A 57,671-nucleotide genomic window follows, 5' to 3' on the forward strand; every position below is an offset into this window, starting at 1 on the left:
CCACCATAACCGATATCATAAGCCCAGCCATCGCCGCCGACAATCCAGACGGTCTTCTTGCCGATGTGTTCTTTGTGAGCCAGGAGATAAGCCACTTCTTCGCCCGCTTTACCTGTAAGCTGTGCTTTTTCCAGTTCGGCAATCAGATCTGCGCTGATCTGTTTCGTCGTTTCGCCTTCATTATGGCAGCCATAGGAGTCGAGCCATTTCTGGATAGCCGCTTTGAGCGAACCTTCATCGATGAGGCCGGCCAGTGCTTCGAGATGGTTCTTTACATCTTCCCGCTGCTGATGGAGAGCCAGGTACATGCCGAAACCAAATTCGCCATTATCTTCAAACAGGGAGTTCGTCCAAACCGTCCCTTTGCCGTTCTTATCTTTTGTCCACGGGATGCACGGAAGTGCAGCAGCCCACGCCTGCATACAGCCAGCCGGCGTAGCAATGTAGAGGCGGTCGCCATACAGCTGGGTCAGCAGTTTGACATACGGTGTTTCGCCGCAGCCTGCGCAGGCGCCGGAGAATTCCAGATACGGCAGTTTGAACTGGCTGCCTTTGACACTGAATTCATCGAGGCCCGTATCTTTGATGCTGACCGTCTGGGCATAGTCCCAGTTTGCCGCTTCTTTGCGCTGGGAATCGAGCGGTGCAAAGGAGAGTGCCTGTACAGGACAGGTCTTAATGCAGGAACCGCAGCTGTAGCAATCGAGCGGAGATACCTGAACGCGGAATTCATATTTTTCAAGGCCTTTGCCGACGGCTTTCTTCGTCACGAAGCCTTCGGGAGCTGCTTTTACTTCACTTTCATCGAGGAGATACGGACGGATAGCGGCATGCGGGCAGACCATAGAGCACTGGTTGCACTGTACGCATTTCGTTACATCCCAAACCGGGACATTGGTTGCAATGCCACGTTTTTCATAAGCCGCGCTGCCTACGGGGTAATCGCCGTTTGCATAAGGCAGGAATTCGCTGACCGGCAGGTCGTCGCCTTTCTGCAGATTGGACGGAATACAGATTCTCTTGACAAAATCAGGCAGATCTTTTGTCATATCTTCGACGGCTTCGTCTTTCGCCGCAGCCCATGTTTCCGGAACCTTGATTTCAACAACACCGGATACGCCGCGTTCAACGGCTTCACAGTTCATATTGACAATCTTTTCACCCTTGGCCGAATAGGTATTGACGATGGCTTCTTTCATGTATTTGACGGCATCATCGATAGGAATGATATTGGCCAGTTTGAAGAAGGCAGCCTGCAGGACCGTATTAGTACGGTTGCCCAGACCTATTTCAGCGGCAATCTTCGTCGCATCGATAGTATAGAATTTAATATGTTTATTGGCAATCTGACGTTTTACGCTGGCTTTCAGGTGTGTTTCAAGGGCTGCCTGATCCCAGCTGCAGTTGAGGAGGAAGATGCCGCCGTCTTTAATTTCACCGACGATATCGTAATCTTTGATATACGCTTCTTTATGACATGCTACGAAATCAGCCGATTTGACATAGTAGGTCGAACGGATCGGGCGGTTGCCGAAACGCAGGTGGGATTTCGTAACGCCGCCGGATTTCTTCGTATCATATTCAAAATAAGCCTGAACGTACTGATCGGTATTATCACCGATAATCTTGATGGAGTTCTTATTAGCACCGACTGTACCATCGGAACCGAAGCCCCAGAACTTGCAGCTGATGATTCCGTCCGTTTTGACATCCATCGGTACGAGAGGAATAGACAGATTCGTTACGTCATCATTGATACCTACGGTGAAATGCTGTTTCGGGCTGTCGCTCATGAGATGGACAAATACGGATTTGATGTGGGAAGGCGGTACGTCCTTGGAGGACAGGCCATAACGGCCGGCAATAATCATCGCATTACGGTCCGAATTCTGGAATGCCGTACATACATCTTCATACAGCGGTTCGCCAATTGCACCCGGTTCCTTCGTGCGGTCCAGGACAGCAATGCGTTTAACCGTCTTCGGCATAGCTGCAAAGAAGTGTTTCAGCGAGAACGGACGATAGAGGTGTACCTGTACATAGCCGACTTTCTGGCCTTCTGCCATCATGGCATCAATGCATTCTTCAATAGCGCCCGTTACGGAACCCATGGCTACAATGACGTATTCTGCATCGGGAGCGCCGTAGTAGTTGAACAATTTATAGGTCCGGCCTGTAAATTCACTGATTTTGTCCATGTAATCCTGGACGATATCAGGCAGTTTGTCATAATAGGAGTTGACGGCTTCACGGTTCTGGAAGAAAATATCCGGGTTATTAACGCCGCCGCGCATGGTCGGATGATCCGGGTTCAGTGCTTCATGTTTGAATTTATAGAGGGCATCGCGGTCCAGCAGTTTATCTAATTCTTCATAGGGCATAACTTCGACTTTCTGGATTTCGTGAGATGTACGGAAACCATCGAAGAAGTGCATCATCGGCAGGCTGGCTTTAATAGCAGAAAGATGTGCTACGCCGGCAAGATCCATGACTTCCTGGACACTGCCGCTACAGAGCATGCCCCAACCGGTATTACGGCAGCCCATGACATCGGAATGATCCCCGAAAATAGAAAGGGCATGAGACCCTACAGAACGGGCAGCTACATGGAGTACAGCCGGTTTGCATGTTGCGGCAATACGGTGCATGACAGGAATCATGAGCATCAGGCCCTGGGAAGCCGTATAGGAAGTACCCAGAGAACCTGCTTCAACGAGGCCGTGCAGGGCGCCGACAGCACCGGCTTCAGCCTGCATTTCCATGACGCGCACCGGCTGGCCGAAGAGGTTCTTTTTACCATGAGCCGCCCATACATCCACGTGTTCCGGCATCGGGGAAGACGGAGTAATCGGGAAAATTGTTGCAACTTCTGTCAATGCATACGATACGTATGCGGCAGCTTCATTACCATCCATTGTTTTCATCAATTTTTCAGTCACTTTAAACATCTCCTTGAGAAATAAAATGAGAAAAATAATAGTAGACAATACAAGCGCTTACAATTACAGAGGTTATTTAAACGTTTAATCTCTCTACCTTTATTATAGCAAGCTGAATTTATTTTTCAATTCATTTGCATAAATAGCACTATTCAGTATAGTCTATTGCGTTTCGAGCATGAGTATTGCGTTTTGGGCATACTGAAAATAAGCAAAATTCATCCTAAAATGGTATGGTTTCCCATCTGGTACATGTAGAATAAATTCACTTTACAATTAAAAATATTATCCGGTTGGCCGTGTACGGAAAGAAACTTCTATAAAAATGATACCATAGATAGTATAATAAAGCTATCCATAGTTTATGTATACATAGTAAGAAAACGTGAATACCGTGTATACGGCTTTGTGCATTTATGAATTTTCTTATATACTATACGTAGCGTATGTATATGAGGTGAAAAAATGAAAAAGATTCCTATAGCAGTGGCCTTATGTCTTGCAGTTGGCCTGTTCATAGCCGGCTGCGGAAATCAGGAGCAGCCGGCACCGGCACAGAATCAGCAGCAACAGCAACAGATTCAGATAGATGCCGCCTCAGAAGCCCTTTTTGAAAAGGGCTTGTCTTTCTACCAGCAATTCCAGTATGATCAGGCCATTTCCCTGTATGACCAGGCACTTGCCAAAGACCAAAAAAATTATAAAGCACTTTCCGGCAAGGGAATCGCCCTGGCCATGCGCGGCAACGGGGTAAATCCAAAGGAGGTCCGTCAGGGAATTTCTCTCATCCGGCAGGCACTGGAACTAAAACCAGATTATGTCCCATCTTTCTATGACCTGGCACTGGCCCTGAAAATCGACAAGCAATACGATGAATCGATTACCTGGTTCCAGAAAGTCATCGACAGCGAACCGGATAACACGTGGAGCTATTATGGCATCGCCACCATTTACGGCGACCAGGGGAATGCCGAAAAGGCCGTTTTATACCTGAAAAAAGCCGCTGCCATCGATAAAGAAAATGTAAAAGAGGCAGCCCGCAGCCAGTCTCATTTTGACCGTATACGTAATACCCGCGCATTTCAGGGCTTTATGAACCAATAAGGAGGTTTTACAATGGAAAGAACCGATATGATGCATACCATGTATGATAAGAAAGGGCCGGCCGTTGCCCGGAACTTTGAAAAAAGAGGATTCGCCGCCTGGTACTGTCCAACTTGTGAGGAATCCCTGGCTAAAGCTATTTCTCTCATTCCCAAAGATGACATCGTCTCCTGGGGCGGTTCCCGCTCCATTGATGACATCGGGCTCCACGCTTATGTACAGGCCCATTACAAGGTCATTGACCGCGACACGGCAAAGACAGCGGAAGAACGGGTAGAACTCATGCGTAAAGCATTGTTATGTGATACCTTCCTCATGGGGACCAATGCTGCCGTCCAGGATGGTGAATTATTGAACATCGACGGCAACGGCAACCGCGTAGCGGCGCTCTCCTATGGTCCCCGTCAGGTGCTGGTCATCGTCGGCATGAATAAGGTCGTTCCAACAGTGGCTGCCGCTCTGGCCCGGGCCCGCTCGACCGCATCAGCCATCAACATCAACCGCTTTGCCGGCTCCAAAACACCGTGCTACCTGACAGGCATGTGCGCTGACTGCAAAGGCCAGGACACGGTATGCCGTCAGATACTGCGCACCCGCGCCTGCAATCCGGCCGGGCGCATCAAAGTCATTCTCGTCGGTGAAAACATTGGCTTTTAGCCTATGTCACAATATATATTTTAGGAGGAGTTAATATGGATCGTTCCGATATGATGCACACCATGTATGATAAGAAAGGGCCGGCCGTTGCCAAAAATTTTGAAAAACGCGGTTTTGCCGCCTGGTATTGTCCTACCAAAGAAGAAGCCCTGGCTAAAGCGGTATCACTGATTCCGGAAACAGACGTCGTTTCCTGGGGTGGTTCCACCTCTATTGTAGAAATGGGACTCTATGATTACGTCAAAGCCCACAACCCGGTTCTCGACCGCGATACGGCCAAGACACCGGAAGAACGGATGGAAATCATGCGTAAAGGTCTGACCTGCGATACGTTCATCATGAGTACGAATGCCGCCACCCAGGATGGTCAGTTATTTAATATCGACGGCAACGGCAACCGCACAGCAGCGCTCATCTTCGGGCCCAAACAGGTCATAGTCATCGCCGGCATGAATAAAGTAGAACCGACACTGGAAGCGGCCATCGCCCGGGCCCGTTCGACTGCCGCTCCAATTAATGCCCAGCGTTTCGGCATCCCGACGCCGTGCAACACCAACGGCATGTGCGCTGACTGTCTCAGCCCGCAGAGTATCTGCAATCAGATGGTCCGGACCCGCCGCAACAGCGGACCCCAGGGCCGTATCAAGGTCATCCTCGTCGGGGAAAACTTAGGATATTAATATCGCTGTTTTCCCTTCGCCAAAGGAATCAGAATGTATAGCAACAAAAACGGGAACAGAATGACGTAAAGCCATTCTGTTCCCGTTTTTTGTTGAACTAAGACTATTGTATCAATACGTTTCTTCTGCAATTTCACAGATGATATGGCCCATCATGATATGCATTTCCTGGGTGCGGGCCGTCACTTTGGAAGGAACGGCCAGACAAACATCACACAAGTCCGCCATTTTTCCACCACCACTGCCGGTAAAGCCGATGACGCTCATCTGCTTTTTACGGGCCGTTTCGATGGCGGCAATGACGTTCTTGCTATTCCCCGATGTAGAAATGCCAACCAGTACATCTCCGGCATTCCCCAGTCCTTCTACCTGTCTGCTGAATACCGTATCGTACCCGTAGTCATTAGCTACGGCTGTGAGGACCGATGTATCTACGGTCAGTGCCAGTGCAGGCAGGCTGGGCCGTTCTTTCTGGAAGCGGCCGACGATTTCTGCTGCCAGATGCTGGGAATCGGCAGCGCTGCCGCCATTTCCGCAGAATAAAATTTTGTGGCCACCAGCCAGCGCATCCCGGATCAGAGTGCCTGCTCTTTCTATATCAGGAGCCAGTGCTTTTGTCGCAGCCAGGACAGCTGCATGATCTGCCATACGTTGTTCAACGAGATTCATAATCTGCCTCCTTTATTTCTTTTCCGCATCCGTAATTACGAACCGGACGGCCCCTGTATCAGGATGGATGACTGCTCCATGGTAATGGATTCCCCTGGGCAGATAGGGATTGCGCTGCAGGTTGCGTACGGTAACCCGTACCGATTCTTCGCAGTCACAGATGGGATCGGCCCAGGCCATGAGCTGTGGTTCCACATCATCAATAATTGCCGGGTCAATCCCCGCCTCAAACATTTTTTTACAAAGTCCTTCTGCCGTCGTATGGAGCATGCCGCAATCTTCATGTCCGACGACGATAATGTCCGTCACATGAAGTTCATAGACAGCGACCATCAGACTGCCAACGACACTGTTAAAACTGCGGCCTGCCGTATTGCCAGCCACTTTAATGATCTTAGCTTCGCCCCGTTTCAAACCCATGGCAGGTTCCAGAAAATCCAGCAGGCGCGTATCCATACAGGTAAGGATGGCTACGCTGCGGGACGGATATTTGCTTACTTCTGTCAAGCCTCCGGCCTTATGTTCTTCTACAAAGGCTGCATTGGCTTTTTCAATCTGCTGTATCAGTTCGGACATATGGACCTCCTTATCCCTTGTTTACCTCTTCCATCATGTGTTTAGCCCGGATATATTCATCGATACCAGCCGCTGTCCGCTTGCCTTCACGCATAGCCAGCACGACCGTTTTCGGCTTGTGTACGACGTCACCGGCAGCAAATATACCGCGCCGGCTGGTCATACCGTAAGGGATATTGCGGGATTCGATGTAACCGTCTTCCGTAGCTTCAGCACCAAAAGCCTGAATAATGTCCATTTCCGGTCTATTGCCAATGGCAGCAATGATCTTATCGGCCGGCACAATTTCAAATTCTCCTGTCGGTACCATCGTCCCATCGTCCAAGATCTTCTGCTTTTCAATCCGGAGCCCTTCTACATGATCGGTACCGACGACGGCACGGGGCGCCGAATAGAACTGGAACTGGATTCCTTCCTCTTTTGCTTCCATATATTCGGAGGGCAGGCATTTCATATTCTTTTCGCCCCGGCGGTATACGATTTTTACCTTTGCTTTCAGGCGCAGTGCTGTACGGGCCGCATCAATAGCCACATTACCGGCACCGACGACGAGGACCGTATCTCCCGGTTTGACGGGCAGCCTGGATAATTGTTCTTCACCAAGCTGTACCTGTTCCACCTGGTACAGGAACTGGGCCGCATCAATCACACCCGATAAATGGTCATTTTCGACTCCCAGTTTCCATCCTTCCATTGTGCCGACGGCAATAAAAACAGCATCAAAGTCTTCGGCCAGTTTATCCAGAGAAATATCACGGCCCACCTTGGTTTCATACCGTATGGTAACGCCCAGCTGCTTCATCCGTTCTACTTCCCGGAGGACATATTCTTTATGAAGGCGGAATGTCGGTATGCCATAGGTAAGCGTTCCTCCCGGCTGGGTAGAACTTTCAAAAATCGTCACATCGTAATCCATCCGTGCCAGGTCCAGGGCTGCTGCCATGCCTGCCGGGCCACTGCCGACAATAGCAACGGTTCCATTGCATTTCTTGCTGGGCACGTCATCGAGAATGTGATTATCCAGAACCAGATCGGCCACAAACCGTTCCAGTTTTCCGATTTCTATATGCTTTCCTTTTTTCCCCAGTACGCAGGCCCCTTCACATTGCGTTTCCCTGGGGCAGATGCGTCCACACAGTGCGGGAAAATCACTGCGATGATAGATGTATTCGGCGGCCGCACCAAAATTCCCTTGTGCCAATTCATGAATGAACTGAGGTATTTCATTTTCTATAGGGCAGCTATTGCGGCACTGGGGCACACGGCAATTAAGACAGCGTTTCGCTTCGGCTACAGCCTCAGCCATGGTATAGTCACGGTCAGAAATAGGTTCTTCATGGAAAAAAGCAAGAGGGTTCTTTTCTATTTGGGACATGCAGACAGCCACCTTTCTGCTGAAGTTTGCAATAAATACAAAACAGATATAAAAATGGTGCGCCCAAGATGACTCGAACATCCGACACGCAGTTTAGGAAACTGCTGCTCTATCCAGCTGAGCTATGGGCGCACAGGCATGCACAGATTTTCCGTGCAAAAATATCATACCATGAAAAAGGAGGATTGTAAATTATTATCCTCAAATGGATGTATATTATCAAAACATTTGCATACATCCTGCGTATCCTGAATCACATCCGGTTGCTACAATACGGCTCCTGTTTTATAATATAATACACCTTGTAGAGAAAAGAGGCTCTATTATGATTGAATTAGCAGCTATTGCAACAGAACAGCGGAATCCCCGCAGTAAGAACATAGATCAGGTTTCTACGGAAGAAATGGTCCGCATCATCAATAGGGAAGACCATCGGGCGGCATCGGCCGTAGAAGCCATCATACCGGACATCGCAAGAGCCATTGACCTCATCAGCCATCATCTTCATGAAGGCGGCCGCTTGTTTTACGCCGGCTCTGGTACATCGGGACGGCTCGGGGTCCTCGATGCAGCAGAATGTCCACCCACCTATTCTACTGATCCGGACCTCGTCCAGGGACTGATTGCCGGAGGAGAATCTGCCATGTTCCGTGCCCGTGAAGGCGCAGAAGACGACGAAAATCTGGGAAAAAAAGACCTGCTCGACAAGGGCCTTACGAAAAAAGATGTCGTCGTCGGTCTCAGTGCTTCCGGCCGCACGCCTTACGTCATAGGTGCTCTCACCTGCGCCCGTCAATGTGGCGCTGCCGCCATTGCCGTTGATTGTTCTCCCCATTCTCCCATAGGCGCCTGTGCTGATATTGATTTATGTGCCGTTACCGGTCCGGAAGTCATTACCGGTTCCACCCGTATGAAAGCCGGCACTGCCCAGAAAATGATTCTGAATATGTTGTCTACGGGAACGATGATCCGCCTCGGTAAAGTTTACGGGAATCTGATGGTCGATGTCAAAGCGACGAATCATAAACTGGAAGAAAGGGCGCGGCGCATTGTCATGGAGGCCGCCGGCTGCAGCCGTGATGAAGCCATCCGGGCCCTCGCACAAAGTAAGGGACAGGCTAAACCAGCCATCGTCATGCTGCTCCTGCATATTTCTTATGAAGAAGCACAAGAAAAATTACAGACTGCCGACGGCTTTATTTCGAAGGTGCTTTCTGCTCAATCCGCTGCGAAAGGGACGATATAATGGATTATAAAGAACTGGCCCGGGAAATCTATGCTCTCACAGGACCTGCCTCCAATATCGTCCAGGCCTATCACTGTATGACCCGTCTGCGCCTGGTCGTAAAGGAAGAACATTTCACAAAAGAAGATATAGGCCGCCTGCGCGGCGTCATGGGCATCAATAAGTCCGGTGATGAATGGCAGATTATCCTGGGACCGGGCAAGGCCCAGGAAGTGACCCGGGAATTTCTGGAATTACTGAAAGAAGACAATCAATCTGCATCAGTTGGCGAGCTGGCCCGCAATGCCGCTGTCGGAGACGGGCAGGCACTGCATGAAGCCATCCGCAGAAAAAACGCCACTCCGGCCAGAGAAGCATTGAAAAAGATTGCCCAGATTTTTGTACCCATCATCCCCGCGTTCATCGCCTGCGGCCTGATTACGGGGCTGCTGAATATTGCCCTGAAACTCAATCCGGAATTATCCGCCCTGCCTGTAATACAGATATTTGCCATTGCCGGCAATGCCGCGTTTTACGGTCTCAATATCTTTGTCGGCGTCAATGCAGCCAAAGTCTTTGGCGGTTCGCCCATGCTGGGTGGTGTCATGGCCGCTATCATTACCCATCCGGGACTGGCCCATATCGTCTTTTCCGGCCAGCCTCTCGTTCCAGGGCGGGGCGGCATCATCGCCGTCATCCTCGTCGTCCTCTTTGCTTCCCTGCTGGAAAAGAAACTGCACCGCGTCATTCCCGATATGTTTGACCTCTTTCTGACGCCGCTCCTGGTCGTCCTCATCGCGACCTTTGTTGCCCTATTCATCTGCCAGCCCATCGGCGGATGGCTGTCGGAAGCCATTGGATATGCGGCAACTGAATCCATCGGCCGCGGCGGCGCCGTGACAGGCTTCATCCTCGGCGGCACGTTTCTTCCCATGGTCATGCTAGGCATCCATCAGGGCCTGACGCCTATCCATGCGGAACTACTGGCCCGCTATGGCGTTACCATCCTGCTCCCCATCCTGGCTATGGCCGGTGGCGGCCAGGTAGGCGCCGCAGCAGCCGTATATGTCAAAACAAAAAACAGGCAGCTGCGCAAAACCATTGCCTCTGCACTGCCTGTCGGACTCATGGGTATCGGTGAACCGCTGATTTACGGCGTTACGCTTCCTCTGGGAAAACCGTTTATCGGTGCCTGTATCGGCGGGGCCTGCGGTGGTGCCGTACAGGCTGCCTTTATGGTCGGCGCTGCAGCTATGGGCATATCCGGCCTTCCCCTGGCCGCCAGCACGGACAATATCCCCGTGTATCTTTCCGGGCTTTTCGTCTCCTATCTTGCCGGTTTTATTGCTACGTGGATCATCGGATTTGATGACCCTGCCGAGGAGGTTTGCTGACTATGAAAACAGGTATTTCTCTCTATCCCGGTTTAGGCCGCAGCTGTGCCGATGAACTGGCCCTTCTGGAAGAAGCGGCCGCTATGGGCATTACGCGGGTGTTTACATCCCTCCACATTCCCGAATCAGACACAGACGTCCTATTTATGGAGCTTCAGGAAATTTTATCTGTCGCTCGTCACCATCACTTCGATGTCATAGCTGATGTATCACCAAAGACGCAGGAATTACTGAATCTGCCATCTCTGACACCGGAACATCTGCTTTCCCTGGGCATTACGACGGTCCGCTTTGATTATGGATTCGATGTCCGCAAAATAGCTCTGTTCAGCCATATGATGAAGGTGCAGCTCAATGCCTCCACCCTCCGCCCGGCAGAACTGGCAGCCCTTCAGGAAGCCGGGGCTGATTTCAGCCATATAGACAGCCTGCACAACTTTTATCCCCGCCCTCATACGGGCCTGGGAGAAGACTATGTACAAAAACAGACACAGTGGCTGCAGAACCAGGGTATTTCCGTTGGTCTGTTCATCCCCAGTCAGACCGGCCGGCGGCTGCCCCTCCGGGAAGGACTGCCCACATTGGAAGACGATCGGAATCGCACAGTAGATCTGGCGGCCCGCCACGCCCAGGCTATGGGCGCAGATACCGTTTATATCGGTGACTCTGCCCCCTCACAGGAAGAACTGACCGCTCTTTCCCATGCGGGCCGGGAGGAAAAAGGCCGAATCGTTCTCAAGGCACGCCTTCTCAGTCATGACCCGTTCCTGCAGGACCTTCTCAGCCAGCCTATGACGGCCCGCCTGGACCCGGCTCAGGATGTCATCCGCGCCGCAGAAAGCCGCTCCCGGCTGCAGGGGCACATCATTTCGGGTGATGAAACGGCAGACCAGCCCGTATCGTACGGCGACATCACCGTAGACAATGAAGGATACGGCCGTTATATGGGCGAGGTACAGATCAGCCTGAAGTCCTACCCAGGCGGCCCTAATTGCAACCGGGCAGCTTATATCCTGCCGGAAGAACAATTTCTCATACCCTATATCACGCCGGGGCGGGCTTTCCGCCTGGAATTCGTCCGCTGAGTCTATTCGTCGAAGCGCAGGCGAGTACCAGCTCCCAGTTCTTTTACGGGCAATTCCCGTGCAAGGAGTGTCTTATTTTCCAGGCTGACGCAATGGCAGGGATATACCAGCTCCGGCTGGCAGTCTTCTATGAAATCCAGTGTTTTCCGCATGACGTCCGGATTGTCCCGCAAAAGATGGAATCCGCCAATAACAGCATACACCGTATCGGTATGGCATACTTTTTTCGCATAGGCAATGGTATTGCAGACGCCGGCATGGGCGCAGGGCGTTACAATGACCAGGCCCTTATTGGAACAATAGACCATGGCCGAGTCATCATACAAATAATCGTCTTCCCATACGCCGTTGCGCAGCGTATGACCTAAAGGCTTTTTCGCTTCAAAATCATTGGTCCGTTCAATTTCACTGAGGAATACGAGCCGGTCTGTCAGCCAGACCGGTTCTTTTGTTGTATGGACCGGCAGGATGGCATGGAGCGAAGCTTCGTCCAGGATGGAACCGATATTTTTGCCCCCTGCTTCCTTGGGCAGAAAAGTATCAGGATGGGCGTACACAGGCGCTGCTATGCGGGGGCGTTTTTCATACGTCGCTTCAATATGTGCCTGTACCAGCGGCAGGAGGCCCCACGTATGGTCATAGTGACCATGGGATAAAACGACAGCATCGGCCTGGAGGCAGTCAATACCGCGGCGCCAGGCATTTTTCATGAACATGTCTGAGCGTCCGGCATCGAGGAGGACTTTCTTATCCCGGTCTTCAAACCAGGCAGAAAAGCCGGATTCTGCGCCGTAGCAGCCCCCGCTGATGGTGTAATTATCAATAAGAATGGTTAATTTCATAGGTATCACCTCTGATAAGTTAATATAATAGGAACATCTTAGTTGGCGGTCATTCGGCTTTCTGATGATACGCTTCTACTACCTGACCTATGTACATGCGATGCCAGCCTTCCCGCGTATAGGAGCGAAGGACACGGGAATCGGTCACTCCCTTTGGCGACAGATCCTGCACGTACAGTTTCTTGCAGACCAGGGTCCAGTCTGCACTGGCAATGAACGGGGCATCCCCCATCCCATACTGCAAAGGGAATCCACAATTTTTGATTTTATCCGTATCGCGTCCACTGTGGATACCACAGTATATGACCTTGTCATGAAGAGCCATCGGCAGCACCGATACGGTAAAATAATCAAACCGCTCCATATACTCATACGTATACCGTTCCGGCCGTACATAGACGATGCACGTAGGAATATTCCAGGTCCGCCCCGGATTGGCCCAGCCAATCGTCATGACCCGTGCATCGTTTTTGTCTCCTGCCATGAGAAGTCCGTTATTCGTACCAAAAACAGAAAAAATATCCAGCTGCAGCTTGTCAGCTGTTACGAGTTCAAGCATCTATACCGCCTCCTGTTCTATATCTCTTATTATATGGGAAAGTACAAAAAAAAAGAAGAAGAAACTGCATGGGGAGATACAGTTCCTTCTTCTACAGAAGAGGGGAATTTACGTGCCTAACGCATGTACTAAGTCATATTCGTTTTCATCAATGGTAAACTTATATTTATCTACCTCGGTATAAGGCGTTGCCACAATCTTATCGTGAATAGAGCCAATGACAGCATCTTTTCCACCGGAAAGAAGGTAATCGACGGCCTTCTGGGCAAACAGCCCCGCCATTTTGGCATCTCTTGCCGAAGGGGCACCACCGCGCTGGAGATATCCTAGTACGGTCAGACTGGGATTCATTTCCGGATGATGCTGTTTCATGTAGGTCAGCACGTCACATCCACTGACGGCACCTTCGGCAACGATGACAATACTGCTCATTTTCCACTGTTTATGGGATTCCACGAGATGGTCGGCCACTTCTTTCAGTGTGACTTTCTTTTCCGGTACCAGAACGATTTCTGCCCCGCAGGCCATGCCCGATTCGAGGGCGATGAACCCGGCGTGACGCCCCATAACTTCTACAATAGCTACCCGGTCATGGGAAGACGCCGTATCGCGGATGCGGTTCACTGCTTCCAGTACGGTATTGACAGCCGTATCATAGCCCAACGTATATTCTGTGCCAGGCATATCATTGTCAATCGTTCCGGGAATCGTTATCGTCGGTATGCCCAATGCACTCAGTTTTTCTGCCCCTTTCATAGATCCATCGCCGCCAATGACGACTAATGCGTCAATGTGGTTCTTCTGCAACCATTCATAGGCCTTTTGCCGTCCTTCTTCTGTCCGGAATTCTTCCGAACGGGCCGTCTTTAATAGTGTACCTCCGCGATGAATGATTCCGCCGACAGAACGGCGTGTCAGGGCAGTGCTGTCTCCATGGATCAATCCGTCATATCCCCGCAATATGCCTTCTACAGTCAGTCCTTTATACATAGCGTAACGGGTAACGCCGCGGATGGCAGCGTTCATCCCCGGTGCATCCCCGCCGCTGGTCAATATTCCGATTTTCTTTATCATAGGCGTCACATCCTTACGCTGTTTCACGATCTAAAATTCCAGAAGTGTCTTTACGACCGGTTCCGGCCGCTTATCCGTAAATTCCAGGGCTTCACCAAACTGGGTAATGGGGAAGCGTTTTGTAATAAACCCTGAGGGCTTCATATTACCTGCCGCAATTTCTGCCAATACAGCTTCATAGTCACTACGGACATACATATTGGACCCGTCCACATGCAGCTCTTTCACCTGGATAAGGTCAAACGAAGCCTTTATATCCTTACCCATGATGGCGATTTCCGAAATCGTGCCGCCCGGACGGGTAATTTCCGCCGCCTGACGGACGCAGGCATCATTACCGAAGGCCAGGAAGGTGATATCGACGCCCTTACCATCGGTCCGTTCCATAATTTCTTTGACGACATCATCGCGCGTGCTGTTAAACGCAGCAACAGCTCCCATGGAGCGGGCTTTTTCCAAATTAAAATCGATGACGTCGATGCCAAAAAGGGCCGCCGGATGAAAACAAGCCGCGCTGAGAACGACACCCAGTCCTATCGTACCACAGCCGATGACTGCCACCTTTGTCGTCTCCTGTATATGATGCGCCCGTACGGCATGCATGCCGACCGCCAGTGGTTCAATGAGCGCCCCTTCGGCAAAGGATACGGCGTCCGGCAACGGTACGATGCATTGCTGGGGCAGAACGACGTACTCACCAAACGATCCGCTCCATCCGGAAGCGCCGAGTATCTTCTTTTCCGGGCACAGATTATACCGCCCGCTCTGGCATAAATAACAATGGCCACAGCCATATTGTGGTTCGGCCGTCACCCTGTCACCGGGCCGGCACGTCGTTACGGCGCTGCCCGTTTCGACGACGACCCCGGAAAATTCGTGGCCTGATACGACGGGTGGCACCCGCCAGGGATGCTTCCCATGATAAGCATGTACTTCAGAACCGCAGATGCCCGTCGCCCGGACCTGGATTTTGACATCCGTATCCCGTTCCAACTGAGGCTCCGGTGCGTCATTGATAAAGTAGGCTTTCATCGGTTTTTCTATAAATCCTGCTCGCATATCCCGTCCCACCTTTCGTAGAAAAGGGCGGCAGGAAGCCTGCCTGCTTTCTGCCGCTCGTTATATCCACTTTTAGTCCATGTGCTGACCGCCGTTGATATCGATTTCTTCGCCTGTAATGTACGATGCTTCTTTAGAAGCGAGGAATACGACCGTATCAGCGACTTCCTGCGGTTCACCCGGACGGCCCATAGGAATATTGTCGATAACTTTCTGGGCTTCGTCTTTCGGCAGGGATTTCCAGATTTCTGTATTGATCAGGCCCGGCGTTACGCTATTGACGGTGACACCATAGGGAGAAATTTCACGGGCCAGGTTCTTGGAGAAGCCGAGAACTGCCGCTTTAGCTGCCGAATAATGAGCGCCGCCGAAGATGCCGCCACCGCGCTTGGCCGATACAGAGGAAAGATTGACGATACGGCCATAACCGGCTTTGACCATCGGTTTCATGCAGGCCTGGGTGCAGAGGAACAAGCCAAACATGTTGACGTTGAAAATGCGTTTCATATCATCCATCGTCATATCGGCTACGGTAACATGCTGGGAAATGCCGGCATTATTGACAAGAACATCAAGACGGCCATAGGTCTTCATGATGTGATCGACCATTGCTTCGCACGATTCCTTGCTCGTAACATCGAGTTTGATGCCTTCGGCTTTGCCGCCTTCATTTTTGATGATATCGACCGTTTCCTGTACACCGGCCATGTTGATATCTGCAATGATGAGCTGAGCGCCCTGCTTTGCAAATGTGCGGGCCATGACACGACCCATACCTTTAGGAGAACCACTACCTGTAACGATGACTACCTGATCTGTGAAATCTAACATTTGAAAAACCTCCTTGAAATAGCGCGTGTAATCTTACACGGTGTTAATAAAATGTATTGATGTAATAGATTGTGAATATTTATTTATCAGCTGAATCAGCTGCATTTAACTTACTATCGTCGATAGCTTTCCCTGTCTGTTTAACCAGGACCGTGACGACAAAGGCGCTGATGACCATGCAGATGGCCAGGAAAAGGACGCCGGCATCAAAGGAACCGGTTACGGTGCTGACGTAACCCATGACATAAGGACCAAAGAATCCGCCCAGGTTGCCGACACTGTTGATGAGGGCAATACCCGCTGCCGCAGCAGAACCGGAAAGATACGCCGGTGGAATGGCCCAGAACGGAGAATAGGCACCATAGGCGCCGCTCAGTGCGACGGCAAAGACGATGAGACTGGCTATGACGTTGGACTGGGCAATGTAGACGCTGGCGACGAGACCGACAGCAGCGACTACCAGACAGCCGGCTACATGATACCGCCGTTCATTGACTTTATCGGAATGACGGCCGACAGCATACATGACAAATGCAGCCAGGAGATACATGAGTCCGATAATCCAGCCGATGGTCGTCGTAGCAATGGTGCTGGAAAGGCCATGAACCAGTGTCGGCAGGAACATGACGATGCCGTAATACCCGCAAATCCAGGCAAAGTATCCCAGGGCGAGGATGAGGACATCCCGTTCTTTCAGAGCCGTAAGGAAGGATACTTTCTTTTTCTTGGCCTTTGCAGCCTGTTCTTCGGCCACAATATTCTTCAGCCATTCCCTTTCATCCGTTTCCAGCCAGTGGGCTTCTTCAATCGAATCGGTCAGGTAATAGAAGCAGGCGACGCCGAGGATGAGCGACGGGATAGCTTCGAGGATAAACAGTGTCTGCCAGCCTTCCAGGCCAAAGAGGTTCAGTTCCAGCAGATACGTAGAAATAGGCGAGCCGACGGCACTGGCACTGGGGATAGCGATCATAAATCCGGCGATAGCCTTGGCATGGTTCTTCGTCTGGAACCAGTTGCTCAGATACCAGGCCATGCAGGGAAAGAAGCTGGCTTCGCAGACGCCGAGAGCAAATCGTACGCAATAAAACTGGATGTCGTTCTGTACAAATGCCGTCAGACAGGATACGAGGCCCCAGGAAACCATGATACGGGAAATCCAGCGACGGGCGCCGAATTTGGTCATGAGGGCACTTCCCGGCACTTCCAGGAGGAAGTAGCCGAAGAAGAAGATGCCGGCACCAAAGCCAAAGACGGCACTGGAAAAGCCGAGATCGGCATTCATCTGGAGGGCGGCAAACCCAATATTGACGCGGTCCAGGATGGAAATGGCAAAGCAGAGGAACAAGAATGGAATCAGTCTTCGTGTTACTTTGTGTACAGTACGTTTTTCTATATCCGCAACATTAGCTGCTGCTGTTGTCATAAAACTGCACTCCCTTTCTCCCAATATATGTCCAATAACCATTCAACGTTCAATGTAGGTTGTTTATTGGCAAAAGGATTTGGCCGTTTCTACGATATGGTCGACAGAGACGCCGTTCTTTGCCAGGAGATGTTCGTATGGAGCCGATTCGCCGAAGCGGTCCTGGATACCCATGCGTTTGACCTGACCTTTGCCAAGTTCTGCTGCTACTTCACAGACAGCGCTTCCCAGGCCGTTGATGATATTGTGGTCTTCGACGGTAATAACCTTGCCGATCGTTTCCAGGCAGTCTTTGACAACTTCTGTATCAAGAGGTTTGATGGTGTGCATGTCGATGATGCGTGCGGAGATACCTTCAGCCTGCAGTTTCTTTCCCGCTTCAATAGCCAGGCGGACCGTATCGCCGTTGGCAATGATGGCAATGTCTTTGCCGTCCTGAATCTGATGAGCTTTCCCAAGCTGGAGTTCTACGTCATCATCGTAGAGGACTGCAATGGGATCGCGTGTAAAGCGCAGGTATACCGGACCATACATTTCAGCAGCAGCTTTCGTCAGTTTCTTGGCTGCTACATAGTCAGCTGGCATGCAGACCGTCATGTTAGGCAGCGTCCGGAGAACACCCATATCTTCAATAGACTGATGGCTGGCGCCATCATTAGCCGGAGTAACACCGCCATGGGAGCAGGCAATCTTGACATTCAGATTAGGATAGCAGATTTCCTGGCGGATCATTTCGCACATGCGCAGGGAACCGAATACGGCATAGGTAACGACAAACGGGATTTTACCGCATGTAGCCAGCCCTGCTGCCAGGCCGGCACCATTCTGTTCAGCAATGCCGACGTTGACGTGCTGTTGGGGCAGAGCCTTGGAAAAGGGCGTCGTCCGGCACGATTTCGCAATATCCACATCAACTACATATATATCTTTGTTATCTTTACCAAGGTTCAGTATTTCTTCACCGAAACCATCGCGGGTTGCTTTTGTCATATCTGCCATTTTATTTCAGGCCTCCTTCGAGTTCTTCCATCGCTTGTTTATATTCCGCATCGTTCGGAGCAACACCGTGCCAGCCGCACTGGTTTTCCATATACGATACGCCCTTGCCCTTTACGGTATGGGCGAAGATGCAATGGGGCTTCTTGTTTTTGCGCATGCGGATCATATCGAGTGTATGGACAATCTGGTGCATATCGTTGCCGTCGATTTCATATACGTCAAAACCAAAGGCTTCAAATTTCTTGCCCAGGTCACCGTTCGGCATAACTTCGTCCGTCGTACCATCGAGCTGCAGATTGTTGTTATCGACGAAAACAATCAGGTTATCCAGTTCGTATTTGTGCGCCGTATTGGCAGCTTCCCAGATTTCCCCTTCCTGGGCTTCGCCGTCACCGACAACTACGAATACACGATAGTCTTTATTATCCCGTTTGCCTGCCAGTGCCATGCCAACGCCACAAGCCAGGCCCTGACCGAGAGAGCCCGTCGAAATATCGATGCCCGGGCATTTCTTCATATCCGGATGGCCCTGCAGAATCGATCCTTCTTTCCGCAGTGTATGGAGTACATCAAGGGGGAAGTATCCCAGTGTTGCCAGAGCCGCGTACTGAATGGGGCATACATGGCCTTTAGACAGGATGAACCGGTCCCGGTCTTCCCATTTCGGATTCTTCGGGTCAATATTCATTTCACCAAAATAGCAGGCAGCTACAAAATCAGCGACGGAAAGTGAACCGCCGGGATGGCCGGACTGTGCTTCATAAATCATGGTTACGGCTTTTTTCCGCAGGTCTTTCGCAACCTCTTTCAATTCCTCTTCTGTTCGTTTCATGCAATGTCACCTCGTAAGATAAATAATAGATAAAATTGTATTACTCTTTTCATCCTCTGTTGAACATAGGATGTTTAACTTTTGACTGTATTATACTTCCAACGTAGGATGTTGTCAATGACTTTATACAATTACGCGTTTGCTCCTTTTGCATCGATATAACTACTCTGATGAGCCATAAACATAAAGGCGGTCCTGTCTGGGTTATGACACCCTGACAGGACCGCCCGTGCAATAAACATCTATATCGTTTTAATTTCCTTCTTCATCCAGAACGCCATATTCATAGAAATATCCCTGCCGCACGACTTCATCGACAGCCGTCTGTTTTTTATCTTTGATAAATTGGTACATGGAAAGATGAACATCGTACATTTCCTTTATTTTTCCCATCTTGCCCATATTATACACGGTCTGATAGCGGATCTTTTTTGTTAATAACCTGGTCACTTCACTAATTTTTATAAACAAAATATTATGAGTCATATCCGCCATGCACTGATGAAACTCCTCGTCGGCATCACACATGGCTTTGAAATTCTTGTTCACTGCCGCTTCCCGGATAGCATCCAATGCGCCTTTTAATTTCCGTAAGTCCTCATCATCTGCTTTCTGGGCGGCCTTATAAATAATACCGACATCGATCCATTCCCGCAACTCTTTCAATGACTCCATCGATTCCGTATCACTCAGGATGATGCCATAAAGGAGCGGATCAATCATGGATTCACTGAACCCCTGGCAGACAAAGGTCCCTTCAGGCCGGCGGATTTCCAATACGCCATAGGAAACGAGGATCTTGATGGCCTCCCGCACGGAGTTGCGTGACACGCCAAAGGATTCAGCCAATTCCTGCTCGGTCGGGATTTTATCGCCGGGATGAATGCGGTGATTTACAATCGCCTCCGTAATGCGGTCGATGACCTGTTGGACGACAGATTTGCTCTTTATAGGTTTTAAATACGTTTTTTCTGCTACCATAATGATTCACATCCTGATTCAAAGTATTATTTAAAAATCTATACCTTAGTCATTATCCTCTGACCATTATTCTCTTCTAAATCTCTTCCTTATTATAATATATCTTTATAATATATTAAATACAAAATTAGCTCATAACGCAATATACTTTGTTGAACATTTGATGTTTATTTTTCGTTTGAATCTCATGTCTTACTCCATGCTATTATGGTATAATGGGGCTGCATAGAGTGTATCATGCGAAAGGAGTGGGGGTATCATGTTTATACACAGAACGAAACGGACCTTGCTGGCTGCCGCCGCGGTCCTGGGTCTTAGTTTTTGCACCATGGCAGAAACGTCTCCCGTACAGGCTATTGATATTGGTACCATCGGTACAATTGCCCAGGCTGGCGCTTATTACGCCCAGTTAAATCAGCAGCTTAATTACCTGGATAATGAAGGCCGTGACGACTATATGAAGCAGATAAAAGCCAAGTATGGCGTCAATACTGATTATCAGGCCAATGCCATGACGGAACGGGTCATGACACGTCTTTCCAATGCCATTGCCAAAACAGATCCATCTATCCTGAAAAAGCCCTATAATTACTTTGTAAATAACGACACGAGTTTCAATGCGTTCTGCACTATCGGACATAATATGAGTGTCAATATCGGTCTCTTCGAACCGCTGAATTACAATGAAAATGAAGTTGCCTTCGTTCTGGCCCATGAAATGGGACATGGACAAAAAAATCATGCCATCAGCGGCGTAAAAAAACGCATGCCCCTCGACCTTCTGGCAGCGATTTATGGTTCCGGCGGAGGAGCCGCCCAGCTGGGTGCGGCTATTCTGGACCAGATAGGCTCTGCCAAACTGGTAACCAAACCGATGGAAAAGGAAGCCGATGCCCTCGGGTTCCAGTATGCCGTAGCGGCCGGGTATAACGTCGGTGGCGGCGCCGCCTTATGGCAGCGGTTCCTCGATAAAGAAAAAGACGTGCAGACCAGCGGCATTATGGAACTGTTCAACGATCATCCTACGACGGTAAGCCGCCGCGACACGTATAGCGCCGATATTACAAAATGGAGCAATAATGTCGTCGCTGTCAATAAGGACACAGGCATGATCACCATCCGCAAAAAGGACTTCTATCAGCCTCAGGATATCCCCAACATGAGTGGAAAAGAACGGGCATATCTGATTGCCGGCAATCTTTCAGCGGTCTACCACAATAACGGCAAACCATCCGTCAGCGATGTCCATGTAGACGGCAATAATATCTTATGCGTCGGCCAGCAGCAGATTATGGATTTATCCCCTGTCAGAAATCCGGAAGAAGTAACCAGTACACTGAAAAAATTATTATAATCCCTGTAACACGGCAACAGGGGCATCCGGTAAGTCGAGTTTTACTTTACCCGGATGCCCCTGTTATTTTTTCCATTTCCTATAATCCTCTGCTTTATCTTTATTACGCTACATGATAAAATAATTCTATACAGGAGGAGCATACAGTTATGAACCAGGAAATGAAACTTGCGGTGTTGATTGATGCCGAAAATATTTCGACAAAGTACATTGATGTTATTTTATCTGAAGCCAATAATCTTGGCGATGTCATTTATAAACGGATTTACGGCAACTGGACTACACCACAGATGGCGTCGTGGCGGACGACGATTCTCAACAATGCCATACAGCCCATTCAGCAATACAGTAATACGACGGGAAAAAATTCGACTGACTCAGCATTAATCATCGACACGATGGACCTGTTATACCAAAGCAATCTCGACGGTTTCTGCATCGTTTCTTCAGACAGCGATTTCACCCGTCTGGCATCCCGGCTCCGGGAATCACAGAAATACGTCCTCGGCATGGGAGAGAGTAAGACGCCCCGGTCTTTTATCTCGGCATGCAATAAGTTCCTCTATCTCGATGTCCTGCTGGAAGAAGCAGAAAATGAAGCCGATACAGAAACAACGGATGCGGCCAAACCGGCAATCATCGATGATACACCGCCTGTCATCTCTCCCGCCACAGAAGAACCAGTCAAATCAGAAAAAACTTCGGGCAAAAATTTCCGCACAATCCGGCAGGCGCTGGTAAAAATCACGGAAGAAAATTCCGACGATAACGGCTGGATTTTCTCCGGTACGCTGGGCAATCTGCTCAACAAACAATTTTCCGACTTCGATGTCCGCAATTTCGGATTCAAGAAATTTGTCCCCTTCATCGAATCTCTGGATATGTTCGAAGTCAATACGATTACCGATGATAAAAATAAAACGGTCAAGCACAATTATTTCAAATTAAAACCGGTTCACCGTCATCATTACACCCATTCATCCCGGTCCAGAAAGCGGCAGAGTAAAGTCTGATAGCCGCATACCAGATGCTCTTATAGAAAGGATGGTATTATGGAGGAGGACATCAAGACACAACAAATTTTACAATCCATCATGCGCCGTAAAAATAACTCGGCCATTGCCATCGCTTTCGACAAAGCCAGCAGCGACGATACCAGCATTTGCCGTATCGCTATCGCCTGGATCAGTGAATCCAAAGCTCACAGCATGACCTATCTGGTAAAGCCACCGGTAGATGACTTTTCATGTTCGCGCAAAGTGACGGCTTCTATGGTAGCACATAGTGCAGATTTTGCCACCGTATGGGACCGGCAAATCCTGCCCCTCCTGAAAGGAGATGTCCTGGCCTTGTATGATGCTTCACGCACTCTGCGTACACTGAAAGCCAGTTATGAAACATCGGGCCGGACATTTATGCTGCCTGAATTATACATCCGCGATCTCCGTTTCCTCGCCATTACCTATATGCCCAATCTGGGAAACGATTCATTTATTTCTATTATCCACCGCCTGCGTCTCAGTGCCGATCTGGATGATGCTGCCAGCCGGGCCCGGGCTTGTACGAGCGCCCTCGACCGGTTGCAGATGATTTATCCGGCCAGTGGATACGGTGTCCCTCTTTCTATGGTACTGGCCGGGGCCCTGAATCTCCCTGCCGATACACTGCAGGAAGAAGAAAGTATGGAAGATGAGGAAGAAGAAGAACCACAGCCCCTTTCAGAGCGGCTGACACACGCTACCCGTTTCAGTCTCATTCCTCTTCTGATTATCTGTCTCTGCCTGTTTGGGTACTACATGTACCGCCAGCGCCAGAATGCACCGGCTCACGTCGATTTCTCATCGTATTCATCGACGGAAGTTCCTAAATCACAAAAAAAGGATTTTCCCAATTTTGAATCCGGAAAAACGTACATGATGACACGCGGCACTTATGTCGTCATAAACGAAAAGGACATTGATCTGTTTATTACAGCTGCTAAAAACCACGATACGGATAAAATCCGCACGATGCTGCGGAACAATCAGGTACTGGTTTTCCAATCGGCCGTTCCCATCGAAGTGACAGGCAATCCCCATGGAAACGGATTCGTTCCCATCACGATTAAAGAAGGAGATCATGCCGGGCAGAGCGGATATGCCGCTTACAGTATGATTACAAAAGCTAAATAATGTACGGAAAAATCAAGAGGCAGCAGCAAAATGACTTCCCACAGTTCATTTTGCTGCTGCCTCTGTCTTGTATTCGGAATAAATGTTACTGCCCTTTTAATTCTGTCTGAAAAATTTCGCGCCCTATCGTCCGTATCCAGAATCCGACGAGCTGACTGTACGTCTCCATCCCGGGCTTTTTGGCTGCTTCTATGATATATTTCATAAAATGTTCAGCCCAAGAATATCCATACCGTTCAAATACCCCCTTCCCGGCTTGCGGTGAAAGTTTCTGCAGAACCGGCAGGAATACATCGTGAGTCACTTCCAGCATCTTCGTATTCACGGGATATACATAGCCGTTTCCCTTCTGGTCTGCTTCCATGAATACAAGGGCCAGCTGATCTGGCTGATACGAATCGTCAGCGTAATCGAAGTGGTACATTTCCAGAGGCAGTTTTTCTTTCTGCTCCGGTTTCAGCAACTGATATGCCCCATATTTAATCAGCTCGTACAGCCGGTCGTCAAAGGAACTTTCCATTTCTATAATCTTTTCCCGCCATTCTCCCCAGGTAAGAGCTACCCGGCAGTCATATCCGGAAAAATCATTCTGTCCCAGGAAATCTTCAACTTCTCCACTGGTAACGGTCATTTTTAAATCGGGAATATGCCATACCATGAAATGCTTCTTTTTATCAAAGTACAGACATTTTTCTTCTACATGGACTGCACTCTGGCAGTGTGGACAGGTGTAGAAGAAGAGTGACTGGTCATGCAGTACGCGCTGGCGCATTGCCAGGTCATCGGTGCCATTGATACAGTCCCACGTATGAAATACGCCCTTTCCGTGACATGCCGGACAGGTCAGGGACAAATCGATTTCATGACTGCCACCGCTGCCAATAATAATAGTATCCATCTTTCATATCTCCTTTTAGTTGGCCTGTGCCTTCGTCCCGGCCAGATGATAAATGTCCATCACCTGCCGCGCCGTACTTTCCAGATTCATAATGCTCCGCGGTACCGGCAGGGCTGCAAACGGATGCAGAGAATGCCGCAGGGACAGAAGCATATCAGCCTGGGCCATCGGTTCCTGGCCATCACTCGTCTGGCGAAGCACGGTCAATGCCGTCAACGCCTTTTCTAATACGGTGTGTATATCCTCTTTTGCCGCATCATTGATCTGCTGCAGCCAGTAAAAAATGACCGCCTTAGTATAGGCGTCCTGTTCTTCTTGTGTTTCACAGACGAAGTCAATACGCGAAAACCCAAATCCTTCTTCCAGAAGTACAGGGATGGCAACGTCCGCAGCCCGGTTCAGAGGAATCCGTTTATCTCCCGTTCCCAGAGACGAAAATGCCAGATGATGCACTTCCTTTTCTCTCGCCAGAGACAGACTGGCCCGGTAACAAGACAGCAGCTGCGACTCTTCGTGATGGCTTCCTCCGCGCCAGAACGGAGCCACCGTATGAATCACATAGCGGGCCGGCAATTTATACCCAAAGGTAAGTACCGCTTTCCCTTCCGGGCAGCCGCCGAGACTGCTGCAGGCAGCACGCAAGGAAATGCCTCCTGCCTGATAAATGCGGTTATCCAGGCCACCAGTACTCATCAGGCTTTCACTGGCTGAATTGACAATCGCCTCTGCCGGCCAGGTCGTTATATCTCCACAGATAATGCGCAATTGCATGGTATCACATCCTTTAGTAAGAGGAATCTCTTTACCGTATTATAACATATAATCCCCCTTTCTGTATCCCGTACGGCTGAAGGAAAAAGAAAACGGGCTGTCCTAAAAACAGTCCCGTTTCGTGTATAAAATCATCCTTATTGCCGGTCCGCCAGCACCTATCCGCCACAGACAAGATTTTATCCGTATCCTATTATTTTTTATCTGCCGTCACCATAAAAAGCGGAATAGAATGGAATAACAGCCGGTACTTTTCATCATAGACCTGCTCGTTCAGCCGTGGCGTAATCTGCACGTTGGTAAATCCAAACCGGGACAGATGGTCCCGGTCCCAACGCGGCCGGTCAACGTGATTAAAAAACAGTGTCTGTTGAAACGTCTGATCGGTAAGATCATCACCACAATACGTATCGACAGGCACGCCATGTAACCGGCGGTATTCTTTCTCATCGCGTTCCCTTGCCGCCCGTTCCGCTTCGTCTTTTACATAATACCAGTTGGCATCCAGATACAAGAGACGACCCCCTGGCTTTAACAGCCGGAACCACTCGCAAAAGGCTTTTTCCGGGTCATACAGAATCCAGGTGACATTCCGGCAGACTATGTAATCGAAGGACTGGCCGGGAAAAGATGTGGCATGAATATCTTCCTGCCGGAATGTGGCATCTATTCCCGCTTTCCGGGCATTACGCGATGCCGTTTCTATCATGGCGGCCGAACAATCTATGCCTGTGACCTTCCAGCCGGTTTTTGCCATGAGGATGGCAAAAAATCCCGGTCCTGTACCTATATCGAGTAATTCGCCCGATTGGGCAGGCCGATGTGCCATAAGCAGCTGACGCCAGTATTCTTCCTGTGTCTGCCGTTCTTCTTCTATTATCTTGTCGTACCCGGCGGCACAATAATCCCAGCGCTGGCCCACAGCCCTGGCCTTGTCCTGCATCTCCATGCTATCTCCTATTTAATGAATGTCGTAATGGCTTTTTTCAAATTGTCTACAGCTTCCATATCATTATCTTTTACCGCATCGACAATGCAATGGTCAATATGATCGCGGAGAATCACTTTTCCCACACTTACCAGGGCAGAATCGACCGCAGAAATCTGAATTAGAATATCACTGCAATCCCGTCCTTCTTCTACCATGCGCTTAATCGCTTCCAGATGGCCGCTGATCCGGGCCAGCCGATTCATGACAGCCTTTGTCTGCGTATGACTGTGTACGTGACTGTGCCCGGAAGTATCCGTTTCCTGACGGGAAGTTTCTTCCTGAAAATGCGGTTCCGGATACTGTTCATAGGGGATATACTGCTTCTTTTCCGCCTTGATGAAATAGTATGAATCCGTATCCATGGCTATTGATACAGAAAGTCCCGCCGTAATCAGCATCGTTGCCATGATATCTACGGGAGGAAGGACGCAGGACAGCGTTTTTTCCCCCTGATCATGCATCGCATTGACCCGGTTCCGGGACATGTCGTGCATGATGATAAGTGCCCCGTCCTGTTTAAGCGCATTGGTCATCTTCTTAATAAAGACTTCTTTATACTGTGCAATGTGTGGATAAAAGTTCAGGCAAACTATCGCATCATATGCATTCTGTGGAAGTTTGTATTTTAAAATATCCTTTTCTGTATATGTAATGCCCGGAACGGATGCAAACTTCTGTCTGGCCTGTTCCAGCATACGATGGGAATAATCCAGTTCTTCCACCCGTCCGGTGTCCGTTACCGCCTGATGCAGATAGGGAAGCAGAATGCCCGTCCCGCTGCCGGCGTCGAGTACCGTATCACCGGCCGAAAGCCCTATGAGTTTTACCAGGAATGACAGGATTTCCGGATTTTCCTTGCGGTCCCGGTCCCAGGTCCCGGCATAATTTTCAAAAAAAACATGTTCTTTATCCATTGCTTTCACCACTATTTGAAAGAATTGTCACACGTTGTCATGTCTTATGATACGTTCACCGTCGCCGTGTGTCAATGGAAACAGACCATGTCAATGGGCACAGCGGGCCAATCCTTTTTTGTGTGCTGAAAGGCAGAATAAGGGAGCCGAATCATATTGCATACACGATGAAATATGAACAACCGGACGGATATCTTTTACGCACTGACAATCGGTAAATCCGATATCCTGCAGCCGGTACATATCCCATGCCGGACGACATTCCCTGCTGATAGATAAGGCATCTTTCAGGGATTCGCACTCCCGGATAAGGTCCGAATCGACAGTATGATGAATATTCTTTTCTTCTGATGCAGCCGAGGTAAACTGAACAGGACCATAATCGGAATCAAAATTCAAAAGCAATCCTCCATCGCGCAGTACGCGGTGCCAGTCCTGGTACGCCTTCACTGCATTTGGCAGGTTCCACGTCAGATTACGAGACAATACTACGTCAAACGAAGCCGATGCAAACGGCAGTGCCTGAGCGTCACCTGCCTGAAAATCAACAGATACGTGATGTTCCGCCGCATTCCGCCGGGCCTCTTGTATCATGCCTGTCGAAGAATCAATAGCTGTGACATCATGTCCCAGGCGCGCCATGAGAATAGCCAGGAACCCCGGGCCGGTACCGATATCCAATATCTTCAATCGGCGGCCACGTGGTAAATATTTCATAATATAGGACTGCCAGGCCAGTGCATCCGGGCTGGCCAGTTCTCTGCGTCGCACTATACTAAAATCCTGACTGCGCTTATTCCAATATTCCTGAATTTGTTTGCTAAGTTCCTCCATCTGTATTTCCCCCTGATGATTTATAGCATACCCGTATATTTACTTAAAAGTATATAAGCAAAACTCTTTTTTGACTATCCCCTCAGGGGGCATATAGAAACACAGAATTCCTGCATGCAGTATAAGAGACTTTTATTGACTGCATCCCCCTACCCGGCTTACCATTTTTCATAAAAATATATTATAATTAATAGCGTTGATTACCGATAGATTCTCCCAGGAAAGAGGTCTCTTTATGAAACGGTATATATGGAAACGGCTGCTGCACCTTATTCTCATACTGATAGGCATTACGTTCATGTCATTCGCCCTGATGCACACCGTTTCGACCGATACAGTCGATATCCTGTATGACCAGAACGGGGGCGCCAACGAAGCTGCAGCGGCTGCCCGCCGTGCCAGTCTGGGCCTGGATCAGGATTTTTTTACCCAGTATGCATCCTGGGTCGTTAACATACTCCATGGCGATATGGGAAATTCCTTCGTTTCCGGCATGCCCGTCTTTACGATGATTATGGACAAGCTGCCTGCTACGATTGAATTGATGGCCATGGCATTGGGGCTGACATTGCTCATATCCCTGCCGCTGGGCATTCTTGCGGCAATCCGCAAAGGCAGTATCTGGGACCAGCTGGTCCGCCTGCTGTCGTTTACCGGAAATTCTCTGCCAGATTTTTTTATCGCTATTATTTTGTTATATATATTCGCCGTAAAGTGGCATGTTTTTTCTTTTCTGGGTACCAGCTCATCCATGCTGCCCATTCTGCCCGCCCTTACCCTTGCTATCGCTATGACGGCCAAATACACGCGCCAGATACGGGCTGTATTCCTCGATGAACTGAGCAAGGAATATGTACAGGCCGCCCTGTCCCGGGGACTATCTTACCAGTTCGTCATCACCCGCTATGTACTGCGTTCCGTACTGGCACCCCTTCTGGCATTGCTCGCCGTATCGGCCGGATCCCTGCTGGGCGGTGCCGCCATCATCGAATCTATCTTCCTTTGGGACGGCATCGGAAAATTGGCTGTAGATGCGATTATGATGCGCGATTATCCCATCATTCAGGCATACGTCATATGGATGTCCCTTATATACGTCGGAGTCAATCTTCTTTCTGATATAGTCTGCCGTTTTCTCGACCCGCGCATTGCTGCCCGGGAAAAGGAGGACTGACTCATGTACCTTACGAAACAACGCCGCTTTTACTTCTTTTTATCCCTGATTCTGGTAATCCTTGCAACCTCTCTTCTGGCAGACTATATGATGCCCTTTGGCCCGTACGACCAGAATCTGACTATGGCACTCAGACCACCCGATGCCATCCATTGGCTCGGGACAGACCGCTATGGTCGGGATATGTTGTCCCGCACCTTAGCGGGAGCCAGGACAACCGTATGTACTGCCCTGGCAGTAGCCCTGACAACATCTTCTTTTGGCGCCTTTATCGGACTGATCTGCGGTTATCATAAAGGAAAGGCAACGACCATACTGCTCCGCCTGACCGACGTATTCCTCGCCTTTCCATCTATGGTCTTTGCCATTGCCGTAGCGGGAATCCTGGGCGGCGGTACGTTCAATGCCGCCGCGGCCATCGCCGCCGTTGCCTGGCCTAAATATACACGTCTCGTACGCAATCAGGTACTGCCGCTACGCCATGAATATTACATCGAAGCGGCCCTCATGAGCGGTTTTTCTCCTTTAAAAATCTTGCTCGTACAGATTCTGCCTGAAATCATAGGTCCCGTATTGATCACCGCCGCTCTTGACATCGGTACGATTATCACGGAAATTGCCGGTCTTTCCTTTCTCGGACTCGGTGCTGCCCCTCCGGCTGCTGAATGGGGATCGATGATGAGCGGTGCGCGTAACCTGCTGCAGACTGCCCCATGGACAATTTTTGTTCCAGGTGCTGCTATATTCATTACCGTGGCCATATTCCAGCTTTTTGCCGATAGTCTGCGCGATCTGGCCGATTCCAAAACGACGAGGTGACATGTATGAACAACAAATTCAAATATCTGATTACGGCCCTTCTGGGAGCAGCCCTGCTCGTATCGGGCTGCGGATCCGATGCAGGCAAAACAGCGAAAGAAGAAGGGAAGGTATTTCATTATGGGACCATGGCCTACGGCCCGGCTATGCAGAACGCCAGCACAGATCCTCATGATACCTACTGTGGCTGGAGTACAATCCGCTATGGTGTAGGGGAAACACTGTTTAAATTCGACAATGAAATGAATGTCCAGCCCTGGCTTGCCGAATCATATGAACAAATGGATGATTATACGCTAAAAATCCACTTGCGCGATGATATTACCTTTTCCAACGGAAAAAAAGTAACGGGCGAAGCCGTTAAGGCCTGTCTGGAAGACCTCATCAAACGGAATGACCGGGCTCCCCATGACCTGAAAATCGACCAGATCACCGCTGACGGTCAGACTGTCACCATCCATTCGTCAGAAAAGGTACCTGCCATGATTCATTACCTGGCAGATCCTTATGGTGCTATTATCGATATGGAAGCTGGCATCAAAGATAAAATCGCTGTCGGTACCGGCCCCTATGTGGCGGTCAAAGTGACCGACCAGGGCATAGAACTCAAAAAGAACGAACAATACTGGGGCCAGACAAAGCCAAAATTGGATAAAATCGTCGTCCGCAGCATTACTGATGGCGACTCCTTGTCCATGGCCATGCAAAGCGGAGAACTCGATGCCGTTCAGGGGCTGCCCTATGCCAGCCTGCCTAATTTCCAGGATACAGACAAATATAACATCAGTTCGGCTGCCACGTCCCGTGTATATCAGGCAGCTATGAATTTTAAAACACCGGCACTCCAGGATAACCGCATACGCAAAGCCATCGCCATGGCTCTGGATAAAAAGACCTTTGTAAATGTACTGCTGAATGGCAACGGAGTTATGGCAACAGGCGCTTTTCCTGATACGACACCTTATGGCAAGGGACTGGATGGTCCTGAATATAATCCGGAACAAGCCCGGGCGCTTTTACAGGAGGCGGGATATACAGAAACAGACAGCGATGGTTACGTCACAAAGGATGGCCGGCCTCTGACACTGCGCTGGCTGACTTACACGTCACGCCAGGAACTTCCTCTTCTCGCCGAATACGCCCAGTCAGCCCTGAAAGATATCGGCATCAAACTCGATGTCAATGCCACGGATAATTACAAGGACTTCCTGAAACGCGGAGAATACGATATATACGCCCAGGCAATCGTAACGGCACCCACCGGTGATCCGGAATACTATCTCATGAGTAAAATCTATTCGGGCCAGCCTTATAACAACGGCAACTACAGTAATCCCCGGACCGATGCGATGATCAATGAACTTCACAATACCTTTGATGCCGGACAGCGCATAGAACTGGCACGCCGGATCCAGCAGCAGGTACTCGATGACAACGCCGTATGGTACGCCTCATTCCTGAAGATGAATATGGTCATGAAAAAGAACGTTACCGGCTTTTCTGCCCATCCCTGCGATTACTATGAAATCACACCGGAATTAGATATCCAGTAGAACCAGGAGCCTCTCATTATGTCAGAACCTCTCCTTGCGTTTCAGCACATTACCATTTGTGCCGAAAACCAGCTGTTAGCAAACGATATCTCCTTTACTCTGCAGGAAGGAGAAATACTGGTCATTGCCGGTGAAAGCGGCAGTGGCAAATCGACACTACTGCGCACCGCTGCCGGCCTGCCGGCACCCGATACCACGATCACCCGGGGAATCATTACCTGGGACGGCCACCGGCTCCATCACCGGGCATCCTGGAAAGCGCTCTATCCTACAGGAATGAGCGTCGTATTCCAGGATGCCCTGACATCCTTCTGCCCGGTCTGTACGGTGTACCAGCAGCTTTGGGATGCCGCCCGCGCTGCCGGACTCTGTCATCAGGAATTTGACCGCATCCTCGCCGACCGGGCTTCTGTTCTGTCCCTGCCGCCAGATAGTCTTTCTTCTTATCCGCAGGAACTGTCCGGCGGTATGATTCAGCGGGCCGAACTCTTATTTCCCCTTATCATCCCGCCACGGCTGGTCCTGGCTGATGAACCGACATCGGCTGTAGACAGCATCACCCAGAAAAAAATGGCTGATGCACTGCTCCGGCTGCGCCGTCATCATCGTACAGCCATCATCCTCGTCACCCATGACCTGCGGCTGGCCTCCTATCTGGCAGACACACTACTCGTTTTAAAATCGGGCCGGATCCAGGAATACGGGCCGGCGCCTGCCGTGTTGAAACATCCCAGATCTGCATATACCCGGGAACTGTTGTACCATTCCGGACTATGAAAGGATTAACCTATGTTTTTTGAAGTACAGGATCTGACAAAAACCTATACTCATAACGGTCATCATTTTGCTGCCGTAGATCATCTGTCTTTTTCTCTGGCCCCCGGTGAAATTCTCGCTGTGGCCGGTGAAAGCGGCAGCGGAAAAAGTACGCTCTGCCGCATCATCTGTCAGTTTTCCCGGGCCGACAGCGGCCATATTCTCTTTCATGATCAGGACATTACTAATGTGCCAGAAAAAGAAAGGAAACAACTATACCGGCACATACAGATGGTCTTTCAGCATCCGTACCGGTCTTTCCATCCCCGGTTTACACTGGAAAAAAGCATTCTGGCCGGAATTCGCAATTATCACCTTCCGGTTACACCAGAAATGTTCCAGCAATATATGGAAGAAGTACATTTGACGAGAGATATTATCCGGCGCTATCCCCATGAAGTCAGCGGTGGCGAATGTCAGAGAGCAGCCCTGCTCCGCAGCCTTGTCATAGGCCCGGAACTGCTCATCTGTGATGAAGTGACCAGTGCTCTCGATGCCACCATCCGCAATGAAATCGCAGGCCTGATACGCCGCATATGCCAACATCACCGCATAGCCTGCCTGTTCATCACTCATGACCTCTATCTGGCCCGGACCATGGCAGACCGGATTCTCATCATGCATCACGGACGAGCTGTAGAGGAGGGGCCGGCAGAACAACTATTTCATCATCCACAGCAGACCTATACGCAAGAATTACTGTCATCCCTGTTATAAAGACAAAAAAACTATCACCGATATTCCCGGATTCGTCCGGTCTATCGATGATAGTTTTTTTGTTGGCATCACCGGCCGGTAAAGGACCGGTCCGGTTCTGTTTCCTTTGAATCACTGGCCAGCCAATACAATGGCCGCTGTTTCGTTTCTTCAAAAATACGGCCGATGTATTCGCCTAATATGCCCAGAGCCATGAGGTTGACACTGCCGAAGATTGCCAGGAGAATCACTGTCGTGGACCAGCCCGGCACGGTAATGCCCGCAATGTGACAATAACAAACATATATAATCATCAGCAGCCCGGCAAAGGCTCCCAGGAATCCGATATAAAAGGTCAGACGAAGCGGTACCGTCGAGTTGGTAATGATGCCGTCCATAGCCAGATGAAGCATTTTCCGCAGGGAAAATTTCGACGTGCCCGCATGTCTGGCCGGTGCTTTGAATGACAGCGTCGTCTGCCGGAATCCCAGTCCTCCTACAATACCACGGATAAAACGGCTGTGTTCGCGGAAGCGCCGGAAGACGGAAAGGGCTTTCCGGTCCATGAGCCGGAAATCAGATCCTCCGGGAACGACGGGCGTCGCAGATATAGCATTCATGAGCTTATAATAGGCAGCGGACGTAACCCGTTTGAAAAGGCTGGCATTTTCCGTCGTTTCCCGTACGGTCTGGACGATATCATATCCTTCCTGCCACCGGGCTATCAGCGCAGGAATCAGGGCCGGTGGATGCTGCATGTCTCCATCCAGCGTGATGATGGCATCTCCGCTGGAAAGATCCATTCCACAGGTAAGTGCAATCTGATGACCGAAATTTCGTGCCAGCGAAACAGCCCGGACGTGAGGATCGGCAGCTGCCAGCCGGCTGATTTCCTTTTCGGTCCCATCGCGGGATCCATCGTTGACATATATCAGTTCATAATCCATTCCCACTTGTTTCATAACGGCCGTGACGGCATCATAAAAGCAGTTTATATTTTCTTCTTCATTGTACACAGGGGTAATGATCGATATCATAGAATCACCTTTCATCATTTCAGGGAATGAAGCTATCTGAAATCAGAGAATTCTTTTTCCTGTGCCCATAGTATAAGAATATTTCTTTAAGAAAATATAAACTGCGTTGTAAAAAAAGTTATATTGTTGCTGATTCTGCCCCTCGTTGCGTACCCGTTATCCGGTAACGCGCCGTTTCTCTGAATCAGCCCCTTTCCTGCCCGGTCTGTGGTTTTCAATAAAAAGGAACAGGATAGGAATAATCACAAGGGTAAATACGGTCGATGTAATCAGGCCGCCAATAACGACAACGGCCATGCTGGACCGTGTCTCTGAGCCGGCTGACATAGATAATGCCGTCGGCAGCATCCCCACAATCATCGTAAGAGTCGTCATGAAAATAGGACGAAGCCGGACCCGTCCGGCTTCGATGACGGCGCTGCGTACATCCATATGCTGCTCATGAATCAGCGTCAGTGTGTAATCCAGGAGCAGAGTCCCGTTTTTCGCCACCATGCCGTCCATGACCAGAATGCCAATCAATGAATAAAGATTGAGCGTATTATTCGTGAGGAACAGAAGGAACACAGAACCAATCAGGCCCAGAGGGAGAGAAAACATGCGGATAAACGGTGTTTTGATGGATTCATAGAGAATCGCCAGAATCATGAATATCAGGATGAGCGATAATCCCAGGGCTTCGCCCAGACTCCTGAATGCCGTCGTCATCTGATCTGCCTGTCCGGTAAACCGGTAGGTGATGCCCTGCAAGTCCATCGTCTGCAAATGGGCCGTTATGTCCTGAATGATATCGCTGAGCGGTCTGCCCTGCGGCACGGCTCCCAGGGTAATACTCCGCTCTTTGTCCGTACGGCGGATCGTGACCGGCCCTGTAGCCGATACAATCTGCGCCACGTCACTAACAAAGATGATATGACCATTGGCATTGAGCGGGATTCGTCTGAGATCGGATACGCCGAAAGAATCGGCGCCTTTCAGCCGCACGTAAATATCTGTATCGTTATTATCGTTTTTAGCATCGTTTGGCAATACTCCCGCTTTCTGCCCACTGATAGCATTGGAGAAATTTTTATTGAGATCATCCAGTGATGCTCCGTACTGTTTTAATTTCACCCGGTCCACCACAAGCCGGTATTCAGGCATACCATCTTCATACGAACTGCTGACCCCGTTGAGGCCGGCAATATCCGTCTGCATCCATGTTTCGATTTCTTTCGATTTCTGGAGCAGCCGTTCATTATCCTTGCCACGGAGTTCCAGCCGGAGATTCCCGGATCCGCCGCCATAGCCGCCGGATGTACCGGCTACGGAAGCCTGGTCTTCCCGGACCCGTACCGTACCATCCCACACATGGGCTGCGGCGAATTTACGTACCTCATTGGTCACATCCCAGATAGACCGGGAACGGTTGCGTCGGTCGTCCAGCGTCACTTTGATAGTCGCTTCATTCTGCCGCTTTCCTCCTACCATAGCCGTGTAATAAGTGACTTCCGGTACAGTCTTCAGATAATCTTCTATCTGCCGGGCGACGCCATTTGTTCTATCCAGGCTGGCATTTGCCGGCAGCTGGATGGATACGCGGAACCCGCTTTCATCCGTCTGCGGCATAAATTCCGACCCCACGGTACCGCTGACCAGGAGTCCCAGTGCCACTGCAAACAAAAACAGGATGGGCAGGACCAGTTTCCGCGGATGATCAATACTCCATGTAAGTATCTTCGTATATTCCTGGCGGGCCCGTTCCTCCATGCGGTCCATAAATTGCCACAAAGGCCGCTTCTTTACTTCTGCCCCTTTTTTAAACAGCCGGGATGCCAGCATAGGAGTCAGGGTGAAGGAAACAAAGAGGGAAAACAAGGTAGCAAATACGATAGTCAGGCCGAATTGTTTGAAGTACTGTCCTACCATATCCGTCATAAAAGCGATAGGCAGAAAAACGACTACGTCGCACAGCGTAATGGCAATGGCGGCCATGCCGATTTCCATACGGCCGTTGAGGGCTGCCGTCTCCGGCGGCTCTCCGTTTCTGATATGGCGGTGTATATTTTCCAGAATAACGATGGAGTCATCTACGAGGATGCCAATGCAAAGGGTCATCCCCATGAGAGACATCATATTAAAGGTAAAACCGGCCATATACATGGCAAAGAACGTAGAAATAAGAGACGTCGGTATGGCTACCATAACGGCCAGGGAAGACCGCCAGCCCCGCAGGAAAAAGAACAGGACCAGGCCGGTCGTACAGAGTCCTTCAATGAGTGTCTGCAATGTGTTATTCAGGGAATTGCGGATATAAGACGCTGATTCACTGGTTACAGTAAAGGTATATTCCGGATTGTCCTGCCTCAGCGTTTCCAATTTTTTATTGACATTATCTACTGTCGATACGACGTTGGCATCACTGTTTTTATATACTTCCATGACAATGGCGTCTTCACCATTTACACGGGCATAGCGGCTGACCCGCTGATCCTGCCGCTTAATGGAAGCGACGGCTGTCAGTGGGATCCGGGCGCCTTTGGCATTGGTGATTTCAATCTGCGATAATTCAGCCTCATTGGCATACTGCGCCTTCACCCGGACGTCCGTCGCTGTGCCGGATGAATAGACCGTCCCGGACGGCATGAGTAGATTTTCTGACTTTAACGCAGAAATCACTTCTGCCAGGGTCATGTCAAAATGAACCAGCTTGTTTTTGTCGATTTCAACGGCGATTTCTTTATCCCGTCCGCCATTGAGATTGATTTCCGATACACCGTCCGCCTGCTGGAGTACATCCTGAAAATCATTATATGCCTTGGTATATATGTCATCCAGTGGCCGGGACGACTGCACGGCAATATACATGACAGGAGTGGCATTGATATCCCGCTTAATGACGACCGGCTCTTCAATTCCTGTCGGGAAACTACCCCGTATGGCATTGATTTTCTTCGTCGCATCAATGGCCGCCGCATCAGCATTGGCAGAAAAATCCAGTTCCAGTGTAATCCGCGCCTGCCCGTATGAAGCCTGGGAAGTCATGTGTTTGAGATTGGCAACGGAAGACAGGGCATTTTCCGCCGGCTTGACAACCTGCTGTTCCACCGAGTCCGCATTGGCCCCCGGATAGGCGATGGAAACGGTTACATAGGGCGTATTCAGCGCCGGCAGTAATTCTACGCCGATTTTATAAAAACTGAACAGGCCGAGAACGACAAAAAATGCTACAATCATGGCAATACCGATGGGCCGCTGTATAGAAAATTTAGTCAGATTCATGGGTAACACCTCATATTAATCAACTGTAACGGCAGTACCATCTTTCAGACGTGCCAGATTAGTCGTCGCAATGACGTCTCCTTCGGAAAGTCCGTCTGTCACTTCTATATAGGAATCATTCATCAGTCCCGTCTGAACCGTGCGGATTTCAACGGTCTGGTCCGGTCTGATAACGTATGCACGGGACGTCCCGTTTTGTACATCCAGAGCTTCCTTGGGGACAAACAATGTATCTTTCCTCTGCAACACACTTATATTCATTTCAGCCAGCATCCCTCCACGGAGCAGGGCGTCAGGATTTTGCAGCGTAATACGTATGGCATAAGTCTTATCGGCATCATTCATAGCCGGACTGACATACGTAACGATTCCATCGTACGTCTTTGCCAACGAATCAATGGACACCGTAACAGGAGTTCCCATCTGCATAAAGGCGACATCTTCTTCTGACAAGGCACAATCGACATACATGCCACTCGTATCGGTGATGGTCAGCACTTTCGTATTGGCCGGTACAATCGTACCTGCTTCTGCATTCCGGTACGTTATGACACCCCTACGTGGGGCGCGCAGCGTCATGTCATCGATCTGCTGTGACAGGCTGTGTACGGCATAATCGGCTTTATCCTGTGCCGCATATTTTCCGGCAATACTGGCCGGGACAGATCCTACATTCTGGGAATTGAGATTGTCCAATACGGCCTGGGCATCGATAAAGGCCTGATATATCGTGTCCAGCTCGCGCTGGGATACAGCGCCTTCATCGCGCAGGACCTGATACCGGTTATAATTGATTTTGGCCATATCATAATCGACTTCGGCTTTTTTCAGATCGGCATAAAACTGGGATTCTGCCGCCCGTGAATCAGCCATCGCCTGCAACAGTGCCGCCTGTCCCTGCTGCAGGGAAAGAGTCGCATCGACGACGTCCTGCAGCAGCAGTACCTGGCCGGGCTCTACCGTATCACCCAGATTCACCCTGACTGCCGCTATTTTGCCAGCATATTTCGTCGTGATATCCACCTGGGATACAGGTACGGTCTTCCCCGACAGGGATATGGTACGATTCATGTCCTGCCTGGCCAATGTATACGACGCCACGGGAATCGGTCCGCTGCTTCCTTTTTCTTTTGTTATTTTCTGTGAATGGCTGACGCCGTATATGATGATGCAGGCTAATAGCAGGACCATTCCCATAGCCGTCAATTTATATGCACTGCCGTGAGGTCCCCGGAATGGATTGCAATAACGGTTCATTATATATCTCCTAATTTATTCTGAGTCTGGCAGGTCCGGATTACCGGAGCCATACCGGGTGGAATTGTGTTTTTAGTATAGAAGCCAAATGTAAACTATATGTAAACGAAATCAAAAAAGAAGTTAAAAGATATTCTTTCATTCCTGCTTTTCCCCCTGCCTGTGCGCTTTCTTCCATTGTTTGATGCGCTGCAGGCGGGTAGAAAATTCCGCTTCCTCTCCCTTTTGTCCCGGCCGGTAGTATTCCCTTCCTGCCAGTGTATCGGGAAGGCACTGCATGTCCGTCAGCTTTTCCTTCGTTTCATGGGCATACTGATATCCCTTCCCATATCCCAGGTCTTTCATAATCTTCGTTACCCCGTTTCGTATCACCAGCGGCACCGGTTCGGATAATGTCCGCAGTGCATCATGACGAGCCTGGCCATAGGCCGTATACAGCGCATTGGATTTGGGAGCCAGTGACATGTACACGACGGCTTCGGTCAGATGAACCGTACATTCCGGCATGCCGATAAAGTGACAGGCCTGATATGCAGCGATGGCAATAGTCAGCGCCCGCGGATCTGCCAGACCGATATCTTCACTGGCAAAACGTGTGACCCGGCGGGCCACATATAGTGGATCCTCGCCGGCTTCCAGCATGCGGGCCAGCCAGTAAACAGCCGCATCGGGATCGGAATTCCGCATAGACTTATGCAGCGCCGAAATGATATTATAATGCTCTTCCCCATTTTTATCATATAGAAGAGATTTCTGTGACGTACACTGCTCCAGTATATCGGGGCTCACTACCAGCGTACCGTCCTCCTTGCATTCACTGTTCAGGACAACCATTTCCAGTGTCGATAAGGCCGTACGGGCATCCCCGTTGGCAAAGACGGCAATCCGCGTCAATACGTCTTCACCTACAGATACGCGTTCCCTTCCCAATCCGCGGGGACTCTGGACAGCCCGCCGGAGGAGCTGTACCAGATCATCCGTTGTCAACGCTTTCAGGACAAATACCTTGCACCGTGAAAGGAGAGCGCTGTTGATTTCAAAAGAGGGGTTTTCCGTCGTCGCCCCAATCAGGATAATACTTCCTTTTTCTACAAAAGGAAGAAAGGCATCCTGCTGGGCTTTGTTGAACCGGTGGATTTCATCGACAAAAACGATGGTCCGTTGTCCGTACATCCTGTTTTTCTCCGCTTCTTCCATGACTTTGCGGATTTCCCGTATACCGCTGGTAACGGCGGAAAAATCAATAAATACCGACTTGGTATGGTGAGCTATGATCCGTGCCAGCGTCGTTTTGCCTACACCGGGCGGTCCCCAGAAAATCATAGAAGAAATACAATCTTTTTCAATCAGATTATACAGTACCTTCCCCTTTCCTATGAGGTGCTGCTGACCGACAAATTCATCCAGTGTTTCCGGCCGCATGCGGCTGGCCAGCGGTTGCGGCACATCCTGTGAAAAAAGCGATTCTTCACGCATTTCGTTTCCTCCTCCAACGCAAGATATACGTCTGGAATTTCTGTTAACAATATGGTACGCTTATAGTAGCATTATACCACGTCTATAGCGAATCGTATCTGTATTCCATCCCGAAAAAGAGGTGCATGTCTATGTTAACCCAGCGTCTGCGTACCCTATTACTGGCCGAAGCAAAAAAGCACGAAAGTTTCTATTTCTATGATGAACAGACCCTCGTGGAATCCATTCATCATCTGCAGCAGGCCTTTCCTCATGAACAGATTTTGTATTCCATCAAATGCAATCCCCATCGGGCAATCTTAAAGACCATATTCTCCAGTGACATCGATGCTGATGCTGCCAGTCTGGGAGAAGTGTATGCCGCAAGTGACTGTGGCGTACCATCCGACCACATCTATTACTCTGCCCCGGGCAAGAGCGATTATTGTCTGGAAAAAGCGCTGGGCCAGTGTATCCTCATCGCCGACAGTCTGAATGAAATACGCCGTATCAACGCACTGGCCGCCACAAAGAATATGAAAGTCCCCATCGGCGTCCGCATCAACCCCAATTTCTCCTATACGGACAAACAGGGACACAGCTCAAAATTCGGCATCGATGAAGATGCGTTTTTCTCTGCTCTGCCGGAATTAAAAAAATTATCTCATATCCTCATTATCGGGGTACACACCCACCTGCGCAGCCAGGAGCTGAACTGGAACACACTTTGCAGCTATTATAAAAATGTCTTCTCCCTGGCTTCACTCATTCAGGAAAAACTGAACAGCCCGTTATGCTTCCTCAACCTGGGCAGTGGCATCGGTATCCCCTATTGTCAGGACGAAGCAGATTGCGACATAGAATCTCTGGGACAGGAACTGGAAAAACTACGCGTCATTTATGAAGATACGTTTTCACAGGCCCGTATCCTGATTGAAAGCGGCCGCTATCTGGCGGGCCCCTGTGGCTGGTATGTCACCCATATCATCGATACGAAAGAATCTCACGGCAGCCATATCGCCATAGCAGCCAATACATTAAATGGTTTTCTCCGTCCCTGTCTGGAACACCTCGTCACCAGCATCAGTGAAACAGCACCAGCACGGGAACCCTTATTTTACCGCACCGGTTCGACTCCCTTCTACGTGCTGAACGACACGCAGGAAATGGAAAAAGTCACCATCTACGGCAATTTATGCACGGCAGCAGACATCATCGCCTCGGACGTGCTCCTGCCAAAACTATCGCCTGGGGACGTATTAGCTTTCCCTCACGCCGGAGCGTACAGTGCCGTACTCACGCCATTCCAGTTTTCCTCACAAGTTCCCCCGGAAATCCTGTTTCTCACAGCGTCCAAACCGTAAAGAGGTGTCCTGAATGTTTGAACTTACGGCCCTTACCGGCAAAACCTATTATATCGAAAGCCCCGCTAAAATCGGCGTCTGGTGCCCCGACGGTGTCCACGCCTGGTTTATCGACAGCGGGAATGACAAAGATGCGGGGCGAAAACTGCGTCAAATCTTGGAACAACAGGGCTGGCAGCTGCAGGGAATCCTCAATACCCACTCCAATGCGGACCACATCGGAGGCAATCAATATCTGCAGCGTCAGACGGGATGCCGCGTCTATGCCGGCGGACTGGAAAAGGCATTTACATCGTATCCCATTCTGGAACCAGCCTTTTTATATGGCGGCTATCCCATGAAAGATCTGAGACACAAATTTCTCATGGCAAAAGAAAGTCATGTCACCGATTTTTCCGACCCGTCCTTTCCCCAGGATATAGAAATCATTCCCCTGCCCGGCCATTTCTTCCATATGGTTGGATTCCGTACACCCGATAATGTCATATTTCTCGCAGACTGCCTGAACAGCCGGGCGATTCTCGATAAGTATGCCCTGGGATATATCTACGACGTTCAGGCTTATCTCGATACACTGGACAAAGTAGAAACGATGGAAGCAGACTGGTTTGTACCGGCTCATGCTGAAGCCGTGCAGAATATCCGCCCGCTCGTGCAGTACAACCGGCAGAAGGTGCAGGAAATCGCCGATCTGATTCTCCAACTCTGCCAGGCCCCCCTGAGCTGGGATGACATATTGCAGTCCGTATTTGACTATTATCATCTCACACTCACAGTGGAACAATACGTCCTCATCGGAAACACCATCCATTCCTTTCTTTCCTGGCTCCGCGATACGGACAGAGTGACCATTCTCATCAAAGCAAACCGCCTGCTCTGGCAGGCCGTATAACCAGGGAATCGTGAAAAATCATCGGGAAAATAAAACAGAAGCCGCAGCAAAATAGCTCTAACGCTCAATTTGTTGCGGCTTTTGTTTATACATTACCTATACATTATTTATACATTATCTATATTCCGACTCAGAACAATCCTACTTCCTCGTACTCGTCAATCCTTGCCATGCTTTCTGGATGCCCTTCTTCAAAGAAAGCCGTCGTTTTTCTGATAAATAACTAAGGCAGCCCGGGAACAGAGCCATATAGTACGCAATAGCTTTTGCAGTGCTTCGTGGACCTTCTGGCCATCTTCCTATCCTATTTCACCACACAATACGGGGCTTTTCCGAAATGGCTCGTAAGCTTGCTTAAATACGGAGCCGTAACAGAATGTATCATTCTCATATCTGTTTTCCCTCTGCTACTTTCCATGTTTAGATAGCGCCTATATGTATATTACATAAAAATTGAAATGAAAACCTTAGGGATGTTCATACATGACTACAAAAAAATTATCAGGTACTTTTTTCTTTCACATCCCGACTGGCAATAATATCTACTCCTGAATTTAAAATATTATGAACAATAACATCTCCCATTTTCACTGGGGCTTTAATCTGCACCCCCTGAAGGACCTTTACACAATCAAAAATCAGCCTTTTAGGAAGAGTGGACTGTGATACAACGGGAAGCAATGGCAACATGCCTCCTTGAATCCGAACCGTAGTTGTTAACATACGCTGCGGGTTTATGATTTCCTGGCGGGCATATACTTCTCCACGGGGGCATGTATTTCCTGATATAGTTATAATAGTATCTGCATTCAATGTAACGTGAATTTTGCACCCCATGGGACAGTTAATGCAATTAAGATATTTTTCCTCTGTACTCATCATAGTCCCTCCCTGATGGAAACAGTCCAGTCCTCATAACGACTCTTCATGTTCCCGGAATTGACACTGACAGATATCATCTCACTTGGCCGGACTGCAGGCATATGTTTTTCTGATAATACCTCTTCAGAATTTCTCACGGTAATCTGTACATGTTTCATCGGTCTGCGTACACGTATAAATAATGTAATAATTTCATTATTCTTTTGTATGCAAATATGCTGTGGCACACAAGTACCAATGTCATTATCTGTTCTTATTTTTAAATCAGCCAGTCCACCTGTTACCCTACCCTGAGCTTTTAGCGCAGCATATTTACCGGCAATTTCAGCTTCTTCAGAAACAAAATCTACCATGTCGTGTACATGAACGACATTGCCCGCCGCAAATATTCCAGGAATATCCGTTTCCCGGTGTTGATTGACAATAGGTCCATGTGTTATAGGGTCTAATGTAATCCCGGCCTCACTCGATAATTCATTTTCAGGGATTAATCCGACCGATAACAACACCGTATCACATGCTATGTCAAATTCTGTTCCTGGAATCGGTTTCTTATATGCATCTACTTTTGCACACGTAATACCCGTAACACGGTCTTTTCCGTGAATCGCAACGATGGTATGGGATAGATATAGCGGGATATTATAATCATATAGGCATTGAACCATATTTCTAGTCAATCCATTAGAATACGGACATATCTCCACTACTGCCTGAACACGACAGCCTTCCAAAGTCATACGCCGTGCCATAATCAGTCCAATATCACCACTTCCAAGAATAACTATATTTTTCCCCGGTATGTATCCCTCCATATTGACCATACGTTGTGCCGCTCCAGCAGTATAAATTCCAGCTGGTCGATAACCAGGTGTCTGGATTGCCCCCCGGGTTCTTTCACGGCATCCCATAGCCAAAACAATAGTCCTTCCTTGCATATGGAATATTCCATTGTGTGGATTGACTGCAGTCACAATTTTATCGGCATTAATTTTTAATACCATCGTATCACACGAAATCTCTATTTCCTTTTTTTCTTTAATTAGCTCATAACATCGCTGTGCATATCCCGGACCAGTCAGTTCTTCATGAAAATGGTGGATTCCAAATCCATTATGGATACATTGTTGTAAAATTCCACCAACTTCCCAATCACGTTCCAGAATTAATATTTCTTTTGCTCCGTTTTTCCAGGCACTATAGGCAGCGGTTAATCCTGCCGGTCCACCGCCAATAATGACAACATCATATATTTGTTTAATCATCACATATCACCTTCTTTGTACTTTTCTTTTCAAAGTACATATATGAATGGCACATTTCTTTACGAACTTCCGGAATGGGAATATGCAGCTCACGGGATAATATTTGTATAATCCTGGGACCACAAAAACCTCCCTGACACCGGCCCATGCCGGCTCGAGTTCTTCGTTTTACGCCATCAACAGTCCGGGCTCCTACCGGTCGATGTATAGCATCGATAATTTCACCTTCCGTAACGGTTTCGCAACGGCATATGACCCGCCCAAATGACGGATTTTCTTTAATTAAATTCTGTTGCTCATCATAATCCAGATTTTTAAAATAGATATGCCGTGGTCTTCCAGCTTTCCATGTAGTATTATATTCTGGCTTTAATTTATCAATAATTTTTTTAACCAGAAACTGCGCAATAGCTGGTGCTGCTGTAAGTCCCGGCGACTGAATTCCCGCTGCATGAAACAGTCCGTTAACTTTCAATGATGGCCCCAAAATAAAATCATTTGTATCGGAAACAGCACGTATACCAGCAAACTCCGTTATAGCTTGGGTAAGAGGAATGCAGGGTACTATAGTCTGGGCCTTCTCAATAATTTCATTCATACCTTCATTGGTAAACGCCGTATTATCCTTATCATCCATATTTTGTGCATTAGGCCCTATAAATACGTTCCCATGAATAGTAGGAGCCACCATAATGCCTTTTCCCATTTTGTCAGGCGTAGGGAATACGGGAATTGAAACAAGAGCATTTTGCACCTTTTGATCAAATAAAATATATTCACCTTTACGTGGAAAAATTCTAAAGGTATCGTCACCAGCCAATGAACTAATATCATCCGCATGAACACCAGCTGCATTCACAACGCATGCCGTTTCAATATTCCCTTTATTAGTATGTACCATCCGTATCGTACCGCTATCTACATCAAAACCTGTAACTCTGCACTCCCGTATAATTTCTGCTCCGTTTAAAACAGCATTTTCTGCGAAAGCAAGACAGAGATCAAAGGGCCAACATATACCTGCCGTCGGTGCCCAAAGGGCTCCCAGTACCTCAGAGCTTAAATTGGGTTGTGATTGATGAACAGCTTTACCATCCCAAATATCTAAGCTGGGAACGCCATTACGCTCCCCTCTCCGTTTTAAATCATAAAGAATCTTCAATTGCTCATCATTGGTAGCAACTACCAATGATCCGGTCCACTTGATTTCCAAATGCAGTTCTTCTTTGAGTTTATGATACAAAGCATTACCAGCTACATTCATCTGTGCTTTTAAGGAACCTGGCAACGCATCATATCCAGCATGTAAAATCGCACTATTTGCTTTTGTCGTGCCAGTTGCCAGATCAGGTTCCTGTTCAACAAGAATTATACGTAGTTTATACTTTGCTAACTCATATAATACTGCCGCACCAGTAATACCCCCGCCAATAATGACTACATCTGCTTTTTTTGTCATACTCATGACCTCGCTATTTTTAATCGCTCTTATCTTCGGAAAATAATTTCATTATTATTTTTTCAAAATTTCTTATTATGAGTCGGTGATACCCTATATTATGACAAAGTCCCATCAGGTACGCACGATTCATGAAGAAAGCCATACGCCATAAACGACGTATGGCTTCCCAGAAGCACTATAATTTATCCGCTGTCTCTACCGTTTTCCAGCCATATAGCGCCGTTTTAAGATGAGGGCACAAGCCACACTGATAAGAGCAACAACGGTAGAATAAATCCCTACATAAATGGTATCACCATTACCATAACTAATGAGATACGTACAAACAGCAGGCACAATACCCGCAACGATAAAGCTGGGAACATGGTATACAAAGGAAATACCTGAATACCGTACTTCTGTTTCAAAATAGGAGGACCAAAGCGATCCTAATACAGCCCAGATAAGATTATAGGCAATACTCCAGCCAATCACGATTCCAATCATAGTAATGAGGAGATCGCCATGACTCCATTCAATAACTTTCAGAGTAGGAATACTGAGAAATGCCGATGCCAGTCCACCAATGACAAATGTAGTGGTAGTACCAAACCGTTGTGCACACCAACCACCAAACAGCGTAAATGGTATTTTAAAAATACAGGCTATAATAGTAATCAAATACGTTTCATACAAGGGCATACCCAACCAGCCAATACAATAAGACAAAATCCAGACAATAAATATATTATAAAAAGTTCCATCTACCCAGCGGGTACCACAGCCAAGCAATAAGGTTTTCCAATATCCTTTAACCATTGGAATAAATCCCACTTTTTGTTTTTTCCCTTCTCTTTCCTGTTCTTCTAATTTAGCCTGAGCCTTTTTAAAATCCTCTGTTTCCATCATATGCCCTTTTAACAAAACGGCAATAATAGTAAGGATAATCGCTGCCAGGAAAGAAATTCTCCAACCCCAACTGAAAAAGGCTGATTCATCTAAAAACCAGGTCGGCACTAATAAAAAAATAGAAGACAGTCCTAATCCGATAGGCAGTCCTATCTGAGGAATGCAGGCATAAAAATTACGCCTGTTTTCCGGAACATTTTCATATGCTAAAAGGATCGCACCACCCCAGGTTCCACCGCGACCAAAACATTGCGCCAGGCGCATGATTTGCAAAACGATGACAATCCAAACACCAGCCGTTGCCGCCGGTGGTAAAAAGCCTATGATAGACGTTGAAATTCCCATCATCATCAAAGAAACGTACATGGTAAACTTACGTCCTCTTTTATCACCGACTTGTCCGAAAAACACGGCCCCAAAAGGTCCTGCTATGTACCCGATAGCAAATGACATATAGGACATAATGAGTGCTGTAATTTCATCACCCGTAACGGAAAAGAATACTTTATTAAATACCGTACCTGCCGCCGTACCATAAAGAAGGAAACAATACCATTGTACAGCACTTTCATACAATGTAACGCCAGCAATTTTTCGTAAACTTCTCTGTGCCTTGATCTGCTCACCCATAACGCCACTCCCCTTATATTTCTCCCTTATAGTATTTGAACGGATACGGTCCAGAATAATCAGCTCCGGCAGGAATCGTCATGACATACGTATTTATCCGGCTGCCTTGAAGATTATGAATCAAATATCCCGGATTTCCAAGAAAGAACCGGTCTCCTCCACCTTTGAAATCATTTTCTTTCTCTTGTTGTGTCACATATGGGTCTGATTTCGTCCGGAAATCTACTTCAATTGGCATAGAAATAGAAGGACAAGTAACACATGTAATACCACGCCATACAGTGACAATACCTACATGCATATGGCCACAACAAAGACGGACATTAGAATGGAGATGTAAAATTTCAGAAAGTTTGTCTGCTCCTTCAAATCCTTCATCCATAGCCGGTAGTCCTGTTTTAAATGGAACATGATGCGTGAAAACTAAGGTAGGTTTATCTGGATATTCTACAATTTTCTTTTCCAGCCAATCTGCAACTTCTTTACTTAATCCTCCCGAATGACAATCGGGTTTCGTCGTATCAATAACAATGACACGTATGGGCCTGTCATCAATAGTATAACAAATGAATGGACGGATATCTTCTTTTACGGGTACTTCTTTATCAAACATATCTAAATAATAAGCCCGCTTGTCATGATTACCAGGAACAATATAACAAGGCCGTGGAAGACTTCTAAGGCCTTCTCTCATTATTTCGTATCCTTTTCTAGTTCCTCCCTCCGATAAGTCTCCCGTTGCAACGAAAAAGTCAGGAAGTTCGTATTCTTTAAGACTGTCAAAATAATCAATCGTCTGCTTCATTGCCTTATTGGTATCAGCCTTATAAAAGGAAAGTTTGCCATCTCCCCGTAAATGAAAGTCCGATATCTGGAAAATTTTCATACTACTGTCACACTCCTTGGTTTTTTTTACAAATCTTACACTGCAATACAATGAAAAAAGTATTTCATACGCTGTTCATAGTCTCATTATAAGTTCGCTAGAAATTTATTTCAATATTTTATTTACTTTTTTTCATTTTTGATATAAGAATCTATCTAATCATTCATTTATGTATTTTTATGAAAAAATTTTCCTAATTATCTTGCATGTTTTGAACAAAATTTCTAATTTATCTTGCTTTTTATCATTTCATTAGCGATAATAAAATAAAGTAGCATAATTTGCATTGTTTCATCAAAAAGGATAAGGTGAAGGCTATGATAATGAAAAAAGACCGCTTGGCAATTACTGCTGCTAAATTATATTATCAATCTGACTATAGTCAAACTGATATTGCCAAAGAATTAAATTTATCCCGCCCTTCGGTATCCCGATTGCTGCATTATGCTAAAACTCATGGTTTTGTTCGAATAGAAATCTACGACCCCATCGAAGACAGGGGCGAACTATCTCAAAAAATAGCAGCAAAATTTAATTTAAAGCACGTATGTATTGCCAATTCCCCCATTGACGATGAAGAAGAAATTAAAAATTACATTGGTAAAGAAGCCGCTGAATATCTAAATAAAATCATTCATGATGGTGACATAATTGGCGTCGGTTGGGGTACTACGATGCGCAGCGTATCTCACTATTTGAAACCTAAACCACTATTAGGTGCCCAAATAGTTCAATTAGAAGGCGCCATTACACTTTCAGTGTGTGAAACATATGCCAATGAAATTTTAAACAATTTTTCTAAAAACTATGAAACAATTGCCCAATACTTACCTTTACCTGTTATTTTTGATTCTAAAAAAGTAAAAGAGATGGTTTACAAGGATCGTCATATCAACCGGGTCTTAAATTTAGGAAATCATGCTAACATTGCCCTTTTCAGTGTTGGCACCACTCGTGATAAAGCACTCTTTTTCCGTTTAGGATATGCTAATACAGACGAACAGGCTTTTCTAAAGAAGCACTCTGTCGGCGATATTTGTTCCCGTTTTATTGATGAAAATGGAAACATCGCTTGTCCTGAATTTAATGACCGGACAGTCGGCATTGATTTAGAGTATCTCCACAATAAAGAATACAGCATTCTGATTGCCGGTGGTGCTGCCAAAGTTCGTTCCATTCTGGCAGCTATAAAGGGTGGGTACACCAATGTGTTAATTACCGATCAATTTACTGCAAAACGTCTCTTAGAAAATACTTGACTCTTTTACAAATCTCATGGATAATGTTCCATATCGTCCGAACAAAAAGACAGTGAAAAGAGAGTATGCCTCTCATTCCACTGTCTTTTTACCTATACGCATCCGGATTCATTCGAAGAATCTTGCAAAACATTAATATACCATCTTCATCCCTATGTATCTCGTCATCAAAAGGCATAGAAGATATCGGAAAATAGCCCTGTAGGTATATGCTAAATCCCATCAGTTTTTTCAAATCATTTGATAAATCCAGGTGAGTTTTATCAAATCTTTTATAAAATTCTCGATAAATTTCACTTAATTTCCATTTTATTTCATTTATTTACTGATTTAAATGAAATTTCAATCAACATTTCACTTATTTTTTATAAAATAACCATCGTTTTTATAAATCATTCTTCGTAATTTATAAAAACAGACCTCCTGACGAGTTTTTATCCATATCAGGAGGTCCAATGTAATCAATAGGCTATCTTTTATTTACGTTTCTGCTTCCAGGACTTTGTCAATCCATTGGGCAAACATGCGGCTTACGGTAAGGCGTACATTATCATAGGCATGTTCTGTCGGCAGTGTATCATAATCCTGGATAGCCGTTGTCTGATGCTGGCTGAGCTGATTCCAAAGAGGTTCAATCATCGTTTTGGCCGGTGCTACATCATCCTGACTGGCTCCGATAAAATAGAGGTTCCGGTCTTTGATATCTTCAAAAGCCTGGGAGATGCCGTATCCCTGCTGGCAGCAGTATACGACGTTCCGGTACAAGGCTTCCGGTGATTCAATATGAAGAACGTAAAGGCTGGAGTCGATGAGTTCGTGCATAGCCGCGTCCAGACCATGAGCAGGCCAGTACGGCAGGTCATACGGTGACATGACGGCCGTCCCTTTCAGCCAGGGAAGGCGCCGTGTGACATTGATGGAAACGAAACCGCCCATGCTGTGACCGATGAAGAAGATGTTGTCTTTATCGATGTGGTATTGGGCTGCGTTTTTTTTGTCATGAGCCCATTCGGCCACGCAAACGGCATCGTCGATAGCACCAGAAAAGGTATAATTCCCCTGACTCCCCCAGTTGCCACGGTAAGAAAAACTGATGACTACCAGACCGGTACGACGCAGGTTCTGGGCAATGTCAAAAGTTGAAGCAAAACCGGGAAAGCCATGGCAGATAATGACACAGGGATAAGTCTGGTCCCTGGCTCCACCGGGAATCAGAGCCGTGCCATATACCTGGCAGCCATGACTGGAAAAAGTCAGCGATTCCAGTGATGCCGGCCGTTCCTGAGGACAACAAAGAGGGTCTTTTTCTATATTTTCAATCTGTAACGCCATATCAATCTCTCCTTCGTCCGTTTTACTGATTTTTCGAAATCATAGGATAGGGATCGCCGCCTTTGGATTTTACAATGACGGTGCCAACGATGAAACCAATAACAGCCGGCAGAACCCAGGCAAAGCCTTCCGCTGCAAAGGGAATGTGATTATACAGCTGGATGAGTGAGTCGAGGGGAAGATTGGTAATACCACTCTTATTGAGCTGCATCAGCCCTTCAAACAAACCGATAATGGTTGCCATGGCGATGGTCCCTTTCCAGGCACCATGATTAGGAACGTATTTGCAGAATACGCCAAGAAGCATAAGGGCGATAGAAACGGGATAAATAGCAATAAAAATCCAGAATGTATAACGGATGATCCCCTGTACGCCAATGCAGGCTTCAGCAAGGCCGAAGAGGCACACAAATACCATCATGTATTTGAAAGGAATCTTACCATCTGATAAGTCAACGGTCAGATTGGCAATAGTCGAACCGACGCCAATGGTCGTCGTCAGGCAGGCCAGGAAAATACCAATGCCGAGCACAACATTACCGGTAGCACCGGTCAGCGCATGGACGAGGCCATTGAGAAGAGCTGTCTGATCCATTTTGCCATCAAACATACTGGATCCGGTAGCACCGAGGTACAACAGGCCGCCATAAACGATGAGAAGTCCCAGGAAGGCGACAACGGCAGCTTTCAGTGTCATTTTATGCCGTGCTGACGGGTCGGTATATCCTTTGGCTTTGATGGAAGCGACGAACATGCCGGCAATGGCAATGCCGACGGCAACGTCACCAGTCTGATAGCCCTGCAGGAAAGAATAGGAGAATACGTTATCTACCTGCGGCGCAATCGGTGTTCCCAGCGGTTCGAAAACAGCCAGGGCGATCATGACGACCAGGCAGATGAGCAGGAACGGTGTCAGATATTTTCCGACGATATCGACGATTTTGGATGGACGGAAGGTAAGCGCCAGGACGATGACAAAATATCCTGCCAGAAGAGCAATACGGACGGCGTCATTTCCCTGCAGTCCCGGCAATACGCTGAGCAGGCCGCTTTCAATGCCAACGCCTGCCTGCCGGGGCACGCCACAGGTGAGGATAAAGATAATCCACATGACCATGTAGCTTTTCGTAAACCATTTGGCTACAGGTGCACAAATAGCCTGGACGTTACCGCCCATATTATCGACAGCAATAATCGTAGCAATAGGAAATAAAATAGCTGAAATAGCAAGGCCGATAATAGCGATTTCCCAGGAACTCCCTGACATGAGCCCGATAAGAGGCGGAAATACCAGATTGCCCGCACCGAAGAATACGGCAAACATGGCAAAGCCAATAATCAGGGCATTTGCGTTTGCATTTTTTGACATAGGTAACATCTCCTTAAAATAGGTGAATGTATATTCACAATATACATTTGTCTTTCATTATATCTCGTTATGAGACATCTGACAATACACCACTTCCATGTCTTATAGATTAAAATATTATTAAAATTTCAGCTTATAGATAAAAAGTCCCCTCTGCCTTACACACATGATGAAAAATAAATAAACTTGACATATCAGTAACATTCCATTTGTGCATGGTTCTATTATGCTAAGAAATATGGTAATATAGTGTCATAAGAGAGGTGACGTAAGGCTATGGATCTATTTCAATTAACCTACTTTGTCGAAGTAGCCCAGAAAAAAAGTTTTACCAAAGCTTCAAAATCACTGCATATCAGCCAGCCTTCCATCAGTAAAGGCATCAAGGCACTGGAAGACCATTGGAATGTCAAGTTATTTAACCGGAACGGCAAACGCGTCGAACTGACGGAAACGGGCGCCTGGCTGTTACCGCGTATTGAGTCGCTCATAAAAGACTTTTCCCAATTGAATGAACAGATGGAATCGCCCCAGCTCCTCAATTCCGGACAGCTGACGGTCGGGATCCCCCCCATGATTGGCTCGTCTTTCATCACGTCATTTATCCGGCATTTCATCTCCGATTATCCCCAAATTGAATTAGAACTGCTGGAAGTCGGCTCCAATGACATTATTTCATCGATTGACGAAGGACTTATCCAGGTCGGGTTTGTTGCGCTACCCGTGGCAACGGAAATGACCTACGATTTCTTTATCTTCAACGAAGAGCACCTGGAAGTTGTCCTCTGGCCGGAACATCCCCTTGCCAAAAATAAAGTCATTACCCTGGAAGAGATAAAAGACGAACCGCTGGTATATTATCCCAAATCCTTCTCTCTCAATCCGTTCATCAAGACATTTTATCAGAAAATCATGGCCCATCCCCGGATTGTCTGCCAGAGCAGCAACTGGGATTTCCAGGCCGAAATCGTACGCACCCAGCTGGGCATTGCACTCCTGCCTCACACGATCTGTCAGCGTCTGGATGACGAAAAACTCGTTCACATTCCCCTTGTAGAGCCACAGATTCCCTGGACACTGGCCATGGTATGGAAAAGCAAGGGATTCCTGCCTCATCCGGCCCGTACATGGGTACAATCATTCAAAAATTTTTACAGCGATTCCCACAAAACAGCAGAAAAAAATACATCTGCCCTGTAACGTTCCGGGCAGATACATCACCACAAAGGACCGATAGAAATGGATACATCCGATTTGACAGAAAATGATTTCAAGCAGATTTTTTTCCAGCAGCCAGTTTCTGGAACCTTCCGTGTACTTGCCGTTTCCTGCAGCGGCCTGAACTATCTGCAGGCATTGAAGCGTACCTTCGCCGATAGCCAGCTGGACCAGCCATGCCGGCAGAAGGCCGCTCATGACTGGCTCACGCTGGAACCCCGTCTGTACCGGTACACCTGCCAGAACACGCCGCTGAACATTTACGATGCCGGATATAAAGAAGAAATGAAAGCGTATATCCGTCTCCGCGCCATCTGGCTCGATGCTGCAGACTGCACGTTCATGCACCATCGTCACGTCATGTTGATGGACCTGCTGCGCCTGTGTCATAACGATATCTGTCAGTGCCTGCCCACAAGGGATATCATGGCCGATGAACTGGAAAAACAATTATTCCATGAGTATCTGCTGTATGACATGGGGCTGGAAAACACCCGTTTCGTCGGCAGGGAAGCCGTATCGAACGGATATCATGAATGCGACTTCACACTGGAAATCGAAGATATTATGAAAGAACCGCATCAGGCCATTCCCCGGACACGGTTCCGTTACCTGAAGCGCAGCCTGTCGGAAAGCCGCATGGCCCGATGCTGTGCCCAATGGCTGTATGAACACCGCCAGAATCTGCGGCGGAATCACTGGATTGTCGATGAAACAGCCATTGAAAAATCCTATGACAGTGGTGATAATCCTGAAATAACCGATGCTATACTGCATGAACTGGAACAGGTCTACTGCAATATATAAAGAAAATAGGATTGTAGTATGCTTTCGTTAAAGAAGTGGTTTTTCCCACGATAAACAAACAGAGGCTGCACTAAAATGATTGCTAAAGACATTTTAGTGCAGCCTCTGTTTAATTGGCAACTCGCCCCATGGTGATATTTCCTGCAAACCTTATTTTTACATAACCCGTTTTGCCCCTACATAGCGGCTGGACCAATAGCGGCTGTCCAGGCTGTCAATACTGACCCCGGAATTGGAGGCGTTGATAAACTGGTTATTTCCGATATAAATCCCTACATGGGAAACACCGGGCAGATAAGTCGTGAAAAATACGAGGTCCCCCGGCTGCAAATACGAACGGGATACATCGTACCCAACGTTGTATTGTTCGTCAGCCATGCGGGGCAGATCGATTCCTACGGCCGAATAGACATACCGGGTAAAACCGGAGCAGTCAAATCCGGACGGATCATTTCCGCCAAACACATAGGGTACGCCAATATACTGGTTGGCAATGCCCATAAGGCGCTGAGCCCTATCTGCCACCATAGTAGATCCGCCATATCCCCCGTTACCAAAGCGGCGCAGCGGACCGGAAGGAAGGAATTTCCCAGTCAGTTCATAAAACGTAGCCTGGCCGGCTACGCCATCTACTTCCAATCCATGACTGGCCTGGAAATTGCGGACGGCATTTTCCGTTCCGACGCCAAACACGCCGTCTACATCGACATCATATCCATTATTGGCCAGCGCCTGCTGCAGTAACACAATAGCGTTGGACGCCGTTGCCGGTTCTAAAGAGGCAGCAGGCTTATTATCTGCCGGTGCTGCTGGAGCCGTATCAGTCCGGAACCGGTCTGCCATGGAAAAGGTTGTCTGTCCGGCAGGCATAGGCTGGCCCATCAGTGCTTCGTAAGTAGCCGGGCCAATGACACCGTCGGCATTCAGACCATTACTGCTTTGAAAAGACCGGACAGCCGCATCGGTTCCTTTGCCGAATACGCCATCCACATCAACACTGTAGCCCCGATCAGCCAGCGCCTGCTGGATATCCTGCAGCTGGGAAGGCTGCACCGGTGCTGCTTCTGGGTCCGGTGCGTCTTTCTGCACAAAATGACTGCTCATATTATCCGGCATAGCCGATCCCATCAGGGCTGCATAGGTCGCTGCGCCGAGAATGCCATCAGCCGTCAGGCCATGATCCCGTTGAAACTCCCGGATTGCCTCCGTCGTTCCAGTCCCGTAGTCCCCATCAACGGTCAGTGAATAGCCGTCAGCGGCCAGTTGCTGTTGTACTGCCAGAACCTGGCTGCCCCTGTCGCCAGGATGGAACGTGGCTCCGGCAAAAGATGTAGAAACGAAAATCATGCAGCAGGCAAGACCTGCAATTTTTTTTATGTCTGCCATTGTATCCCCTTTCTGGTATTTCTGCCAATCATCTGCAGCTCGTATTTCCAGCTCTTAAGACGTACTGCTAATCTTTATGGCGTATGAAACAAGCTATCCGCCAAGGCCTGCTCGTTGGATAGCTTGAATTTGTGCATTGATTATAAATCCGCTATATATTATAGCATAATATGAGACTATGTGTCAAAAACAGGACTACTAACGAAGTGTACCTGACTTCGTCGGTAGTCCTGTTCATTTGCGTCATCATTTACGATAAATCAGAATTTTCCTGCTTTGGCAGCACCTTCTACGGCGACAGCTACGGCTACGGATGCGCCAACCATGGGGTTGTTGCCCATGCCGAGGAAGCCCATCATTTCTACGTGAGCCGGTACGGACGAAGAGCCAGCGAACTGGGCATCGCTGTGCATACGGCCCATCGTATCGGTCATGCCGTAAGAAGCTGGGCCGGCAGCCATGTTATCCGGATGGAGTGTACGGCCTGTGCCACCGCCAGATGCAACGGAGAAGTATTTCTTGCCCATTTCGATGCATTCTTTCTTATACGTACCTGCAACGGGATGCTGGAAGCGGGTCGGGTTTGTCGAGTTCCCCGTGATAGAAACATCAACGCCTTCATGATGCATGATAGCCACGCCTTCACGTACGTCATCGGCACCGAAGCAGCGGACAGCAGAACGTTCGCCTTTGGAATAGGAAATTTCCCGGACAATGTGCAGTTCTCCCGTTTTATAGTCAAACTGGGTCTGTACATAAGTAAATCCGTTGATACGGGAAATAATCTGGGCCGCGTCTTTACCCAGGCCGTTCAGGATAACGCGAAGTGGCACTTTGCGCGCTTTATTGGCATTGCGGACAATACCGATAGCTCCTTCAGCGGCGGCAAAAGATTCATGGCCGGCCAGGAAGCAGAAGCACTGTGTGCTGTCCTGAAGCAGCATAGATGCCAGATTACCATGGCCCCGCCCTACTTTGCGGTCTTCGGCGACGGATCCGGGAATGCAGAAAGCCTGCAGGCCGATGCCGATGGCTTTAGCCGCATCAACAGCCGTACGGCAATTCTTCCTGATGGCAATGGCCGCCCCTACGGTATATGCCCAGCCGGCATTTTCAAAGGCGATGGGCTGGATTTCCTTGACGGTCTGATACGGATCAATGCCGGCATTCTGGCAGATATCACGGCATTCTTCTACGCTTTTAATGCCGTATTCTTTCAGCACGCCGAGGATTTTATCTATTCTTCTGTCATAACTTTCGAATAATTCCATCTGTGGGTTCCTCCTATTGCTGTCTCGGATCAATATACGAAGCGGCTTCTTCAAAACGGCCATAATGACCTTTTGCATCTTCCATGGCTTTAGCTGGTTCTACGCCCTTTTTAATGGCGTCCATCATTTTGCCAAGGTGGATAAATTCGTATCCGATAACCTGATTTTCTTCATCCAGGGCCATACGGGTGACATATCCTTCGGTCATTTCCAGATAACGTGCCCCTTTTGCTTTTGTGCCAAACATAGTCCCGGTCTGGCTGCGCATACCTTTTCCCAGATCATCCAGGCTGGCGCCGATAGGCAATCCGCCTTCAGAAAAAGCCGTCTGGCTGCGGCCATACACGATCTGGAGGAACAACTGGCGCATGGCAACGTTGATAGCATCGCAGACCAGATCCGTATTGAGCGCTTCCAAAAGAGTCTTTCCCGGCAGTATTTCCGATGCCATGGCG

Annotated in this window: 51 protein-coding genes and 1 tRNA gene (1 of these 52 running past the window's edge); 19 read left to right on the forward strand and 33 right to left on the reverse strand. The window is 48.3% G+C overall.

The annotated features are described in order from the left end of the window. On the reverse strand, window positions 1–2,939 hold a 2,939-nt coding region (gene nifJ / locus B4H10_RS09920), incomplete at its 3' end, for a pyruvate:ferredoxin (flavodoxin) oxidoreductase (RefSeq protein WP_292018755.1). Between the two features lie 465 nt (window positions 2,940–3,404). On the opposite strand from nifJ, the gene B4H10_RS09925 reads away from it, so the two are divergent. Genes B4H10_RS09925 through B4H10_RS09935 form a run of 3 tightly spaced genes read left to right on the forward strand, consistent with a single transcriptional unit; the run spans window position 3,405 to window position 5,380 of the window. Then, window positions 3,405–4,043, forward strand: coding sequence for a tetratricopeptide repeat protein (locus tag B4H10_RS09925; protein WP_170087000.1), 639 nt, complete (start codon window positions 3,405–3,407; stop codon window positions 4,041–4,043). A 12-nt stretch (window positions 4,044–4,055) separates the two neighbouring features. Then, window positions 4,056–4,700 carry a lactate utilization protein gene (locus B4H10_RS09930; RefSeq protein WP_292018756.1) on the forward strand — a complete coding sequence of 215 codons (645 nt, stop codon included), beginning with the start codon at window positions 4,056–4,058 and terminating at the stop codon, window positions 4,698–4,700. Between the two features lie 35 nt (window positions 4,701–4,735). Next, window positions 4,736–5,380, forward strand: coding sequence for a lactate utilization protein (locus B4H10_RS09935; protein WP_059077061.1), 645 nt, complete (start codon window positions 4,736–4,738; stop codon window positions 5,378–5,380). A 111-nt stretch (window positions 5,381–5,491) separates the two neighbouring features. Here B4H10_RS09935 and gmhA read toward each other — a convergent pair whose 3' ends face one another. The 4 genes from gmhA to B4H10_RS09955 form a co-directional block, all read right to left on the reverse strand. After that, window positions 5,492–6,049 (reverse strand): D-sedoheptulose 7-phosphate isomerase, encoded by a 558-nt coding sequence (gene gmhA / locus B4H10_RS09940; protein WP_292018757.1) that lies wholly within the window; start codon window positions 6,047–6,049, stop codon window positions 5,492–5,494. Window positions 6,050–6,061: 12 nt separating this feature from the next. Continuing rightward, complete coding sequence (locus tag B4H10_RS09945; RefSeq protein ID WP_075581852.1) at window positions 6,062–6,625, reverse strand: beta-class carbonic anhydrase; 564 nt, start codon at window positions 6,623–6,625, stop codon at window positions 6,062–6,064. A gap of 10 nt (window positions 6,626–6,635) precedes the next feature. After that, window positions 6,636–8,000 carry an NAD(P)-dependent oxidoreductase gene (locus B4H10_RS09950; RefSeq protein WP_292018758.1) on the reverse strand — a complete coding sequence of 455 codons (1,365 nt, stop codon included), beginning with the start codon at window positions 7,998–8,000 and terminating at the stop codon, window positions 6,636–6,638. A 55-nt stretch (window positions 8,001–8,055) separates the two neighbouring features. After that, window positions 8,056–8,132, reverse strand: a tRNA-Arg gene (locus B4H10_RS09955). Between the two features lie 193 nt (window positions 8,133–8,325). Between B4H10_RS09955 and murQ the strand changes: the two genes are divergently transcribed. From murQ to B4H10_RS09970, 3 genes are read left to right on the forward strand one after another with little or no spacing between them, the layout of a single operon-like run. Further along, a complete protein-coding gene (gene murQ, locus B4H10_RS09960; protein ID WP_075581850.1) occupies window positions 8,326–9,246 on the forward strand; it encodes an N-acetylmuramic acid 6-phosphate etherase in 921 nt (306 codons plus the stop codon). Continuing rightward, window positions 9,246–10,619, forward strand: a complete 1,374-nt coding sequence (locus tag B4H10_RS09965; RefSeq protein WP_292016891.1) for a PTS transporter subunit EIIC — start codon at window positions 9,246–9,248, stop codon at window positions 10,617–10,619. The genes murQ and B4H10_RS09965 overlap by 1 nt, the downstream gene beginning before the upstream one ends. 2 nt (window positions 10,620–10,621) lie before the next feature. Next, entirely contained in the window at window positions 10,622–11,704 is a 1,083-nt protein-coding gene (locus tag B4H10_RS09970; RefSeq protein WP_292018759.1) for a MupG family TIM beta-alpha barrel fold protein, read from the forward strand. A gap of 2 nt (window positions 11,705–11,706) precedes the next feature. Here the strand turns inward: B4H10_RS09970 and B4H10_RS09975 are convergent, their stop codons facing one another. From B4H10_RS09975 to B4H10_RS10015, 9 genes are all read right to left on the reverse strand, one after another. Further along, window positions 11,707–12,546, reverse strand: a complete 840-nt coding sequence (locus B4H10_RS09975) for an MBL fold metallo-hydrolase (protein ID WP_292018760.1) — start codon at window positions 12,544–12,546, stop codon at window positions 11,707–11,709. Window positions 12,547–12,595: 49 nt separating this feature from the next. Beyond that, window positions 12,596–13,105, reverse strand: a complete 510-nt coding sequence (locus tag B4H10_RS09980) for a flavin reductase family protein (protein ID WP_075581847.1) — start codon at window positions 13,103–13,105, stop codon at window positions 12,596–12,598. Window positions 13,106–13,213: 108 nt separating this feature from the next. Continuing rightward, the gene (locus tag B4H10_RS09985; RefSeq protein WP_059077069.1) at window positions 13,214–14,179 is read right to left on the reverse strand and encodes an ATP-dependent 6-phosphofructokinase; all 966 of its coding nucleotides are present in this window, start codon (window positions 14,177–14,179) and stop codon (window positions 13,214–13,216) included. 30 nt (window positions 14,180–14,209) lie between these two features. Then, window positions 14,210–15,238 carry a zinc-dependent alcohol dehydrogenase gene (locus B4H10_RS09990; protein ID WP_170087003.1) on the reverse strand — a complete coding sequence of 343 codons (1,029 nt, stop codon included), beginning with the start codon at window positions 15,236–15,238 and terminating at the stop codon, window positions 14,210–14,212. 72 nt (window positions 15,239–15,310) lie between these two features. Further along, entirely contained in the window at window positions 15,311–16,069 is a 759-nt protein-coding gene (locus tag B4H10_RS09995; RefSeq protein ID WP_170087004.1) for an SDR family NAD(P)-dependent oxidoreductase, read from the reverse strand. Between the two features lie 79 nt (window positions 16,070–16,148). Further along, the gene (locus B4H10_RS10000; RefSeq protein WP_059077072.1) at window positions 16,149–17,492 is read right to left on the reverse strand and encodes an MFS transporter; all 1,344 of its coding nucleotides are present in this window, start codon (window positions 17,490–17,492) and stop codon (window positions 16,149–16,151) included. 63 nt (window positions 17,493–17,555) lie between these two features. Continuing rightward, complete coding sequence (locus B4H10_RS10005; RefSeq protein ID WP_059077073.1) at window positions 17,556–18,491, reverse strand: transketolase family protein; 936 nt, start codon at window positions 18,489–18,491, stop codon at window positions 17,556–17,558. Window position 18,492: 1 nt separating this feature from the next. Continuing rightward, a complete protein-coding gene (locus B4H10_RS10010) occupies window positions 18,493–19,323 on the reverse strand; it encodes a transketolase (protein WP_113855323.1) in 831 nt (276 codons plus the stop codon). 252 nt (window positions 19,324–19,575) lie between these two features. Continuing rightward, a complete protein-coding gene (locus B4H10_RS10015; RefSeq protein WP_292018762.1) occupies window positions 19,576–20,304 on the reverse strand; it encodes a FadR/GntR family transcriptional regulator in 729 nt (242 codons plus the stop codon). 259 nt (window positions 20,305–20,563) lie between these two features. On the opposite strand from B4H10_RS10015, the gene B4H10_RS10020 reads away from it, so the two are divergent. The 3 genes from B4H10_RS10020 (at window position 20,564) to B4H10_RS10030 (ending at window position 23,829) form a co-directional block, all read left to right on the forward strand. Beyond that, window positions 20,564–21,658: a M48 family metallopeptidase gene (locus B4H10_RS10020; protein WP_150824224.1), complete on the forward strand. Its 1,095-nt coding sequence runs from the start codon at window positions 20,564–20,566 to the stop codon at window positions 21,656–21,658. A 149-nt stretch (window positions 21,659–21,807) separates the two neighbouring features. Beyond that, window positions 21,808–22,671, forward strand: a complete 864-nt coding sequence (locus tag B4H10_RS10025; RefSeq protein ID WP_059077077.1) for an NYN domain-containing protein — start codon at window positions 21,808–21,810, stop codon at window positions 22,669–22,671. A 39-nt stretch (window positions 22,672–22,710) separates the two neighbouring features. Continuing rightward, the gene (locus tag B4H10_RS10030; RefSeq protein ID WP_292018763.1) at window positions 22,711–23,829 is read left to right on the forward strand and encodes a hypothetical protein; all 1,119 of its coding nucleotides are present in this window, start codon (window positions 22,711–22,713) and stop codon (window positions 23,827–23,829) included. An 85-nt stretch (window positions 23,830–23,914) separates the two neighbouring features. Here B4H10_RS10030 and B4H10_RS10035 read toward each other — a convergent pair whose 3' ends face one another. The 5 genes from B4H10_RS10035 to B4H10_RS10055 form a co-directional block, all read right to left on the reverse strand. Then, the gene (locus B4H10_RS10035; protein WP_059077079.1) at window positions 23,915–24,727 is read right to left on the reverse strand and encodes a CpXC domain-containing protein; all 813 of its coding nucleotides are present in this window, start codon (window positions 24,725–24,727) and stop codon (window positions 23,915–23,917) included. A gap of 15 nt (window positions 24,728–24,742) precedes the next feature. After that, window positions 24,743–25,498: a macro domain-containing protein gene (locus B4H10_RS10040; RefSeq protein WP_292018764.1), complete on the reverse strand. Its 756-nt coding sequence runs from the start codon at window positions 25,496–25,498 to the stop codon at window positions 24,743–24,745. A 193-nt stretch (window positions 25,499–25,691) separates the two neighbouring features. Continuing rightward, window positions 25,692–26,447, reverse strand: a complete 756-nt coding sequence (locus B4H10_RS10045) for a class I SAM-dependent methyltransferase (protein ID WP_292018765.1) — start codon at window positions 26,445–26,447, stop codon at window positions 25,692–25,694. Between the two features lie 8 nt (window positions 26,448–26,455). Next, the gene (locus B4H10_RS10050) at window positions 26,456–27,403 is read right to left on the reverse strand and encodes a metal-sensing transcriptional repressor (protein WP_075581837.1); all 948 of its coding nucleotides are present in this window, start codon (window positions 27,401–27,403) and stop codon (window positions 26,456–26,458) included. A gap of 90 nt (window positions 27,404–27,493) precedes the next feature. Beyond that, window positions 27,494–28,237 (reverse strand): class I SAM-dependent methyltransferase, encoded by a 744-nt coding sequence (locus B4H10_RS10055; RefSeq protein WP_292018766.1) that lies wholly within the window; start codon window positions 28,235–28,237, stop codon window positions 27,494–27,496. 235 nt (window positions 28,238–28,472) lie between these two features. Between B4H10_RS10055 and B4H10_RS10060 the strand changes: the two genes are divergently transcribed. From B4H10_RS10060 to B4H10_RS10080, 5 genes are read left to right on the forward strand one after another with little or no spacing between them, the layout of a single operon-like run. Then, window positions 28,473–29,411 (forward strand): ABC transporter permease, encoded by a 939-nt coding sequence (locus B4H10_RS10060; RefSeq protein ID WP_059077084.1) that lies wholly within the window; start codon window positions 28,473–28,475, stop codon window positions 29,409–29,411. A gap of 3 nt (window positions 29,412–29,414) precedes the next feature. Continuing rightward, window positions 29,415–30,230 (forward strand): ABC transporter permease, encoded by an 816-nt coding sequence (locus tag B4H10_RS10065; protein ID WP_059077085.1) that lies wholly within the window; start codon window positions 29,415–29,417, stop codon window positions 30,228–30,230. A gap of 5 nt (window positions 30,231–30,235) precedes the next feature. Then, entirely contained in the window at window positions 30,236–31,783 is a 1,548-nt protein-coding gene (locus B4H10_RS10070; protein ID WP_292018767.1) for an ABC transporter substrate-binding protein, read from the forward strand. 18 nt (window positions 31,784–31,801) lie between these two features. Further along, the gene (locus tag B4H10_RS10075) at window positions 31,802–32,560 is read left to right on the forward strand and encodes an ABC transporter ATP-binding protein (RefSeq protein ID WP_292018768.1); all 759 of its coding nucleotides are present in this window, start codon (window positions 31,802–31,804) and stop codon (window positions 32,558–32,560) included. 12 nt (window positions 32,561–32,572) lie between these two features. Further along, entirely contained in the window at window positions 32,573–33,316 is a 744-nt protein-coding gene (locus B4H10_RS10080) for an ABC transporter ATP-binding protein (protein ID WP_059077088.1), read from the forward strand. 68 nt (window positions 33,317–33,384) lie between these two features. Here B4H10_RS10080 and B4H10_RS10085 read toward each other — a convergent pair whose 3' ends face one another. The 4 genes from B4H10_RS10085 to B4H10_RS10100 all read right to left on the reverse strand — a co-directional run bounded on the left by B4H10_RS10085 (window position 33,385) and on the right by B4H10_RS10100 (window position 40,326). Next, entirely contained in the window at window positions 33,385–34,332 is a 948-nt protein-coding gene (locus B4H10_RS10085; RefSeq protein WP_292018769.1) for a glycosyltransferase family 2 protein, read from the reverse strand. Window positions 34,333–34,488: 156 nt separating this feature from the next. Continuing rightward, window positions 34,489–37,593 carry an efflux RND transporter permease subunit gene (locus tag B4H10_RS10090; RefSeq protein ID WP_292018770.1) on the reverse strand — a complete coding sequence of 1,035 codons (3,105 nt, stop codon included), beginning with the start codon at window positions 37,591–37,593 and terminating at the stop codon, window positions 34,489–34,491. Between the two features lie 15 nt (window positions 37,594–37,608). After that, window positions 37,609–38,850, reverse strand: a complete 1,242-nt coding sequence (locus tag B4H10_RS10095) for an efflux RND transporter periplasmic adaptor subunit (RefSeq protein ID WP_292016871.1) — start codon at window positions 38,848–38,850, stop codon at window positions 37,609–37,611. Between the two features lie 138 nt (window positions 38,851–38,988). Then, window positions 38,989–40,326 carry a replication-associated recombination protein A gene (locus B4H10_RS10100; RefSeq protein WP_292018771.1) on the reverse strand — a complete coding sequence of 446 codons (1,338 nt, stop codon included), beginning with the start codon at window positions 40,324–40,326 and terminating at the stop codon, window positions 38,989–38,991. A gap of 131 nt (window positions 40,327–40,457) precedes the next feature. Here B4H10_RS10100 and B4H10_RS10105 point away from each other — a divergent pair, with 131 nt between their 5' ends. Both B4H10_RS10105 and B4H10_RS10110 read left to right on the forward strand, forming a co-directional pair. Continuing rightward, entirely contained in the window at window positions 40,458–41,669 is a 1,212-nt protein-coding gene (locus B4H10_RS10105; protein ID WP_292018772.1) for a hypothetical protein, read from the forward strand. 13 nt (window positions 41,670–41,682) lie between these two features. Further along, entirely contained in the window at window positions 41,683–42,561 is an 879-nt protein-coding gene (locus B4H10_RS10110; protein WP_292018773.1) for an MBL fold metallo-hydrolase, read from the forward strand. 501 nt (window positions 42,562–43,062) lie between these two features. Here B4H10_RS10110 and B4H10_RS10115 read toward each other — a convergent pair. The 5 genes from B4H10_RS10115 to B4H10_RS10135 all read right to left on the reverse strand — a co-directional run bounded on the left by B4H10_RS10115 (window position 43,063) and on the right by B4H10_RS10135 (window position 48,574). After that, the gene (locus tag B4H10_RS10115; RefSeq protein ID WP_240937068.1) at window positions 43,063–43,443 is read right to left on the reverse strand and encodes a DUF1667 domain-containing protein; all 381 of its coding nucleotides are present in this window, start codon (window positions 43,441–43,443) and stop codon (window positions 43,063–43,065) included. Further along, window positions 43,440–44,708 (reverse strand): NAD(P)/FAD-dependent oxidoreductase, encoded by a 1,269-nt coding sequence (locus B4H10_RS10120; RefSeq protein WP_170087016.1) that lies wholly within the window; start codon window positions 44,706–44,708, stop codon window positions 43,440–43,442. The genes B4H10_RS10115 and B4H10_RS10120 overlap by 4 nt, the downstream gene beginning before the upstream one ends. Further along, the gene (locus tag B4H10_RS10125) at window positions 44,701–46,167 is read right to left on the reverse strand and encodes an NAD(P)/FAD-dependent oxidoreductase (protein ID WP_170087017.1); all 1,467 of its coding nucleotides are present in this window, start codon (window positions 46,165–46,167) and stop codon (window positions 44,701–44,703) included. The genes B4H10_RS10120 and B4H10_RS10125 overlap by 8 nt, the downstream gene beginning before the upstream one ends. A gap of 198 nt (window positions 46,168–46,365) precedes the next feature. Further along, entirely contained in the window at window positions 46,366–47,688 is a 1,323-nt protein-coding gene (locus tag B4H10_RS10130) for an MFS transporter (RefSeq protein WP_075581822.1), read from the reverse strand. A 13-nt stretch (window positions 47,689–47,701) separates the two neighbouring features. After that, window positions 47,702–48,574 carry a metallophosphoesterase gene (locus B4H10_RS10135; RefSeq protein ID WP_075581821.1) on the reverse strand — a complete coding sequence of 291 codons (873 nt, stop codon included), beginning with the start codon at window positions 48,572–48,574 and terminating at the stop codon, window positions 47,702–47,704. Window positions 48,575–48,897: 323 nt separating this feature from the next. Between B4H10_RS10135 and B4H10_RS10140 the strand changes: the two genes are divergently transcribed. Continuing rightward, on the forward strand, window positions 48,898–49,833 hold the full coding sequence (locus B4H10_RS10140; protein WP_292018774.1) for a sugar-binding transcriptional regulator: 936 nt from the start codon (window positions 48,898–48,900) through the stop codon (window positions 49,831–49,833). Between the two features lie 480 nt (window positions 49,834–50,313). Here B4H10_RS10140 and B4H10_RS10145 read toward each other — a convergent pair whose 3' ends face one another. Together B4H10_RS10145 and B4H10_RS10150 are read right to left on the reverse strand one after the other, a co-directional pair. Continuing rightward, on the reverse strand, window positions 50,314–51,165 hold the full coding sequence (locus B4H10_RS10145) for an alpha/beta hydrolase (protein WP_292018775.1): 852 nt from the start codon (window positions 51,163–51,165) through the stop codon (window positions 50,314–50,316). Window positions 51,166–51,187: 22 nt separating this feature from the next. Continuing rightward, complete coding sequence (locus B4H10_RS10150; RefSeq protein WP_075581818.1) at window positions 51,188–52,534, reverse strand: branched-chain amino acid transport system II carrier protein; 1,347 nt, start codon at window positions 52,532–52,534, stop codon at window positions 51,188–51,190. A 276-nt stretch (window positions 52,535–52,810) separates the two neighbouring features. On the opposite strand from B4H10_RS10150, the gene B4H10_RS10155 reads away from it, so the two are divergent. Both B4H10_RS10155 and B4H10_RS10160 read left to right on the forward strand, forming a co-directional pair. Beyond that, on the forward strand, window positions 52,811–53,734 hold the full coding sequence (locus tag B4H10_RS10155) for a LysR family transcriptional regulator (protein WP_292018776.1): 924 nt from the start codon (window positions 52,811–52,813) through the stop codon (window positions 53,732–53,734). Between the two features lie 39 nt (window positions 53,735–53,773). Continuing rightward, window positions 53,774–54,559 carry a hypothetical protein gene (locus B4H10_RS10160; protein WP_292018777.1) on the forward strand — a complete coding sequence of 262 codons (786 nt, stop codon included), beginning with the start codon at window positions 53,774–53,776 and terminating at the stop codon, window positions 54,557–54,559. 156 nt (window positions 54,560–54,715) lie between these two features. Here the strand turns inward: B4H10_RS10160 and B4H10_RS10165 are convergent, their stop codons facing one another. From B4H10_RS10165 to B4H10_RS10175, 3 genes are all read right to left on the reverse strand, one after another. Further along, window positions 54,716–55,945: a peptidoglycan-binding protein gene (locus B4H10_RS10165; RefSeq protein ID WP_292018778.1), complete on the reverse strand. Its 1,230-nt coding sequence runs from the start codon at window positions 55,943–55,945 to the stop codon at window positions 54,716–54,718. Between the two features lie 260 nt (window positions 55,946–56,205). After that, on the reverse strand, window positions 56,206–57,216 hold the full coding sequence (locus B4H10_RS10170) for a GGGtGRT protein (RefSeq protein ID WP_059077102.1): 1,011 nt from the start codon (window positions 57,214–57,216) through the stop codon (window positions 56,206–56,208). 13 nt (window positions 57,217–57,229) lie between these two features. Beyond that, window positions 57,230–57,671, reverse strand: the 3' portion of a protein-coding gene (locus B4H10_RS10175; RefSeq protein WP_292018779.1) for an iron-sulfur cluster assembly scaffold protein. The gene runs 251 nt beyond the window's last position; the window shows 442 of its 693 coding nt (coding positions 252–693); its start codon lies off the right edge, out of view; its stop codon occupies window positions 57,230–57,232.

It is taken from the genome of Megasphaera sp. UBA4382 (assembly GCF_002391155.1).
GTDB lineage: Bacteria > Bacillota > Negativicutes > Veillonellales > Megasphaeraceae > Megasphaera > Megasphaera hexanoica.

Excerpts from the sequence above, each read along its gene's own strand:
- B4H10_RS09925 (WP_170087000.1), top strand. The coding sequence starts at position 3,405 with ATGAAAAAGATTCCTATAGCAGTGGCCTTATGTCTTGCAGTTGGCCTG.
- B4H10_RS09930 (WP_292018756.1), top strand. The coding sequence starts at position 4,056 with ATGGAAAGAACCGATATGATGCATACCATGTATGATAAGAAAGGGCCG.
- B4H10_RS09935 (WP_059077061.1), top strand. The coding sequence starts at position 4,736 with ATGGATCGTTCCGATATGATGCACACCATGTATGATAAGAAAGGGCCG.
- gmhA (WP_292018757.1), bottom strand. The coding sequence starts at position 6,049 with ATGAATCTCGTTGAACAACGTATGGCAGATCATGCAGCTGTCCTGGCT.
- B4H10_RS09945 (WP_075581852.1), bottom strand. The coding sequence starts at position 6,625 with ATGTCCGAACTGATACAGCAGATTGAAAAAGCCAATGCAGCCTTTGTA.
- B4H10_RS09950 (WP_292018758.1), bottom strand. The coding sequence starts at position 8,000 with ATGTCCCAAATAGAAAAGAACCCTCTTGCTTTTTTCCATGAAGAACCT.
- murQ (WP_075581850.1), top strand. The coding sequence starts at position 8,326 with ATGATTGAATTAGCAGCTATTGCAACAGAACAGCGGAATCCCCGCAGT.
- B4H10_RS09965 (WP_292016891.1), top strand. The coding sequence starts at position 9,246 with ATGGATTATAAAGAACTGGCCCGGGAAATCTATGCTCTCACAGGACCT.
- B4H10_RS09970 (WP_292018759.1), top strand. The coding sequence starts at position 10,622 with ATGAAAACAGGTATTTCTCTCTATCCCGGTTTAGGCCGCAGCTGTGCC.
- B4H10_RS09975 (WP_292018760.1), bottom strand. The coding sequence starts at position 12,546 with ATGAAATTAACCATTCTTATTGATAATTACACCATCAGCGGGGGCTGC.
- B4H10_RS09980 (WP_075581847.1), bottom strand. The coding sequence starts at position 13,105 with ATGCTTGAACTCGTAACAGCTGACAAGCTGCAGCTGGATATTTTTTCT.
- B4H10_RS09985 (WP_059077069.1), bottom strand. The coding sequence starts at position 14,179 with ATGATAAAGAAAATCGGAATATTGACCAGCGGCGGGGATGCACCGGGG.
- B4H10_RS09990 (WP_170087003.1), bottom strand. The coding sequence starts at position 15,238 with ATGCGAGCAGGATTTATAGAAAAACCGATGAAAGCCTACTTTATCAAT.
- B4H10_RS09995 (WP_170087004.1), bottom strand. The coding sequence starts at position 16,069 with ATGTTAGATTTCACAGATCAGGTAGTCATCGTTACAGGTAGTGGTTCT.
- B4H10_RS10000 (WP_059077072.1), bottom strand. The coding sequence starts at position 17,492 with ATGACAACAGCAGCAGCTAATGTTGCGGATATAGAAAAACGTACTGTA.
- B4H10_RS10005 (WP_059077073.1), bottom strand. The coding sequence starts at position 18,491 with ATGGCAGATATGACAAAAGCAACCCGCGATGGTTTCGGTGAAGAAATA.
- B4H10_RS10010 (WP_113855323.1), bottom strand. The coding sequence starts at position 19,323 with ATGAAACGAACAGAAGAGGAATTGAAAGAGGTTGCGAAAGACCTGCGG.
- B4H10_RS10015 (WP_292018762.1), bottom strand. The coding sequence starts at position 20,304 with ATGGTAGCAGAAAAAACGTATTTAAAACCTATAAAGAGCAAATCTGTC.
- B4H10_RS10020 (WP_150824224.1), top strand. The coding sequence starts at position 20,564 with ATGTTTATACACAGAACGAAACGGACCTTGCTGGCTGCCGCCGCGGTC.
- B4H10_RS10025 (WP_059077077.1), top strand. The coding sequence starts at position 21,808 with ATGAACCAGGAAATGAAACTTGCGGTGTTGATTGATGCCGAAAATATT.
- B4H10_RS10030 (WP_292018763.1), top strand. The coding sequence starts at position 22,711 with ATGGAGGAGGACATCAAGACACAACAAATTTTACAATCCATCATGCGC.
- B4H10_RS10035 (WP_059077079.1), bottom strand. The coding sequence starts at position 24,727 with ATGGATACTATTATTATTGGCAGCGGTGGCAGTCATGAAATCGATTTG.
- B4H10_RS10040 (WP_292018764.1), bottom strand. The coding sequence starts at position 25,498 with ATGCAATTGCGCATTATCTGTGGAGATATAACGACCTGGCCGGCAGAG.
- B4H10_RS10045 (WP_292018765.1), bottom strand. The coding sequence starts at position 26,447 with ATGGAGATGCAGGACAAGGCCAGGGCTGTGGGCCAGCGCTGGGATTAT.
- B4H10_RS10050 (WP_075581837.1), bottom strand. The coding sequence starts at position 27,403 with ATGGATAAAGAACATGTTTTTTTTGAAAATTATGCCGGGACCTGGGAC.
- B4H10_RS10055 (WP_292018766.1), bottom strand. The coding sequence starts at position 28,237 with ATGGAGGAACTTAGCAAACAAATTCAGGAATATTGGAATAAGCGCAGT.
- B4H10_RS10060 (WP_059077084.1), top strand. The coding sequence starts at position 28,473 with ATGAAACGGTATATATGGAAACGGCTGCTGCACCTTATTCTCATACTG.
- B4H10_RS10065 (WP_059077085.1), top strand. The coding sequence starts at position 29,415 with ATGTACCTTACGAAACAACGCCGCTTTTACTTCTTTTTATCCCTGATT.
- B4H10_RS10070 (WP_292018767.1), top strand. The coding sequence starts at position 30,236 with ATGAACAACAAATTCAAATATCTGATTACGGCCCTTCTGGGAGCAGCC.
- B4H10_RS10075 (WP_292018768.1), top strand. The coding sequence starts at position 31,802 with ATGTCAGAACCTCTCCTTGCGTTTCAGCACATTACCATTTGTGCCGAA.
- B4H10_RS10080 (WP_059077088.1), top strand. The coding sequence starts at position 32,573 with ATGTTTTTTGAAGTACAGGATCTGACAAAAACCTATACTCATAACGGT.
- B4H10_RS10085 (WP_292018769.1), bottom strand. The coding sequence starts at position 34,332 with ATGATATCGATCATTACCCCTGTGTACAATGAAGAAGAAAATATAAAC.
- B4H10_RS10090 (WP_292018770.1), bottom strand. The coding sequence starts at position 37,593 with ATGAATCTGACTAAATTTTCTATACAGCGGCCCATCGGTATTGCCATG.
- B4H10_RS10095 (WP_292016871.1), bottom strand. The coding sequence starts at position 38,850 with ATGAACCGTTATTGCAATCCATTCCGGGGACCTCACGGCAGTGCATAT.
- B4H10_RS10100 (WP_292018771.1), bottom strand. The coding sequence starts at position 40,326 with ATGCGTGAAGAATCGCTTTTTTCACAGGATGTGCCGCAACCGCTGGCC.
- B4H10_RS10105 (WP_292018772.1), top strand. The coding sequence starts at position 40,458 with ATGTTAACCCAGCGTCTGCGTACCCTATTACTGGCCGAAGCAAAAAAG.
- B4H10_RS10110 (WP_292018773.1), top strand. The coding sequence starts at position 41,683 with ATGTTTGAACTTACGGCCCTTACCGGCAAAACCTATTATATCGAAAGC.
- B4H10_RS10115 (WP_240937068.1), bottom strand. The coding sequence starts at position 43,443 with ATGATGAGTACAGAGGAAAAATATCTTAATTGCATTAACTGTCCCATG.
- B4H10_RS10120 (WP_170087016.1), bottom strand. The coding sequence starts at position 44,708 with ATGATTAAACAAATATATGATGTTGTCATTATTGGCGGTGGACCGGCA.
- B4H10_RS10125 (WP_170087017.1), bottom strand. The coding sequence starts at position 46,167 with ATGACAAAAAAAGCAGATGTAGTCATTATTGGCGGGGGTATTACTGGT.
- B4H10_RS10130 (WP_075581822.1), bottom strand. The coding sequence starts at position 47,688 with ATGGGTGAGCAGATCAAGGCACAGAGAAGTTTACGAAAAATTGCTGGC.
- B4H10_RS10135 (WP_075581821.1), bottom strand. The coding sequence starts at position 48,574 with ATGAAAATTTTCCAGATATCGGACTTTCATTTACGGGGAGATGGCAAA.
- B4H10_RS10140 (WP_292018774.1), top strand. The coding sequence starts at position 48,898 with ATGAAAAAAGACCGCTTGGCAATTACTGCTGCTAAATTATATTATCAA.
- B4H10_RS10145 (WP_292018775.1), bottom strand. The coding sequence starts at position 51,165 with ATGGCGTTACAGATTGAAAATATAGAAAAAGACCCTCTTTGTTGTCCT.
- B4H10_RS10150 (WP_075581818.1), bottom strand. The coding sequence starts at position 52,534 with ATGTCAAAAAATGCAAACGCAAATGCCCTGATTATTGGCTTTGCCATG.
- B4H10_RS10155 (WP_292018776.1), top strand. The coding sequence starts at position 52,811 with ATGGATCTATTTCAATTAACCTACTTTGTCGAAGTAGCCCAGAAAAAA.
- B4H10_RS10160 (WP_292018777.1), top strand. The coding sequence starts at position 53,774 with ATGGATACATCCGATTTGACAGAAAATGATTTCAAGCAGATTTTTTTC.
- B4H10_RS10165 (WP_292018778.1), bottom strand. The coding sequence starts at position 55,945 with ATGGCAGACATAAAAAAAATTGCAGGTCTTGCCTGCTGCATGATTTTC.
- B4H10_RS10170 (WP_059077102.1), bottom strand. The coding sequence starts at position 57,216 with ATGGAATTATTCGAAAGTTATGACAGAAGAATAGATAAAATCCTCGGC.